Origin of the sequence: Pseudomonas sp. GW531-T4 (assembly GCF_017349615.1) — a bacterium.
Classification (GTDB): Bacteria; Pseudomonadota; Gammaproteobacteria; order Pseudomonadales; family Pseudomonadaceae; genus Aquipseudomonas; species Aquipseudomonas chlororaphis_I.
Genome location: NZ_JACMZT010000040.1, coordinates 1 through 57,183 on the forward strand (window position 1 = coordinate 1; position 57,183 = coordinate 57,183).

General features: G+C 63.7%; 49 protein-coding genes. 35 read left to right on the forward strand and 14 right to left on the reverse strand.

The genetic code is table 11. The features are described 5' to 3' along the window. The first annotated feature begins 41 nt into the window (after window positions 1-41). The gene (locus tag J4D28_RS24720; RefSeq protein ID WP_028682062.1) at window positions 42-392 is read left to right on the forward strand and encodes a BON domain-containing protein; all 351 of its coding nucleotides are present in this window, start codon (window positions 42-44) and stop codon (window positions 390-392) included. A gap of 193 nt (window positions 393-585) precedes the next feature. Here J4D28_RS24720 and argC read toward each other — a convergent pair whose 3' ends face one another. Then, a complete protein-coding gene (gene argC / locus J4D28_RS24725; RefSeq protein WP_009049938.1) occupies window positions 586-1,512 on the reverse strand; it encodes an N-acetyl-gamma-glutamyl-phosphate reductase in 927 nt (308 codons plus the stop codon). A gap of 112 nt (window positions 1,513-1,624) precedes the next feature. Between argC and J4D28_RS24730 the strand changes: the two genes are divergently transcribed. Then, window positions 1,625-2,509: a LysR family transcriptional regulator gene (locus J4D28_RS24730; protein WP_009049937.1), complete on the forward strand. Its 885-nt coding sequence runs from the start codon at window positions 1,625-1,627 to the stop codon at window positions 2,507-2,509. Between the two features lie 12 nt (window positions 2,510-2,521). Here J4D28_RS24730 and J4D28_RS24735 read toward each other — a convergent pair whose 3' ends face one another. After that, the gene (locus J4D28_RS24735) at window positions 2,522-2,893 is read right to left on the reverse strand and encodes a PH domain-containing protein (protein WP_009044741.1); all 372 of its coding nucleotides are present in this window, start codon (window positions 2,891-2,893) and stop codon (window positions 2,522-2,524) included. A 461-nt stretch (window positions 2,894-3,354) separates the two neighbouring features. Here J4D28_RS24735 and J4D28_RS24740 point away from each other — a divergent pair, with 461 nt between their 5' ends. Genes J4D28_RS24740 through J4D28_RS24750 form a run of 3 tightly spaced genes read left to right on the forward strand, consistent with a single transcriptional unit; the run spans window position 3,355 to window position 4,924 of the window. Continuing rightward, complete coding sequence (locus J4D28_RS24740) at window positions 3,355-3,939, forward strand: PAAR domain-containing protein (protein WP_009049936.1); 585 nt, start codon at window positions 3,355-3,357, stop codon at window positions 3,937-3,939. Further along, window positions 3,939-4,511: a type VI secretion system amidase effector protein Tae4 gene (locus J4D28_RS24745; RefSeq protein ID WP_009049935.1), complete on the forward strand. Its 573-nt coding sequence runs from the start codon at window positions 3,939-3,941 to the stop codon at window positions 4,509-4,511. Before J4D28_RS24740 ends, J4D28_RS24745 begins: the two co-directional genes overlap by 1 nt. Continuing rightward, window positions 4,508-4,924, forward strand: a complete 417-nt coding sequence (locus J4D28_RS24750; RefSeq protein WP_039968098.1) for a hypothetical protein — start codon at window positions 4,508-4,510, stop codon at window positions 4,922-4,924. Before J4D28_RS24745 ends, J4D28_RS24750 begins: the two co-directional genes overlap by 4 nt. Before the next feature lie 53 nt (window positions 4,925-4,977). Here the strand turns inward: J4D28_RS24750 and J4D28_RS24755 are convergent, their stop codons facing one another. Then, the gene (locus tag J4D28_RS24755; RefSeq protein ID WP_009049933.1) at window positions 4,978-6,240 is read right to left on the reverse strand and encodes an OprD family porin; all 1,263 of its coding nucleotides are present in this window, start codon (window positions 6,238-6,240) and stop codon (window positions 4,978-4,980) included. A 174-nt stretch (window positions 6,241-6,414) separates the two neighbouring features. After that, window positions 6,415-7,308: a LysR family transcriptional regulator gene (locus J4D28_RS24760; RefSeq protein ID WP_009049932.1), complete on the reverse strand. Its 894-nt coding sequence runs from the start codon at window positions 7,306-7,308 to the stop codon at window positions 6,415-6,417. A 125-nt stretch (window positions 7,309-7,433) separates the two neighbouring features. Here J4D28_RS24760 and J4D28_RS24765 point away from each other — a divergent pair, with 125 nt between their 5' ends. From J4D28_RS24765 to J4D28_RS24825, 13 genes are all read left to right on the forward strand, one after another. Beyond that, window positions 7,434-8,561: a muconate cycloisomerase family protein gene (locus tag J4D28_RS24765; RefSeq protein ID WP_162098611.1), complete on the forward strand. Its 1,128-nt coding sequence runs from the start codon at window positions 7,434-7,436 to the stop codon at window positions 8,559-8,561. A 32-nt stretch (window positions 8,562-8,593) separates the two neighbouring features. After that, complete coding sequence (catC, locus tag J4D28_RS24770; protein ID WP_009044734.1) at window positions 8,594-8,884, forward strand: muconolactone Delta-isomerase; 291 nt, start codon at window positions 8,594-8,596, stop codon at window positions 8,882-8,884. A 51-nt stretch (window positions 8,885-8,935) separates the two neighbouring features. Continuing rightward, the gene (gene catA, locus J4D28_RS24775) at window positions 8,936-9,865 is read left to right on the forward strand and encodes a catechol 1,2-dioxygenase (RefSeq protein WP_009049930.1); all 930 of its coding nucleotides are present in this window, start codon (window positions 8,936-8,938) and stop codon (window positions 9,863-9,865) included. Window positions 9,866-10,031: 166 nt separating this feature from the next. Next, window positions 10,032-10,988, forward strand: coding sequence for an AraC family transcriptional regulator (locus tag J4D28_RS24780; protein ID WP_009049929.1), 957 nt, complete (start codon window positions 10,032-10,034; stop codon window positions 10,986-10,988). Between the two features lie 432 nt (window positions 10,989-11,420). Further along, a complete protein-coding gene (benA, locus tag J4D28_RS24785) occupies window positions 11,421-12,782 on the forward strand; it encodes a benzoate 1,2-dioxygenase large subunit (protein ID WP_009049928.1) in 1,362 nt (453 codons plus the stop codon). After that, window positions 12,782-13,270 carry a benzoate 1,2-dioxygenase small subunit gene (gene benB / locus J4D28_RS24790; protein ID WP_009049927.1) on the forward strand — a complete coding sequence of 163 codons (489 nt, stop codon included), beginning with the start codon at window positions 12,782-12,784 and terminating at the stop codon, window positions 13,268-13,270. The genes benA and benB overlap by 1 nt, the downstream gene beginning before the upstream one ends. 10 nt (window positions 13,271-13,280) lie before the next feature. Continuing rightward, window positions 13,281-14,294 (forward strand): benzoate 1,2-dioxygenase electron transfer component BenC, encoded by a 1,014-nt coding sequence (gene benC / locus J4D28_RS24795; protein ID WP_009049926.1) that lies wholly within the window; start codon window positions 13,281-13,283, stop codon window positions 14,292-14,294. A 161-nt stretch (window positions 14,295-14,455) separates the two neighbouring features. Continuing rightward, complete coding sequence (locus J4D28_RS24800; RefSeq protein ID WP_009049925.1) at window positions 14,456-15,229, forward strand: 1,6-dihydroxycyclohexa-2,4-diene-1-carboxylate dehydrogenase; 774 nt, start codon at window positions 14,456-14,458, stop codon at window positions 15,227-15,229. 170 nt (window positions 15,230-15,399) lie between these two features. Continuing rightward, window positions 15,400-16,737 (forward strand): aromatic acid/H+ symport family MFS transporter, encoded by a 1,338-nt coding sequence (locus J4D28_RS24805; RefSeq protein WP_103331620.1) that lies wholly within the window; start codon window positions 15,400-15,402, stop codon window positions 16,735-16,737. Window positions 16,738-16,817: 80 nt separating this feature from the next. Beyond that, window positions 16,818-18,032 (forward strand): benzoate/H(+) symporter BenE family transporter, encoded by a 1,215-nt coding sequence (locus J4D28_RS24810; protein ID WP_103331621.1) that lies wholly within the window; start codon window positions 16,818-16,820, stop codon window positions 18,030-18,032. A 229-nt stretch (window positions 18,033-18,261) separates the two neighbouring features. Next, window positions 18,262-18,432, forward strand: coding sequence for a hypothetical protein (locus J4D28_RS24815; protein WP_177477915.1), 171 nt, complete (start codon window positions 18,262-18,264; stop codon window positions 18,430-18,432). Between the two features lie 306 nt (window positions 18,433-18,738). Continuing rightward, the gene (locus J4D28_RS24820) at window positions 18,739-19,824 is read left to right on the forward strand and encodes a hypothetical protein (RefSeq protein WP_009049921.1); all 1,086 of its coding nucleotides are present in this window, start codon (window positions 18,739-18,741) and stop codon (window positions 19,822-19,824) included. Window positions 19,825-19,962: 138 nt separating this feature from the next. Beyond that, the gene (locus J4D28_RS24825; protein ID WP_028682047.1) at window positions 19,963-20,316 is read left to right on the forward strand and encodes a DUF1428 domain-containing protein; all 354 of its coding nucleotides are present in this window, start codon (window positions 19,963-19,965) and stop codon (window positions 20,314-20,316) included. Between the two features lie 4 nt (window positions 20,317-20,320). Here J4D28_RS24825 and J4D28_RS24830 read toward each other — a convergent pair whose 3' ends face one another. From J4D28_RS24830 to J4D28_RS24840, 3 genes are all read right to left on the reverse strand, one after another. Beyond that, a complete protein-coding gene (locus tag J4D28_RS24830; RefSeq protein WP_041988228.1) occupies window positions 20,321-20,860 on the reverse strand; it encodes a phosphohydrolase in 540 nt (179 codons plus the stop codon). 143 nt (window positions 20,861-21,003) lie between these two features. Beyond that, window positions 21,004-21,210 (reverse strand): 4-oxalocrotonate tautomerase family protein, encoded by a 207-nt coding sequence (locus tag J4D28_RS24835; protein WP_007922853.1) that lies wholly within the window; start codon window positions 21,208-21,210, stop codon window positions 21,004-21,006. 66 nt (window positions 21,211-21,276) lie between these two features. Next, window positions 21,277-22,023 (reverse strand): SDR family NAD(P)-dependent oxidoreductase, encoded by a 747-nt coding sequence (locus tag J4D28_RS24840; protein ID WP_103331622.1) that lies wholly within the window; start codon window positions 22,021-22,023, stop codon window positions 21,277-21,279. A 118-nt stretch (window positions 22,024-22,141) separates the two neighbouring features. On the opposite strand from J4D28_RS24840, the gene J4D28_RS24845 reads away from it, so the two are divergent. Both J4D28_RS24845 and J4D28_RS24850 read left to right on the forward strand, forming a co-directional pair. Then, entirely contained in the window at window positions 22,142-23,062 is a 921-nt protein-coding gene (locus tag J4D28_RS24845) for a LysR family transcriptional regulator (protein WP_041988223.1), read from the forward strand. 159 nt (window positions 23,063-23,221) lie between these two features. Further along, window positions 23,222-23,671, forward strand: coding sequence for a hypothetical protein (locus J4D28_RS24850; RefSeq protein WP_103331623.1), 450 nt, complete (start codon window positions 23,222-23,224; stop codon window positions 23,669-23,671). A gap of 208 nt (window positions 23,672-23,879) precedes the next feature. Here the strand turns inward: J4D28_RS24850 and J4D28_RS24855 are convergent, their stop codons facing one another. Further along, entirely contained in the window at window positions 23,880-24,926 is a 1,047-nt protein-coding gene (locus tag J4D28_RS24855; RefSeq protein WP_038577600.1) for a class I SAM-dependent methyltransferase, read from the reverse strand. Window positions 24,927-25,318: 392 nt separating this feature from the next. Next, window positions 25,319-26,128 (reverse strand): CAP domain-containing protein, encoded by an 810-nt coding sequence (locus tag J4D28_RS24860; protein ID WP_371920949.1) that lies wholly within the window; start codon window positions 26,126-26,128, stop codon window positions 25,319-25,321. 281 nt (window positions 26,129-26,409) lie between these two features. Between J4D28_RS24860 and J4D28_RS24865 the strand changes: the two genes are divergently transcribed. Both J4D28_RS24865 and J4D28_RS24870 read left to right on the forward strand, forming a co-directional pair. Continuing rightward, window positions 26,410-27,021: a cell wall hydrolase gene (locus J4D28_RS24865; RefSeq protein ID WP_103331624.1), complete on the forward strand. Its 612-nt coding sequence runs from the start codon at window positions 26,410-26,412 to the stop codon at window positions 27,019-27,021. A gap of 187 nt (window positions 27,022-27,208) precedes the next feature. Beyond that, window positions 27,209-27,895, forward strand: coding sequence for a GNAT family N-acetyltransferase (locus J4D28_RS24870; protein WP_103331625.1), 687 nt, complete (start codon window positions 27,209-27,211; stop codon window positions 27,893-27,895). A 34-nt stretch (window positions 27,896-27,929) separates the two neighbouring features. Here the strand turns inward: J4D28_RS24870 and J4D28_RS24875 are convergent, their stop codons facing one another. Both J4D28_RS24875 and J4D28_RS24880 read right to left on the reverse strand, forming a co-directional pair. Then, window positions 27,930-30,104, reverse strand: a complete 2,175-nt coding sequence (locus tag J4D28_RS24875) for a DNA/RNA non-specific endonuclease (RefSeq protein WP_207246466.1) — start codon at window positions 30,102-30,104, stop codon at window positions 27,930-27,932. A 122-nt stretch (window positions 30,105-30,226) separates the two neighbouring features. Next, window positions 30,227-31,087 (reverse strand): type 1 glutamine amidotransferase domain-containing protein, encoded by an 861-nt coding sequence (locus J4D28_RS24880; protein WP_103331627.1) that lies wholly within the window; start codon window positions 31,085-31,087, stop codon window positions 30,227-30,229. 121 nt (window positions 31,088-31,208) lie between these two features. Here J4D28_RS24880 and J4D28_RS24885 point away from each other — a divergent pair, with 121 nt between their 5' ends. The 6 genes from J4D28_RS24885 to J4D28_RS24910 all read left to right on the forward strand — a co-directional run bounded on the left by J4D28_RS24885 (window position 31,209) and on the right by J4D28_RS24910 (window position 38,313). Continuing rightward, window positions 31,209-32,114, forward strand: a complete 906-nt coding sequence (locus J4D28_RS24885; protein WP_103331628.1) for a LysR family transcriptional regulator — start codon at window positions 31,209-31,211, stop codon at window positions 32,112-32,114. Between the two features lie 150 nt (window positions 32,115-32,264). Then, window positions 32,265-34,391 carry a TonB-dependent siderophore receptor gene (locus J4D28_RS24890; protein ID WP_103331629.1) on the forward strand — a complete coding sequence of 709 codons (2,127 nt, stop codon included), beginning with the start codon at window positions 32,265-32,267 and terminating at the stop codon, window positions 34,389-34,391. Between the two features lie 1,109 nt (window positions 34,392-35,500). After that, window positions 35,501-36,193: a methyl-accepting chemotaxis protein gene (locus tag J4D28_RS30760; RefSeq protein ID WP_223815629.1), complete on the forward strand. Its 693-nt coding sequence runs from the start codon at window positions 35,501-35,503 to the stop codon at window positions 36,191-36,193. 218 nt (window positions 36,194-36,411) lie between these two features. Then, window positions 36,412-37,689 carry an S-type pyocin domain-containing protein gene (locus tag J4D28_RS24900; RefSeq protein WP_103331630.1) on the forward strand — a complete coding sequence of 426 codons (1,278 nt, stop codon included), beginning with the start codon at window positions 36,412-36,414 and terminating at the stop codon, window positions 37,687-37,689. A 9-nt stretch (window positions 37,690-37,698) separates the two neighbouring features. Continuing rightward, complete coding sequence (locus J4D28_RS24905; RefSeq protein WP_103331631.1) at window positions 37,699-37,953, forward strand: bacteriocin immunity protein; 255 nt, start codon at window positions 37,699-37,701, stop codon at window positions 37,951-37,953. Between the two features lie 81 nt (window positions 37,954-38,034). Next, the gene (locus J4D28_RS24910; RefSeq protein WP_016702320.1) at window positions 38,035-38,313 is read left to right on the forward strand and encodes a bacteriocin immunity protein; all 279 of its coding nucleotides are present in this window, start codon (window positions 38,035-38,037) and stop codon (window positions 38,311-38,313) included. A 78-nt stretch (window positions 38,314-38,391) separates the two neighbouring features. Here J4D28_RS24910 and J4D28_RS24915 read toward each other — a convergent pair whose 3' ends face one another. Genes J4D28_RS24915 through J4D28_RS24925 form a run of 3 tightly spaced genes read right to left on the reverse strand, consistent with a single transcriptional unit; the run spans window position 38,392 to window position 42,448 of the window. Beyond that, window positions 38,392-39,687 carry a cytochrome c gene (locus tag J4D28_RS24915; RefSeq protein ID WP_103331632.1) on the reverse strand — a complete coding sequence of 432 codons (1,296 nt, stop codon included), beginning with the start codon at window positions 39,685-39,687 and terminating at the stop codon, window positions 38,392-38,394. Beyond that, window positions 39,684-41,978 (reverse strand): molybdopterin cofactor-binding domain-containing protein, encoded by a 2,295-nt coding sequence (locus tag J4D28_RS24920; protein ID WP_103331633.1) that lies wholly within the window; start codon window positions 41,976-41,978, stop codon window positions 39,684-39,686. The genes J4D28_RS24915 and J4D28_RS24920 overlap by 4 nt, the downstream gene beginning before the upstream one ends. Further along, on the reverse strand, window positions 41,975-42,448 hold the full coding sequence (locus tag J4D28_RS24925; protein WP_101282876.1) for a (2Fe-2S)-binding protein: 474 nt from the start codon (window positions 42,446-42,448) through the stop codon (window positions 41,975-41,977). The genes J4D28_RS24920 and J4D28_RS24925 overlap by 4 nt, the downstream gene beginning before the upstream one ends. A 356-nt stretch (window positions 42,449-42,804) precedes the next feature. Here J4D28_RS24925 and J4D28_RS24930 point away from each other — a divergent pair, with 356 nt between their 5' ends. The 7 genes from J4D28_RS24930 to J4D28_RS24960 form a co-directional block, all read left to right on the forward strand. Beyond that, window positions 42,805-44,217 (forward strand): TolC family outer membrane protein, encoded by a 1,413-nt coding sequence (locus J4D28_RS24930; protein ID WP_009049900.1) that lies wholly within the window; start codon window positions 42,805-42,807, stop codon window positions 44,215-44,217. A gap of 132 nt (window positions 44,218-44,349) precedes the next feature. Further along, on the forward strand, window positions 44,350-46,488 hold the full coding sequence (locus J4D28_RS24935) for a type I secretion system permease/ATPase (RefSeq protein ID WP_053269516.1): 2,139 nt from the start codon (window positions 44,350-44,352) through the stop codon (window positions 46,486-46,488). Between the two features lie 92 nt (window positions 46,489-46,580). Further along, on the forward strand, window positions 46,581-47,996 hold the full coding sequence (locus J4D28_RS24940; RefSeq protein WP_053269515.1) for an HlyD family type I secretion periplasmic adaptor subunit: 1,416 nt from the start codon (window positions 46,581-46,583) through the stop codon (window positions 47,994-47,996). 21 nt (window positions 47,997-48,017) lie between these two features. Continuing rightward, window positions 48,018-48,470, forward strand: coding sequence for a hypothetical protein (locus J4D28_RS24945; RefSeq protein ID WP_028682028.1), 453 nt, complete (start codon window positions 48,018-48,020; stop codon window positions 48,468-48,470). A 128-nt stretch (window positions 48,471-48,598) separates the two neighbouring features. After that, window positions 48,599-49,105, forward strand: a complete 507-nt coding sequence (locus J4D28_RS24950) for a DUF5625 family protein (RefSeq protein ID WP_041988200.1) — start codon at window positions 48,599-48,601, stop codon at window positions 49,103-49,105. 33 nt (window positions 49,106-49,138) lie between these two features. Continuing rightward, on the forward strand, window positions 49,139-55,651 hold the full coding sequence (locus J4D28_RS24955) for a S8 family serine peptidase (RefSeq protein ID WP_103331634.1): 6,513 nt from the start codon (window positions 49,139-49,141) through the stop codon (window positions 55,649-55,651). 287 nt (window positions 55,652-55,938) lie between these two features. Beyond that, window positions 55,939-57,183, forward strand: a 1,245-nt coding sequence (locus tag J4D28_RS24960; RefSeq protein ID WP_207246467.1) for a ShlB/FhaC/HecB family hemolysin secretion/activation protein, incomplete at its 3' end; no start/stop codon positions are given.

Here is a 57,183-nt window from a genome sequence, read left to right on the forward strand (position 1 = left end):
TGGGACGGGACGCCCAACTGATTACGCGAGAGGGGCCTGCCATGAAACTTCATTCCTTCCAGCATTACTCCCATGGCCTGGAAATGGCCGTTCACGATGCCTGGATCACCACCAAGGTGAAGTCGGCCCTGGCCTTTGCCGAACCGACCCGCGGCCTGCATATCAATGTCAAAACCCATGCGGGTATCGTCACCTTGAGTGGCCGGCTCATCACCCATAAGCAGTGTGAGCAGGCCGTCAGCCTGACCCGTGCGGTGCATGGCGTCGTCGATATCGAGGCCAGCGACTTGCAGACCCATATGTTCACGCCGGGCAGCCTGCCTGAAGCGCCCAACGCTGAAGAGAGCCGCGAATACTCTTCGCAGTCGTCGACGAAGAAGGACGACAAATGACCAAGGCGATCGCTTGAGCGTCGCGCCGGGAAAACTGGCCAGCGCTGGGTTCGATAGCCCTTTCGGCAGGGGCTCAGAAGGATCATCAGCACGCTGAAAGCCCCACCTCAGCCGGTGGGGCTTTTTTATCAGGCACCAAAGGCAGCATGAAACCAGGCTACGTCTGGCCAGTTGCAACGCGCAGGCAATCCCTTCAGCCCATCGCGGCCAGCATCAAATCCAGATTCTCCACCGCCGCCCCCGCCGCGCCTTTGCCCAGGTTGTCGAACACCGCCGCCAACAGCACCTGACCCTCACCCTCAAACACCATCAAGCGCATAGCGTCCGTATCGTTCAGCGCCTGTGGATCAAGGCCGGTGAGTTCTTGTGCGTGCCGAAGCGACATCACCTGCACGCAACCGCTCCCGGCGTAATGCTGCTCCAGACAGGCATGGATACGCGCGGCATCGACACCCGGGGCAAGCAGGCGCAATTGCAGTGGAATGGTCAGCACGATGCCCTGGCGAAACGCACCGTAGGCCGGGACGAACAGCGGCCGTTCGCTGAGGCCGCTGTGTTGCTGGATCTCCGGCACATGTTTGTGGGCCAGGCCCAGGCCGTAGATCTGGAAAGGGGCGGCTTTGGACGCATTCGGCCCTTCGTGGGCTTCGACCGCGGCGCGGCCGCCGCCGGAGTAGCCGGAGATGGCGTTGATGCTGATCGGGTAGTCCTGCGGCAGCAGCCCGGCTTGCAGCAAGGGGCGCAGCAGGCCGATGGCGCCGGTGGGGTAGCAGCCGGGGTTGCTCACGCGTTTTGAAGTAGCGATACGTTGTGCCTGTTGCGGGTGCATCTGGGCGAAGCCGTAGGTCCAGTGGGGGTGGGTGCGGTGCGCCGAGCTGGCGTCGATCACCCGCACGGCCGGGTTGCGGATGCTGGCGACGGCGTCGCGGGCGGCATCGTCGGGCAGGCAGAGCAGGGCGATGTCGCAGGCGTTGATGGCTTCGGCGCGGCGTTGCGGGTCTTTGCGCTGGTTGGCGGCGAGGGTCAGCAGGTGCAGGTCGTTGCGGCCGCGCAGGCGCTGGTGGATCTGCAACCCGGTGGTGCCCTGGTCGCCGTCGATAAATACGAGGGGTGTGCTCATGCTGTGTGCTCGCAAGCGGGAAAAGTTGGGCAAATCTTCCGGCTGAAGCTGAAATAGAGAAAGTTGAATTTAATAACGCTAAGCTTCAGTTTTTCTGAATCTGGAGCGAGCCATGCGCGAAATCAGCCTCGATCGGTTGCGCACCCTGGTGGCGATTGTCGACCTTGGCTCCTTTGCCGAAGCGGCCCGCGCGCTGAACCTGGCGCCGCCTACGGTCAGCCTGCATATCGCCGACCTGGAGGCGCGGGTCGGAGGCTCGCTGTTGTCGCGCACCCGCGGGCGGGTGCAACCGTCAGCCATTGGCGAAACCCTGGTGGAGCGCGCGCGGCGCTTGTTGGCCGATGCCGAACAAGCGCTGGAGGATGTGCAGCGCCAGGTCCTGGGCCTGGCCGGGCGGGTGCGCCTGGGGGCATCCACCGGCGCCATTGCCCAGTTGCTGCCCCAGGCCCTGGAAACCCTCGGCCAGCGGCACCCGGGCATCGACCTGCAGGTGGCGGTGCTGACCTCCCAGGAGAGCTTGAAGAAGCTCGCCGAAGGTTCACTGGACATCGGCCTGGTGGCCTTGCCGCAAACCCCAGTCAAGGGTTTGCGCATCGAGCCCTGGCGCAAGGACCCGGTCATGGCTTTCCTGCCGGCCCGCTGGCAGTGCCCCGACCCGGTAACCCCGCAGTGGCTGGCGGCCCAACCGCTGATCCTCAACGACCACAGCACCCGGCTGTCGCGCCTGACCTCGGAGTGGTTCGCCCTGGGCGGGCAGCAGCCCACGGCGCGCATCCAGCTCAACTACAACGACGCGATCAAGAGCCTGGTGGCCGCCGGTTATGGCGCCACCTTGCTGCCCCACGAAGCCGCCACACCGCTGCCCGATACGCGGATCGCCATGCGCCCGTTGTTGCCGCCGCTGTGGCGCCAGTTGGGCATTGCCCATCGGGACGGCGAGGTGGAGCGCTCGACCCAGCATGTGCTGGAGGTGTTGTGGGGGCTGAGCGCCGATTGACGCCTCGGCGTTCTAGCCCAGCAGATGCCTGGAAATGTGCTTCGAGATTTCCACCATCGAAGTCTTGCCGGTGAATTCGAACTTCACCTGGCCCAGCGATGAAAAGTAGATCTCCAACTCGGAGTCCAGGTCGAAAGTGCCGGAGGTTTCCACCGAGTAAGCGACGATGTTTTTGTAGGGCAGGGAGGTGAAGTCCTTTTTACTGCCGGTGATGCCCTGCACGTTGACCGCGATGATGCGCTTGTTGGTAAACACCACGCCGTCGCGCATGGCTTTATAGGCGTCGATCACCTGCTCGCCTTCCAGCAGCAGGTCGCTGACCCGTTCCGCGTATTCGTCGTTTTGCTTGAGCTTGAAGAAGCCTTTGTTGTTGAAGTCGATCATGGGTGAGTCCTCATTCTTGAAGTGAGCTTCCAGGGGGGGCCTAAGGGTTATCGGACCTTGCCAAGGTGCTACTAGCACCAATGTCCTGCTTCGAATAAGTGAATGCCTACTCTTGGGACCGCCACGTACCAGATCAGGTACGTGAGCACTGTCAGGATGAACAGTTGGCGCCAGATTTAGAACGGCTGACGTTTATTTACATTCATGGATCTGAATTCCTTTTCTCCATTTGGCGGGAAGATTATCCATTTTCTTAATTATGGCCTTTGTTGTGAGTTCTCCGTTTGGATATCGAAGGGCAGCGTTATACCAAGAGTATGCTGATAATAGATGGCTGCTTTGGATATATCCTGGTTGGCTTTCAGATTTTTCCGATTGATTTCTGTCCCGAATAAATAATTTATGAAGAGGTTGCTGTTTTGGTTTGAACGCGACTTTTTTGTAAATAAAGGAGACTTAATGTGGGGCGGAAAATGATTGGGCTTGGAGCGCCAACATCGACTGGAGGGCGTGTACTGGAAGGTAACGTAGGTATTGATATCGATGGCTCGGTCAGTACGGCGTCAGTAGGACATATCGCAAGCTGCTCTGCTTGTAGTAAAGGCAAAGGGCCCATAGTAGCCGTGGGACCCAGAACGATTACCTTGCCTGCTGGATTGGTCGCTTTGGAAGGTGACTACGTTGCCTGTGGCTGCCCACCTCTTGTTAATACTTTAATTTCTGCACAGTCCTCTGTGTATGGTGGGGCTGAGCATAATAGTGCCGGCTTCATGGCCATTGCCGGGGTTCTGAAAAAGCCGAGGTTGATCAGAAGAATTTCTTTGTCATATGGAAGTGAGCGGATACCGCTTGATGCGGTTTCGCGATTTTATGTTGACTTAAATATTCATGTAGAGACTTCAGGGTATGCAGCTGGCGAGATAGTGACTGTGGATTTAAGCGGCGATATTGAGCGGACCTTGTCGGCAGTAGTTGGAGAGGATGGTGTCGCTGTTATTTCTGAGGCTTTCGCCGGTGAGCGAATTGACATGGAAGGGGAGATGTAATGGCCAGGATAGTCATGAACTCGGGAGAAGTGTCCTCTACGGCTACGATCAAAAGACCACGTTTCAGTGACTTGTGGTCTGCCTATGCTGAAGTAGGGTATAGGGAGGCGGGGGCTGTATATGAGCTTGTTGGAGGTGAGGCTGCTGCATTGAGAAGGCAAAAGCCTATTGATTATTCAAACGCTTGCGCTCTTAGAATGAGCAGGGCTTTCAACAATGGAGGTTACAGGATTCCACGGGGTACGATCATTAAGAATAAGGCCATTTATAGGGTGCGCGGGGACGATGGGATGCCCTACATTCTACGGGTCAATGACATGATCGATTTCCTGGAGTTTAATTGGGGGAAGCCGGATCTGGTTATGGCTCCCGGTAAGGATAAGGATATATCCGGGAAAAAGGGATTGATCATTGTCGAGGTTTCTGGCTGGAATGATGCCAGGGGGCACGTCGTTCTTTGGAATGGAAAAGAGACTAGTGACGGTTCTGACTACCAGCGTCTGGACAGTCATGCCTATGAAAACTCCACGGCGTCACTGGTAAAGACCAATTATTGGGAATTGAAAGGATGAAACGGATTTTAGCGGTATTGCTTTTGACCGCAGGCAATATGGGTAGCGTCGCTTACGCTGGGGTTGATGTTGCAGCGGCCCGGCAGTCGTTGAAGAATTATGGTCTTGGCTATTGCATCGTTAATCAGTTTAAAGATGAGTCCGATGTGAAGAGCGATATCGAGTCGGCTATTGGCGCCTATTCCTTCATGGGGAGTGGTATGCACAGCATTCTTCAGAATGAAGATACCCTGGAGACTCTGCATAATCCTTATGATGCAACGACGGACTTTGTATTTTCCATGTATGAGAAAACCCAAGCCAGTAGCAAATATAGGGATAAGAAAGTCGTGTTTTATGCCTGCCTCGATATCTATAACTCCAAGGCGTTTGACGATTTTATCAAGACGCAGGACCCGTACATTACACAATGATGGGTAAAGAGCTGGCCGAGCGCGATGTCCAATATCGCGCTCGCTACCCTGCCTTAAAACAACTTCCAGCTATAACTCAGCAACAACCGGTTCTCATTGATATCGGTCCGGTAATTCGACCTCGCCACCACATTGCGCACCTTGATCCCCAGCCCGCCCAACGGCCCGGACTGGATCACGTAGCCGATATCCAGGTCGCGCTCCCAGTCCTTGCCCTCAAAGCCCTTGCCGGTGTCGACGTTGTCGCCGCGGATATAACGCACGGTGCTGGTCAGGCCGGGCAGGCCGCTGGCGGCGAAGTCGTAGTCGTAGCGCAGTTGCCAGGAGCGTTCGTCGGTGTAGGCGAACTCGTAAGTTGGCACTTCGTTGCCCAGTGGGGTGATGTTGGCGAAGACCCGGGGGAAGGCGCTGTCGCCGAACATGCCCTGGTAGCCGACGTAAAAGGTATGGCCGCCGCGTTTGGCTGACAGCAGGGAAAAGAAGGCCTGGTTGTCGATGGCGCCGAGCAGCTGTTTGCCGTCCTCTTCGCTGTTGTAGTAACCGAGGTTGGCGCCGAGTATCCAGCCGCCCAGCGGCTGGCTGTGTTTCAGGCCGAGGAAGCGCTGGTGGTAGATGTCCTCCAGTTGGCCGTACCAGGCGCTGAGGCTGGTGCGTTTGTCGTTGAAGGCGTAGTCGGCACCAAAGTAGTTGAAGGCGTCGCTGCTGACCGCGCGTTTCGGCACGTGGCCGAGCATGGCTTGCAGTTTGCCGTCGCCGGACTCGTTGCGCAGGCTGGTGGAGCGCAGGCGGCCGCCTTGCAGGGTCAGGCCGTCGATGTCGTTGGAGACGATGCTCGCGCCCTGGTAGGACGGCGGCAGCAGGCGGATATCGCTGAAGCTCAGCACTGGCAGGTTGGGTTGCAGCTCGCCGATGCGCAGCTCGCTTTTCGCCAGGCGCAGTTTCAGCGCCAGGCCGAGGCGGCTGTAGTCGTCGGCGGCTTCGCCGTCCTCCTGCATCGGCAGCAGGCCACTGTTGACCCGGCCCTTGCCGCTGTCGAGCTTGAGCCCCAGGGTGCCGATGGCATCCATACCTACGCCGAGGGTGCCGGGGGTGTAGCCGGACTTGAAGTTGAGGATAAAACCCTGGGCCCATTCCTGGGCCATGGACTGCTCGGTGCCGCGGATATCCGAATAGTCGCGGCTGAAGAAGTAGTTGCGGGCCTGGAGGGTGGCGGTGGCGTCCTTGATAAAACCGCCTTCTTCGGCCAGCAGGTGCTGGGGCGCGCTCAGGCACACCGCGCTGGCGCCCAGCACGGCGAGGGTCTTTGCAGGTTTCATTGCTTTTACTCTTATTGTTATGGAAAGCAGTTCACTGCGCGCAGGCTAGGGGCGGGTATGGCGCTGGCACTATCCGTTGCGTGCAGACCTGTATCCCTTTTCTGCAGGCATGCTTTTTGGCGGCAAGGGGAGGTGGGCGCAACCGCGAGTCGGTTGCGCGCGAGGCGTCAGGCGTCAGGCGTCGGGGTGTTCGGCGCGCAGTTCGTCGATCATCCGCAAACAGTGGCTGAGCCCCGCCGACACATCGCCGACCCGCCGGCTGATGATGATCGGCGAGGTGGCATTGGCCTCCAGCAGCGGGCTGAAGCCGATGTCGTCGCGGTGCAGCAATTGCACCGAAGCCGGCACCAGGGTGATGCCGATGCCGGCGCCCACCAGGCCGATGGCGGTCTGCAGTTCGTTGGTCCATTGCACGATGCGGATGTTCAGGCCGTGGGTGTTGAACAGCGCGATCACGTGGTCGGCGTAGCTTGGGCGCGGATTGCCGGGGTAGAGCACAAAGGGTTCGTCGGCCAGTTGCGCCAGGCTCACCGGCTGGCCGATCAGCGGATGCCCGGCGGGCAGGGCGGCCACCAGGCGATCCTCGGTCTGCACCTTCTGCACGATGGCCGGATCGTCGATGCGGATCCGCCCGAAGCCGATGTCGATGCGTCCGGCCTTGAGCGCTTCCACCTGTTGCAGGGTGGTCATTTCCGACAGCCCCAGTTCCAGGGCCAGGGTCTCGTGGCTGCGCAGGCGGCGGATCAGTTCCGGCAGCAGGCCGTACAGGGTCGAGGGGGCAAAGCCGATGCCGAGCCAGGTCTTTTCGCCGTGGCCGATGCGCCGGGTGTTGTCGCAGACCTTGGCCAGTTGCTCCAGCAGCGCGCTGGAATGCTCATAGAAAAACCGCCCGGCCTCGGTCAGGCGCAACGGCCGGCCGCGCTCCAGCAGCAATACCCCGAGTTCCTCTTCCAGTTGCTGGATCTGCCGGCTCAGGGGCGGCTGGGCGATGTGCAGGCGCTCGGCGGCCTTGGTGAAGTTGAGGGTCTGGCCCAGCACCTGGAAGTAACGCAGATGACGCAGTTCCATAAGGCCTCCGCAGGCAAAGGTTGGATACCTTCAAGGTATCGATCCAGACCAATTCTATATTGGAACCCCGGAAAAAGCCGTACGAGAATCGGGTCCATAACTTCAAGAACCTGATGGGTATGGAAATGCTTTCGAGTGCCATTGAATCTATCGAAACAATCATCGTCGATCTGCCAACCATCCGCCCGCACAAGCTGGCGATGCACACCATGCAGAACCAGACCCTGGTGCTGATCCGCCTGCGCTGCGCCGACGGTATCGAAGGCCTGGGCGAGGCCACCACCATCGGCGGCCTGGCCTATGGCAATGAAAGCCCGGACAGCATCAAGACCAATATCGACCGCTTCTTCACGCCGCTGCTGCTCGGCCAGGACGGCGCCAATATCAATGCCGCCATGCAGCGCCTGGAGCGCAGCATCCGCGGCAATACCTTCGCCAAATCCGGTATCGAAAGCGCCTTGCTCGACGCCCAGGGCAAGCGCCTGGGGCTGCCGGTCAGCGAGCTGCTCGGCGGCCGGGTGCGCGATGCCTTGCCAGTGGCCTGGACCCTGGCCAGCGGCGACACCGCCAAGGACATCGCCGAAGCGCAAAAGATGCTCGACCTGCGTCGCCACCGCATCTTCAAGCTGAAGATCGGCGCCGGCGAGGTGGACCGCGACCTGGCCCATGTGATCGCGATCAAGAAGGCCCTGGGCGATCGCGCCAGCGTGCGGGTCGACGTCAACCAGGCCTGGGACGAAGCGGTGGCGGTGCGCGCCTGCCGGGTCCTGGGCGGCAACGGCATCGACCTGATCGAACAGCCGATCTCGCGCAACAACCGCGCCGGCATGGTGCGCCTCAACGCCATCAGCCCTGCGCCGATCATGGCCGACGAATCCATCGAATGCGTGGAAGACGCCTTCAACCTGGCCCGCGAAGGCGCGGCCTCGGTGTTCGCCCTGAAGATCGCCAAGAACGGCGGCCCGCGCGCGGTATTGCGCACCGCGGCGATCGCCGAGGCGGCGGGCATCGGCCTGTACGGCGGCACCATGCTCGAAGGCGGTATCGGCACCCTGGCGTCGGCCCATGCCTTCCTCACCCTCAATACCTTGAGCTGGGACACCGAACTGTTCGGCCCGCTGCTGCTGACCGAGGACATCCTCGCCGAGCCGCCGCTGTACCGCGATTTCCAATTGCACGTATCCCGGGCGCCGGGCCTCGGCCTGAGCCTGGACGAGGAGCGCCTGGCGTTCTTGCGCCGCGACAAAGCCTGAACTGCCATTCATCACGTCTTAAGGAGAGCACCATGCTGTTCCACGTCAAAATGACCGTGAACCTGCCGGTCGACATGAACCCCGAGCGCGCCGCCCAGCTCAAGGCCGACGAAAAGGCCCTGGCCCAGCGCCTGCAGGAGCAGGGCAAGTGGCGGCACCTGTGGCGCATCGCCGGCCTGTATGCCAACTACAGCGTGTTCGACGTCGACAGCGTGCAGGAACTGCACGACCTGCTGATGCAACTGCCGCTGTACCCGTACATGGCTATCGAAGTGAACGCGCTGTGCAGGCATCCTTCGTCCATTCATGCGGATGACCGCTGAGCCCTCGCCAGCCCGCGGCACACTCTAATAAATACAAGATGAGGAATAACCATGAACGTCCGAATTTCCCACACTGCCAGCGCCCAGAAGTTTCTCGAAGAAGTCAGTGGCCAGTTCAACGACCAGGGCAACCCGCGCACCAAGGCCCTGGTGTACCGCATCCTGCGTGACACGGTGAACATCATCGAAGACCTCGAGGTGACCCCGGAAGAGTTCTGGAAGGCGGTCAACTACCTCAACGTGCTCGGCGCGCGCCAGGAAGCCGGGCTGCTGGTGGCCGGCCTGGGCCTGGAACACTACCTGGACCTGCTGATGGACGCCGCCGACGAGCAGGCCGGCAAGACCGGCGGCACCCCGCGCACCATCGAAGGCCCGCTGTACGTGGCCGGTGCGCCGCTGAGCCAGGGTGAAGCGCGCCTCGACGATGGCGTCGATCCGGGCGTGGTGCTGTTCATGCAGGGCCAGGTGCGCAACACCGCCGGCGAACCGCTGGCCGGGGCCATTGTCGATGTCTGGCACGCCAACACCGGTGGTACCTACTCCTACTTCGACACCACCCAGTCGGAGTTCAACCTGCGTCGGCGCATCGTCACCGATGCCGAAGGCCGCTACCGTTTCCGCAGCATCGTGCCGTCGGGCTACGGCTGCCCGCCGGACGGTCCGACCCAGCAGTTGCTCGACCAGTTGGGCCGCCACGGCCAGCGTCCGGCGCATATCCACTTTTTCATCTCGGCCGACGACCACCGTCACCTGACCACCCAGATCAACCTCGATGGCGATGAATACCTGCACGACGATTTCGCCTACGCCACCCGCGACGAGCTGATCGCCAAGATCACTTTCAGCGACGATCAGCAGCGTGCGGCGCAGCACGGGGTCAGCGGGCGTTTTGCCGAGATCGACTTCGACTTCACCCTGCAGCCGTCGGCCCAGCCCGAGGAGCAGCAGCGCCTGGAGCGGGTACGAGCGCTGGAGGACTGACATCGCGGCAGATCCCGAATCGGGGCCACGGGATGACTTGACGGTTGTCCCGTGGTTTTTGCCATTGTGAACCGTGGTCGATGTTTTGCGTGATGTGCCAGCGGTGACGAACGATCACCGCCCGATAATAACAATCCCAATAATTAGAACTGGGAGTGACCCGCTTATGGAAACGCATCTGTTGAGTGAGCGCAGCAGGGTATTCGCCCAGGCCGATCCCTATGCCGTGTCCGGTTATGTCAACCAGCATGTGGGCAGCCACTGCATCCGTTTGCCCAAGGCCGGCAGTCCCCAGGCCAGCCTCAATCATCGGCAGTTCGCCAGCCTCGACCTGTGCTCGCTCAGCTACGGCGGCAGCGTGCGCGTCACCTCGCCGGCGCTGGAAACCATCTACCACCTGCAAGTGCTGCTGCGCGGCCACTGCCTGTGGCGCGGCCATCGCCAGGAACATTACTTCGCCCCGGGCGAGCTGCTGCTGATCAACCCCGACGATCCAGTGGACCTGACCTATTCCGACGATTGCGAGAAATTCATCATCAAGGTGCCCACCCGCCTGCTGGAGTCGGTGTGCCAGGAGCAGCGCTGGCTGTATCCGGGGCAGGGCGTGCGCTTCGTGGGCAACCGCTACCAGTTGGATGAACTGGGAGGTTTTATCAACCTGTTGGGCGTGGTCTGCCGCGAAGCCGAATCCGTCGATTGCATCCCGCGGGTGCAGGAGCATTACGCGCAGATCGTCGCGAGCAAGATGCTCAGCCTGATGAAGACCAACATCCGGCGCGCGGGCCTGGGTTCGTCGTCGGCGACCTTCGAGACGATTGCCGATTACATCGAGCGTAATCTCAAGCAGGACATCGGCTGCGAGGAACTGGCGCAGCAGGCGCAGATGAGCCTGCGCTCGCTCTATGCGCTGTTCGAGCGCAACGCCCGCAGCACGCCCATGCGCTACATCCGCCAGAAGAAACTCGAGCGGATCCACGCCTGCCTGCATGACCCCAGCTGCAACGTGCGCAACATCACCGAACTGGCCATGGACTTCGGCTTCCTGCACCTGGGACGCTTCTCGGAAAGCTACCGCAAGCAATTCGGCGAACTGCCGTCCGACACCCTCAGACGCCGGGCTTGATCCGGCTTTTGCTTCTGCTTCTGCTTCTGTAGGAGCGGCCGGTCGACGCTCGATCGCCGGCGATGGCGAACGACACGTAGGTGTTTGATCCGACGCCATCGCGAGCAAGCTTCGCTCCTACAGAAGCTGTGCCCACCGCATCATTCGTGATTCCTCGTGTAGCCGCTGCCGAGCCCGCGAGGCTGCGATCGACTGCGCAGCAGTCGCAAAACCTGAAACCACGATCGTTCTGGATAAATGCGACGCCCGAGTAGCGGCCACTGCATCGGACTTCCTTGCAACCCGAGCGCAGCCTCGGCGGCTACCCCTGTAGGACTTGCCCTACAAAACTCTGCAGAAAACGGATAGTGGTCTGCACGCAACGGATATTGCCCCCGCACACCCCGCCCTAGCATGAGCCTTGCCTGAATAAAAACAACGGAGGCGGCGGCCATGACCCTGCGACCCGAATACCTTCACTCCCTGCTTGAAGAAGACCGTGACCGGGGCGTCTACCGCTGCAAGCGGGAGATGTTCACCGACCCCCGGCTGTTCGACCTGGAAATGCAGCACATCTTCGAGGGCAACTGGCTGTACCTCGCCCACGAGAGCCAGATCCCCAACAACAACGACTACTACACCACCACCATGGGCCGGCAGTCGGTCTTCATCGCGCGCAACAAGGACGGCGAACTCAATGCCTTCCTCAATGCCTGCAGCCATCGTGGCGCCATGCTCTGCCGGCACAAGACCGGCAACAAGTCGTCCTACACCTGTCCGTTCCACGGCTGGACCTTCAACAACTCCGGCAAGCTGCTCAAGGTCAAGGACCCGGCCGCCGCGGGTTACCCGTCGAGCTTCAACTGCGAAGGCTCCCACGACCTGACCAGGGTCGCGCGCTTCGAGTCTTATCGCGGCTTCCTGTTCGGCAGCCTCAACCCTGACGTGCTGCCCCTGGTGGAGCACCTGGGCGAGTCGGCGAAGATCATCGACATGATCGTCGACCAGTCCGCCGATGGCCTGGAAGTGCTGCGCGGTTCCTCGAGCTACATTTACGAAGGCAACTGGAAACTCACCGCGGAAAACGGCGCCGACGGCTACCACGTCAGCTCAGTGCACTGGAACTACGCGGCCACCCAGAGCCAGCGCAAGCAGCGCGAAGCCGGCGAAGAGATCAAGACCATGAGCGCCGGCAGTTGGGCCAAGCAGGGCGGTGGTTTCTACTCCTTCGACAAGGGCCACATGCTGCTCTGGACCCGCTGGTCCAACCCCGAGGACCGTCCGCTCTACGAGCGCCGCGACGAGTTGGCCCGAGACTTCGGCCAAGCCCGCGCCGACTGGATGATCGAGAACTCGCGCAACCTGTGCCTGTACCCCAACGTCTACCTGATGGACCAGTTCAGCTCGCAGATCCGCATCGCCCGGCCGATCTCGGTGGACCGCACCGAGATCACCATCTACTGCATCGCGCCCAAGGGCGAAAGCGACGAAGCCCGGGCCATGCGCATCCGCCAGTACGAGGACTTCTTCAACGTCAGCGGCATGGCCACCCCGGACGACCTGGAGGAATTCCGTTCCTGCCAGATGGGCTACCAGGGCAGCAACAGTGCCTGGAACGACATGTCCCGTGGCGCCGAACACTGGGTCGAGGGCGCGGACGACGCGGCCCGGGAAATCGACCTGCAACCGATCCTCAGCGGCGTGCGCACCGAAGACGAAGGCCTGTTCGTGATGCAGCACAAGTACTGGCAGCAAACCATGCTCGAGGCGCTTGCCGCCCAAGCCGCGCGAACCATTGCCGTGGAGGCTGTGTGATGAGCATTTCCCATGACACCGTGCGCGACTTTCTCTACCGCGAAGCGCGCTACCTGGACGACAAGGACTGGGACAGCTGGCTGGAGCTCTACGCCCCCGACGCGACCTTCTGGATGCCGTCCTGGGACGACAACGACCAGCTCACCGAAGACCCGCAGCGGGAGATCTCGCTGATCTGGTACGGCAGCCGCTGCGGCCTGGAAGACCGGGTGTTCCGGATCAAGACCGAGCGCTCCAGCGCGAGCATTCCCGACACCCGCACCTCGCACAACCTGAGCAACATCGAGGTGCTGGAGCAGGCCGACGGCTTGTGCAAGGTACGCTTCAACTGGCACACCCTGAGCTTTCGCTACAAGACCGTCGACAGCTACTTCGGCACCAGCTTCTACACCCTCGATGTGCGGGGCGAGAACCCGCTGATCAGGGCCAAGAAAGTCATCCTGAAGAACGATTACGTTCGTCAGGTCGTCGATGTCTACCACCTCTGAGGCGACTGCCATGACTCATCAAATCGCACTCAATTTCGAAGACGGGGTGACCCGCTTCGTCGCCGCCAACGCTGGCGAAACCGTGGCCGATGCCGCCTACCGCCAGGGCATCAACATCCCCCTGGACTGCCGCGACGGCGCCTGTGGCACCTGCAAGTGTTTTGCTGAAGCCGGGCGTTACGACTTGGGCGAGGAATACATCGACGATGCGCTGACCGCGGATGAAGCCGAGCAGGGCTTCGTGCTGACCTGCCAGATGCGCGCCTTGAGCGACTGCGTGGTGCGGGTGCCGGCTTCGTCGCAAGTCTGCCGAGCCGCCCAGGCCACCTTCGACGCCACCATCAGCGCGGTGCGCCAACTGTCCGACAGCACCATCGCCCTGTCGATCAAGGGCGAGGCCCTGAGCAAGCTGGCGTTTCTGCCGGGGCAGTACGTCAACCTCGGCGTGCCCGGTAGCGAGCAGACCCGCGCCTATTCCTTCAGCTCGCTGCAGCGCGACGGTGAGGTCAGCTTCCTGATCCGCAACGTGCCGGGCGGCCTGATGAGCAGCTTCCTCACCGGCCTGGCGAAAGCCGGCGACCGCATGAGCCTGGCCGGACCCTTGGGCAGCTTCTACCTGCGGGACATCCGCCGGCCGCTGTTGCTGCTGGCCGGGGGCACCGGGCTGGCGCCGTTCACCGCGATGCTGGAGAAAATCGCCGAGCAGGGCAGCGAGCATCCGCTGCACCTGATCTACGGGGTGACCAACGACTTCGACCTGGTGGAAATGGATCGCCTGGAAGCCTTCGCCGCGCGCATTCCCAACTTCAGTTTCAGCGCCTGCGTGGCCAATCCCGAGAGCCGCCACCCGCTCAAGGGCTACGTGACCCAGCATATCGAGCCCCAGCACCTGAACGACGGCGATGTGGACGTGTACCTGTGCGGCCCGCCACCGATGGTCGAGGCGGTCAGCCAGTTCATCCGCGACCAGGGCATTGCCCCGGCCAATTTCTACTACGAAAAATTCGCCGCCAGCGCGGCCTGACCCGGTCGCGGTTTCTGCGGCCTCTGTAGGAGCGAGGCTTGCCCGCGATCAGCCGACAGGCTGAAAGGTCAACGCTGCACGCACTATCGCTATCGCGGGCAAGCCTCGCTCCTACAGAAGAGGGCCGTAGTGCATCGGGCCTATTGGCATGAGGTTTTGAGATGAGCAGATTCGAGAAGAAAGTCGCCCTGGTCACCGGGGCGGCGCAGGGTATCGGCCGGCGGGTCGCCGAGCGGCTGGCCGAGGAGGGCGCGCGGCTGGTGCTGGTGGATCGCTCCGAGCTGGTGTTCGAGTTGCAGGCCGAGCTGGCCCCCAGGTTCGAGGTGCTGGCGCTGACCGCCGACCTCGAACAGTACGCCGAATGCAGCCGGGTGATGGCCGCCGCCGTCGAGCGTTTCGGGCGCCTCGACGTGCTGGTCAACAACGTCGGCGGCACCATCTGGGCCAAGCCGTTCGAGCACTATGAAGAGCAGCAGATCGAAGCCGAAGTGCGCCGTTCGCTGTTCCCCACCCTGTGGTGCTGCCACGCCGCGCTGCCCTACATGCTGGAGCAGGGCAGCGGCGCCATCGTCAACGTGTCGTCCATCGCCACCCGAAGCATCAACCGCGTGCCCTATGGCGCGGCCAAGGGCGGGGTGAATGCCCTGACCGCCTGCCTGGCGTTCGAGACCGCCGGGCGCGGGGTGCGGGTCAGCGCGACCGCCCCCGGCGGCACCGAAGCGCCGCCACGGCGCATTCCGCGCAACAGCGCCGAGCAGAGCGCCGAGGAAAAGGTCTGGTACCAGCAGATCGTCGACCAGACCCTCGACAGCACCCTGATGAAACGCTACGGCACCATCGACGAGCAGGCCGCGGCGATCCTGTTCCTGGCCTCCGACGAGGCGTCCTACATCACCGGCATGGTCATGCCGGTAGGCGGTGGCGACCAGGGCTGAAGTATCAGGCGTCATCGAAAACCGCACCCTGACCGTAGGAGCGAGGCTTGCCCGCGATGGCGTCCGGCCTGACACACCGCGGCGTCCCGATCGCGGGCAAGCCTCGCTCCTACAAGACTGCGTAAACGCACATCCGGTTTCTCATAAAACAACAACAAGAGTCAGATGCCATGCGAAACATAGACAGCAATCAATTGATCGACGGGGCACGCTTCAATGCCTTTCACTGGCGCGTGCTGTTCTGGTGCGCGCTGATCATCATCTTCGACGGCTACGACCTGGTGATTTACGGCGTGGTGCTGCCGGTGCTGATGCAGGAGTGGGGCCTGAGCCCGCTGCAGGCCGGGGCGCTGGGCAGTTACGCGCTGTTCGGCATGATGTTCGGCGCGCTGTTTTTCGGTTCGCTGTCGGAGCGTATCGGCTGCAAGAAAGTCATCGCCATCTGCGTGGTGCTGTTCAGCGGTTTCACCCTGCTCAACGGGTTCACCACCACGCCCACCCAGTTCGGCATCTGCCGCTTTATCGCCGGCCTCGGCATCGGCGGGGTGATGCCCAACGTGGTGGCGCTGATGAACGAATACGCGCCGAAGAAAATCCGCAGCACCCTGGTGGCGATCATGCTCAGCGGCTACTCGGTGGGCGGCACCCTGTCCGCCGGGCTGGGCATCCTGCTGCTGCCGAGTTTCGGCTGGCAGGCGGTGTTTTATGTGGCGGCGATCCCGCTGTTGCTGCTGCCACTGATTCTCAAGTTCCTGCCCGAATCCCTGGGCTTTCTGCTGCGCCAGGGCCGGGAAGACGAGGCGCGCCAGGTGCTGCAATTAGTCGAGCCGGGCTTCGTCGCGCAACCCGGCGACTCGTTCGTCAAGGCCAACCTCAAGAGCGCCGGCGCGCCGGTGGTGCAGCTGTTCCGCGAAGGCCGGGCGCTGAGCACCTTGATGCTCTGGGTCGTATTCTTCTGCTGCCTGCTGATGGTCTACGCGCTCAACTCCTGGCTGCCCAAGCTGATGGCCAGCGCCGGATACAGCCTGGGCTCGAGCCTGATGTTCCTGCTGGTGCTGAACCTCGGCGCGATCTTCGGCGCCGTGGGCGGCGGCTGGATCGGCGATCGCCTGCAGTTGCAAAAGGTTCTGGTGGCGTTTTTTGTCGTGGCCGCGGTGTCCATCAGCCTGCTCGGCTTCAAGAGCCCGCACGGGCTGCTGTACGCCCTGATCGCGATTGCCGGGGCGACCACCATCGGCACGCAGATCCTGGCCTTCGCCTGCGTCGCCCAGTTCTATCCGGTGACGATCCGCTCCACCGGCATTGGCTGGGCCTCGGGTATCGGCCGCAGCGGGGCCATCGTCGGGCCGCTGCTGGGCGGTGCCTTGGTGAGCATCGAGCTGCCGCTGCACTATAACTTCATGGCCTTCGCCATTCCGGGGGCGGTGGCGGCGCTGGCGATGTGTTTCGTCTACCAGCGACCCGCCAAGGCGCTGCCGGTCAGCCAGGCCAGCGCGCCATCGCTGTAGCGATGTCATGACCGGCGCGGGCGCCCAGGTGCCTGCGCCGGCGGTTCAGCCATGCCATGCCTCAGGGCTTCGGAGCTTGCATGCGGCAGTTGATCGAGGACTTTTCGTTGTCGGCGCTGGTGGCCGGGTTTATCGCCACGCTGATTTCCTATGCCGGGCCGCTGGTGATCATCTTCCAGGCGGCCAAGGCCGCGGGCCTGCCCCGGGAAGTGTTGTCGTCCTGGGTCTGGGCGATTTCCATTGGCAGCGGGGTGCTGGGCATCGTCCTCAGCCTGCGCTTCAAGGTACCGGTGGTCATCGCCTGGTCGGCACCGGGCTCGGCATTGCTGGTGGCGTTGCTGCCGGGCATTGGCCTCAATGAGGCGGTGGGCGCCTACCTGGTGGCCAGCGCGCTGATCCTGCTGATCGGCCTGTGCGGCATTTTCGACAAGATCGTCGGCCGGCTGCCGGCGGCGATTTCCGCGGCGATGCTGGCGGGCATCCTGTTCAGTTTCGGTACCGGGCTGTTTCGCTCGATCCAGGATAAACCGCTGCTGGTCGGGGCGATGTTCCTCACCTACCTGCTGTGCAAGCGCCTGTGGCCGCGTTATGCGGTATTGGCCGTGCTGCTGGTGGGCTGCGCCATCTCCCTGACCATGGGCGATATCGATCGTTCGGCGCTGGTGATCGGCCTGGCCACGCCGCACTGGATCAGCCCAGCGTTCAGCTGGAACGCTGTGCTCAACGTCGCGCTGCCGCTGGTGGTGGTGGCCCTGACCGGGCAATTCGTACCGGGCATCGCCGTGCTGCGCAACGACGGCTACCGCACGCCGGCCAGCCCGATCCTCGCCAGCAGCGCCTTCGCCAGCCTGTTGCTGGCGCCGTTCGGTTGTCACGGGCTGAACCTGGCGGCGATCACCGCGGCCATCTGCACCGGCCGCGAAGCCCACGAAGACCCGGGCAAGCGCTATGTGGCCGGGGTCATGGGCGGGCTGTTCTACCTGCTGCTGGGGATCTTCGGCGCGACCCTGGTTTCGCTGTTCAGCGCCTTCCCCCGGGCCTTGATCGCGGCCCTGGCCGGGCTCGCGCTGTTCGCCGCCATCGGCGGCGCCCTGAGCAGCGCCATGGCCGTACCGCGGGATCGCGAAGCGGCGCTTATCACTTTCCTGGTGACGGCGTCGGGCATGTCGCTGTTCGGTTTGTCGGCGGCTTTCTGGGGGCTGCTGTTTGGCCTGGTGGCCCATGGCGTGCTGACCCTGCGTCGCCCGCAAGCCTTGCCTGCGGCGGGGGAGGCACCGGTCCAGGCGCGTAATTGACAGCACCCTGTATCGAAATCCTTGCACAGGCGAATCGCCACCGGCACGGCCTGTGCCTGCGGGCCTGCCGTTCGCTGCTGTTGAGTAAACGCGTGAATCCCCGGAAATCTGTGGGTTTTTCGATACAACCCTTACCCATTCTTTACCTTCATGCGCTGCTCGATGTCGCGCAAACGCTGTCTGAAACGGCGAGAAACTTGTGGTTCTCGTCCTGAAAGAGAGTGAAGTGATGATGTTGAGTCGAGTTGCAAAAGTGGCGGTAGTGATCGCCTTGTTGTCGTCCCTGTCGGGCTGCTGGATGTTCTTCCCGCCGGGTGGCGGCGGTGGTGGTGGTCATGGCGGTGGCGGTGGCGGCCAGCATGGCGGTTTTGGCGGAGGTCCCGGCGGCGGTCCACGCTGACCGCGGCTGACCCGAGCCTGTAGGAGCGAGCTTGCTCGCGAAAAATCCCAAGGGCGACGTGGAGCGTCAGACACACCCTGTTGTCCCTATCGCGAGCTCGCTCCTACAGTGACCCTGCTGGTTGCAGATACCGCGTCGCCGACAAGCAAGCGGCTGGTCGGATACGCCGTCGCGACCCCCTTCTCGAGCCTGGGGCGCAGACCCCAGCACCTATACTCAACCCAGGCATGGTCGTGTGGTACCCGGTTGAAGCCTGCCCCGTCGTGGGCGGGTGGCCGTGGTCGACGCTGTGCGAGGGTTGCCATCTTGTACCTGCGTGCGCTGATCGTCGTGATGCTGCTGGTGCTGGCCGGGTGCGCCGCGACCCAGCGCGTCCGCGAGGCGGTGGCGCCGGTGGTGGTGCCGCCCAGCACCTGGCGCCAGGTGGACCGCGAGATCGCCCAGGCTTCGCAAGAGGCGGTGATCCAGGTCAAGGTGTTTGCCCGCGGCTCCATGGAGCACTGGCGGGTGCGGGTCTACGCAGTCACCGAAGAAACCTTCATCCCCTGGTTCAGCAGTTACTGGACCCAGGAATGGATGGCCATGAAAGTCAGTTGGTACAGCCTCACCGCCGGCGACGAGGAGGACGCGGCGGCGACGCGGCTGGCGGCCTACCTCAAGGAACAGTATCAGGAACAGGTACTGGCGCCGGTGGCGGTGGAGATAGACCCGGATGCGATTCTCAACCAGGCCACGGAGTTCTATGTCGAGCTGCTGGACAAGCAGGTGCAGGTCATTGCCCAGCGCTATCGGCTGCCGGCCAAGCAGCTCGATCAACGGCTCAATGGCATCCAGGCAATTCGCCTGGGGCCGCCGCCGGCGCGCGATGCGTCGTTGTACCAGGTGCTGCACGCCAAGCCCTTGACCACGCTGCCGGCCTACTCGGCGCTGTACCAGCAGATCCATAGCGCCCCCGCGGGCACCGGCGAGGTGTCGTCCGAGGCGGGGATTGTCTCGGTGGCCAGGCAGGCCAGCGAAAAATTCGAAGCGCAGATGGCCGGCCGTGGCATTGCCGGCGCCGCCTCGGCGGTGGCCGGCAAGGTCGCCGGGGCGGTGATCTCCCTGGGGGCCGCAGGGTTTCGCGCGATCGCCCATGAGAGCGACCGGGCCGAGACCGAGGCGCAGATTCGCCAGAGCCTGGGCAAGGCGTTCGATCAGGCCTGGTTCAAGCTGTTGAACAACACCGGCAACGGGGTGATGGCCGGGGTGTATTACCTGGCCGGACAGGTCGAGGGCGAGCTGGGCAAAAGCGCGGTGCCGAACCCTCCGCTGGAGACCGTGCCAGGCTCCGTGCATCCGCCTGCCACGCCGGGCCTGAGCGCCCCGGAAACCGGTTGGCAACCGGAGCCATAAAGCCCGTCGGTCGGTCTCCCGGTTTTTTTCGCGCCGGCCTGTCGATTGTCGGCGATGCGGATCGACCAGTTCCCAGAAGCCGCGACCGATACCCAGGTCGGGCCTTGATGTCCAACCCCAATCAGCAGGAGCAGGATCATGTCTTATGTCGATGGTTGTGTCCTGGCGGTACCCACCGCCAACCGTGAGGCCTTCAAGCAGCATGCAGAGACCGCGGCGAAGGTGTTCAAGGAGTTCGGCGCCCTGAGCGTGGTCGATTGCTGGGGCGACGATGTGCCCGAGGGCAAGCTGACCTCGTTCCCCATGGCGGTCAAGCTCAAGGCGGAGGAGACCGTGGTGTTCAGCTGGATCATCTGGCCGTCCCGTGAAATCCGCGACGCGGGCATGCAAAAAGCCATGGAAGACCCGCGGCTCAAGCCCGACGCCTGCCCGATGCCGTTCGACGGCCAGCGCATGATTTATGGCGGGTTCAAGATGCTGGTGAATGCCTGAGGCATCACCAGCGGAACATCGGCAATGGCCGCAGCGGCGTACGCAGCAACTGCCGGGCCGAAGCGCGCGCCAACATCCAGTGAAAACCCTGGTCGGGGTAGCGTGCCTGGACCTTGCGGATAAACGGGCGGGGCAGGCCGAAGCTGAGCAGGCCCAGGGAGACGTCGATCGTGTCGGCCTGCCGGAACGCTTCGACACTCGCGGCGTGGGCCTGGCGATAGGGGCGCAGTTTGTGATGCTGCTCGATCAGCGCGCTGACCTGCTCATCCAGCAGCGATTCGCCGCGCTCGGCCAGAAAGGCCCGGGCCAGTTGGATCGACGGCGCCAGGTAGTCGAGGGTGCCATGAGTCCAGATACCCAGGTCATGAAAGGCCGCGGCGACCTGTACCGCCGAGGACAGCGGCCGGTCCTGCGGGTTGAGCGCGGTGTAGAAGCTCAGCACGCGATATATATGATTGCGATAGCCGGGCAGGTCCTTGCCGATCACCGTGGCGTAAGAGGCAAGGATCTGTTCGGTGAGCGGGCATTCGAGAACGACGTCCATGTGGTCTGCTCCGGGTCTGGAAGGGCGACAGTATAAGGCTCGGCGCAGGGCTTGAGGATGCGGGCGTCACGGCGTATCGACAGGTCGCGGATCGATTCAACGCCAGGAACAAAGGGCGGACCAGATGCTGGCCCGCCCTTTTTTCATTGCGCCGTTCGCTGGCGGTATTCGGTGGTGGTCATGCCGGCGTAGCCCCAGTTGTCGGTGTCGACTTCCTCGATGACGATGTGGGTCAGTTCCGGGGCCTTGTTCAGCACCCGTTGCAGGGTTTCGGTGATCTCGCGGATGACCTGGGCTTTCTGTTCGCGGGTCACGCCGTCACGGGTGATGCGGACGTTGACGAAAGGCATGGCATTACTCCTAAGGAAAGGATGGAGGTTGCAAGGGACGGGAGGCACGCGGGCCTCCCGCCGGGTTTACCATTTGCCGCTGCTCATGCCGCCGTCCACCGGCAGCACCACGCCGGTGGTGAAGCCGGCGCCGGACAGGTAGAGCACCGCGTCGGCGATTTCCTCGATGCGTCCGACCCGTCCGGCCGGTTGCAGGCCGTCGAGGAAGGCGCGGTGCGCCGGGTCGTGCATCGGCGTGTCGATGATCCCCGGGGCCACCGCGTTGACCTGGATGTTGAACGGCGACAGCTCCAGGGCCAGGGCGCGGGTCATCTGGTTCACGCCGCCCTTGATCAGCACCGGCAATGCCGCCGGGACCGCCAGGTTCGGTTGCAGCGCGACGCTGGCGCTGATGTTGATGATGCGACCCTGGCGCCGCTCGATCATGTGCCGCGCGGCGGCCTGGGAGGCGTAGACCACGCCCTTGAGGTTGGTCTCCAGCAGGCTTTCCAGCTCCTCGGGGCTGTAGTCGATAAACGCCTTGGGCAGGAAGAAGCCGGCGTTGTTGACCAGCACATCGACCTGGCCGAAACGGTCGATGGCGCGTTCGACCAGTTGCGTGGCGGTGGCCGGGTCGGCGATGTCGCCTTCTACCCCGAGAAAACGCTCGCTGTGGCCCAGGGTTTCGGCCGCCGCGGCCAGTCGCTTTGCCGAGCGGGCATTGCCGACCACGTTGTAGCCGCGGGCCAGGTAGGCCTGGGCCAGGCCGAGGCCGATGCCGCTGGAGGCGCCGGTGATGATGACGGTGCTGTTGGGGTTCAGGTTGAGGCTCATGGTGATAGTCCTGTTCTGCGTTGAGAGAAGTTCCAGCGCTGTTGGGCAGAACTATATTTGTGTGCCGAATACTGATAAATAGCGCCACAGGTACTTCACTTGATACATGGTGTAATCAATGAGTCGGCAATTCGACGATGTGCTGCTGGGCAGCATCGAGCTGTTCTGCATGGCGGCGGAGATCGGCAGCTTTACCGGCGCGGCGCTGGCGGCCGGGGTCACGCCGGCGGCGGTCAGTCGCTCGGTGTCGCGCCTGGAAGAGCGGCTCGGCGTCCGCCTGTTCGTGCGCACCACCCGCAGCATCCGCCTGACCGACGGCGGGCGCGACTATCACCAGCAATGCCGCAGCGCGCTGAACCAGATGCTCGAGGCCGAGCGCCAGTTGACCGGGCAGCAGCTGGCGCCTTCCGGCACCTTGCGCATCAGCCTGCCGACCACCTACGGCCATCTGCGCATCCTGCCGCTGCTGCCGGAGTTTCGCCGGCGCTACCCGCAGATGCGGGTGGAGGTCAACCTGAGCAACCGCAATATCGACTTTGTCGAAGGGGGCTACGACATGGCGATCCGGGTGCGCGCGCAGCCGGATTCCGGGTTGGTTGCGCGGTTGCTGGAGGACGCCGAACTGGTGGTGTTTGCCGCCCCGGATTACCTGGCGCGGGCCGGTACCCCGCAGCGGCTCGACGACCTGGCGCAGCACGAGTGCATCCAGTTCGAGCTGCCCAGCAGCGGCCGGCGCATCGCCTGGCTGTTCAACGGCCCCGACGGCCCCTGTGAAGTGCTCGCCGAGGGGGCCTACGTGTGCTCCGAGGACCTGCTGGGGGGCGTGACCCTGGCCAGGCATGGCGCCGGCCTGTTCCAGACTTACCGTTTCATGGTCGAGCGCGAGCTGGCCGAAGGGTCGCTGGTGGAGGTGCTGCAGCCTTACGGTGGCCGTTCGCGGCCCTTCAGCCTGCTGTATCCCCACAGCCGGCATGTGCCGTTGCGCCTGCGCGCCTTTATCGACTTCCTGCTGGAGAAACAGCCGGGCTGGAAGACCTGAAGCGGGGATGGGCAGCCCGGGATGGATTGGTTAGTATGGCGACCGGGCTTCCTGGGCGCCCACCTCGCGAAAGCGCAAGCACCTTCAATTCCCGCAAGCACCACGCTTGCATACCCCCTCCGGGCCAATAGCGAGCAGGCCGATTCTCTTGGAGTTGGTATGCCTATCAACAAATCCGTTCCCCGTTCACCCGCCAGTCAGGCCGCCAGCCTGGTACTGCGCGAAGCCAAACGCCTGCATCGCACCGCCACCAGCGGTTCGCTGGCCAGCGCCTTGCCGATTCTGCGGCGCTTGCTGGCGAGCAACAGTTTGCCTGGCCTGTCGTTGCCTGAGCTGTATCGACAGCGCGACAAGGTGCAGCGCAAACACCTGCTGCGCACCCTGGCCAGCGAGGCCGGTTTTGCCCATTGGGAGAGCTACCGCCAGGCCCTCGACGAGCTGGCGCCCGAGCAGTTGCAGCACTTCGAACTGGTCTACCGCCAGGCGGGCCATCTCAACTGCTGGTTCTCGTCGCCGGACGAAGCCCGGGAGTATGTGGCCCATCACGGCGGCCGGCTGTTGTGCGTAGGGCAACAGGCGGTGGTGCTGGTGGATCTGCCGGCGGCGTAAGGCGCTATCCATCGTTGTACAGAAGCACGGTACCCGGGATCTGCCCGGGTGCCGTTTTTTATTGGCATGCAACATCTGAATCAACAACACACATCTGTAGGAGCGAAGCTTGCTCGCGATGGTCGTTAACGATGACGCGTATCGACCGGGTAAGCGCGCCGCCCTCAAGTTCATCGCGAGCAAGCGTCGCTCCTACAGGACTGCGTTTTTATTTACGTGCCTCGAGAATCAGGTTGAACGGCGTCTCCGCGGCCCGGCGGAACTGGCTGAAGCCGGCTTCGCTGAAGACCTGGCGCAGGCGCGCTTCGCCGGCCTGGGCACCGAGGCCCAGACCAACTTCCTGGGACAGCGAGTTGGGCGTGCAGATAAAGGTCGAGGCGGCATAGAACAGCCGGCCGACCGGGGTGATGTTCTGATCCAGTCGGTCGTTGGCGAACGGCTCGACCAGCAGCACGCTGCCGTCGTCTTTCAGCGCCTGGAAGGCATGTTGCGCGGCGCCCACCGGGTCGCCCATGTCATGCAGGCAGTCGAAGAAGCAGATCAGGTCGTAGTCGTTGCCGGGGTAGGTCTTGGCGCTGGCCTGGGAGAACTGCACGCGGCCGGTCACCCCGGCTTCCTCGGCGCGTTGCGTCGCGGTGGCGATGGAAGGCTGGTGGTAGTCGAAGCCGAAAAACTGCGAGGCGGGATAGGCCTGGGCCATGATCACGGTCGAGGCGCCATGCCCGCAGCCGACGTCCGCCACCTTGGCCCCGGCCTGGAGTTTTTCCACCACGCCGTCCAGGGCCGGCAGCCACTCGGCCACCAGGTGCGCCCGATAGCCGGGGCGGAAGAAACGCTCGGTGCCGCTGAACATGCAGGGGTGGTGATCGCCCCAGGCCAGGGCGCCGTCGCCGCGCATCGCCGCCAGCAGTTTGTCCTTGTCGTGAAACAGCGCGGAGACCACCACGGCGCCACCGGCCACGTACACCGGCGAGTCCTCGATGGCCAGCGCCTGGGCCTGTTCTTCCGGCAGGCGGAACTGGCCGTCGAGGTGCTCCATGTAGCCGGACGCGGCATGGGCGCTCAGCCATTCGCGCAGCAGCCGCGCGTTGCAGCCGGTCTTGGCGGCCAGCGCTTCGGGGCTGACGAAACGACTGTCGGCCATGGCCCGGTACAGGCCCAGTTCTTCGCCGAGAATCATATTGGCGAGCATGGCTGCGCCGCCCATGTCTGACACCAGTTTGCCCATGAAATCGTTGAGCTTGGCTTCGTCCATGGCCTTGTCCTCCGCTGTGAGGGTCACTGTCGCAGACGGCCCGGCAGTGGCCGGATGGAGATACGCGACGCACGCGAGGAGGCCATGTCCCGGCGCTGCCGAAGGAATGGGTCTGGCAAGCCAGGCCTGTGCTTTGAAGAGCTGATGCACGGACGCCTCCCGCGTGGGCGGGGGGCGTGCCTACCGTCAGGAAGGTGAGGCAGGCCATCGGGCCTGGGCGTCGAACCCATGGCGGCAGGCGAGGCTGCGCGCGGGTTCCGGGGACGCCCGGAGCAAGCGATTCCTGGTCGGTAGATGAGTCAGTTTAGTTCCCCGGCGGGGGCATCGCGGGGCTGGCCGATAAGGGGGCAGGGCGCCGATCACGGCGCCCTTGGGCAAGGTCGGTCAGGCCTTCAAGGGGTGCCGAACATGGCGGTCCAGTAGATGCCGGCATCGCTTTTCGGATCGACCGCATAGGACGCACCCAGCTCGCGGTATTGCGGGTTCATCAGGTTGGCGCAATGGCCGGGGCTGGCCAGCCAGCCATCGACCACCTTGCGCACGCTGTCCTGGCCGGCGGCGATGTTCTCGCCGATCTGCTGGCCGGCATAACCCGCCAGTTCGGCGCGGTCGCCGGGGGTACGGCCGTCGCGGTCCTTGTGATCGAAGAAGTTGTGGTTGGCCATGTCCCGGGTATGGTCCTGGGCCGCGCTGGCCAGGGTGGCGTTCCAGGCCAGCGGGGTGGCGGCGGCGAAGATCTGGTTGCCGCACTGGCGTGGTTGCGCGCGGGCGCTGTTGAGGCTTTCCAGGAGTTTCTGGCCTTCCGCCTGCCAGTCGCCGAGGCGTGCGGTGAGCAGCGGCCGGGCGAGGACGATGCGCCAATCCTGGCCGGTGCGGCTGACGCCGATATCGACGAACTGCGGGTCCAGCACCACCTGGCAGAAGCTTTCCCGCACCGCCTTCATGGCCGCCTGGGCATCGCGCGGCCCGGACAGGCTGATGGCCTGCACATTGACCATCGGGTAGGCGCTGCTGGCCAGGGCCTGCTGCAGGTTGCCGATGCTGTTGGCGGGCAGCACCAGGCGCGGGTCGGCGGCCAGCGGCGGCAGCTCCTGGGACACCTGGCCGGCGCAGCGCTGGGCCTGGCTGCGGTAGCTGTTGATCGATGTCACCAGTTGCGTCTCGTCGCTCGCCACGGCGGTGGTGGCGAAGGCCATGCTCATCGACAACAGGAGGGACGACAGCAGGGTCAGTGGCAGAGCGGAGGATAGGCAGCGCATGGAGGTCTCCCTTGAGCGAATTGCGCCCATGATGCGCGATTTCGCCCCGGTCGGCGCAAGGTCTTTTTGCCGAAAACGGGCGCCGTTATCCATTCTTGCTGTTGCCGGCGTGGCGCCGGTTACGGGCGGACGGCGGCGAACTACACTCAATTCCAGCCGCGCCAGCCGGCAGGCTGGCGGCGGCTTTCCCGTGCCCGGATCGGGCTTTTGGCGAAGGTGCGAGCATGCGCCCGACAGCGATTGCCGGCGGTCTCCTGATCCTCCTGTGCGGGGGGCTGGCGATGGCCGCGGGTGAAAGAGCGAACCCCGAAGTGGTGGAGGACAAGGCCCAGGTCCTGGAGCAGAAAGCCGCGGACCAGCAGCCGGCGCCCCGCAGCGAAACCATTACCCCTCCCGAGGCCCAGGCGGTGGACCCGGCCGGCGCCGCGCCGCTGGACGATGCCATCACCTGCCTGGCGCGCTCCATCTACTGGGAAGCCAAGGGCGGGGCCGCCGCCGACATGGAAGCCGTGGCCAGCGTGGTGCTCAACCGGGTCGGTCACGAGGGGTTTCCGGATACGGTGTGCGCGGTGGTCAAGCAGGGTTCGCAGCAGCGTGCCTGCCAGTTTTCCTGGTGGTGCGACGGGCGTGCGGACCAGGTGAAGGAAGATGAGCCCTACATCGCGGCCAAGGAAATCGCGCGCAAGGCGCTCAACCAGCAACTCCCGGACCGCACTCACGGCGCCCTGTATTTCCACGACCGGCGCGTGCGGCCCGCCTGGGCCAGGCAATACCGCAAGACCGCCGAGACCCGGAAGTTTCTGTTCTACAAGCCGCAAGGCGACAGCGCCCGCTAAACCGGTTTACCCAGGCCATCTGTAGGAGCGAGCTTGCTCGCGATAGCGTCCGTGCTGGCACGCTGCATCGCGAGCAAGCTCGCTCCTACAGGGACTGCGTCAACTACGCGGGCGGAGTATCATGCCCGGCCCGCCGCCGACGCCTGCTGTCCCAGGCGTGCCTCAACCTTTGGAGCCCTTGCGCGCAATGCCCACCATCAGCCACTTCCAGACCCCGTGCCCGGAGGCCGTCAACAGCCAGATCCTGCAGATGGTGGTCGACTACCTGACCGACATCAGCGCGGTAGCGATCCCGCCCAGCAACCTGCTGTACAACATCTACCAGTACGCCATCGGCTACGAAGTGCATCTGTACCTGCAGGCCCTGGACGGCTCCCGGGGCATCGCCGTGGAGCTGCTGGTGGCCACTGACGATGATGATCCGGAACAGGTGCTGGGTTTTGTGCTGTACCTGCCGGTCAAGGACGATCCCGAGGCGTGCGGCGTGGCCTATATGGCGGTGCGTGCCAGCCATCGCCGGCAGGGGATCGCCCGTTCGCTGCTGGCACGGATGTGCGAGCGCTACCCCCATGCCGAACTGACCTGCGCGGCAGGCAAGGTGCCCTGTTTCGAGGCGCTGGGCTTCCAGGTGCTGGGCGTGCGCGGTCCGCAGGTGCTGATGAACACCCGCGATCACGCCACCGACGGTTTGATGGGCCTGCTGGACACGGCGCCGATCTATCGCTCGCTGGAGGTGCGGCAGATCCACAGCTACCTGCTGCAAAAGCATGGCAAGCGGGCGATGCTCGATGCCGAAAAACAGCGCGACCGTCACCTGGACCAGATGACCCGCAACGCCCAGGCGCTGGTCCGCGAGCGCCTGGGGCAGGGCTGAGGCCGCTCGGTCGCTCAGCCCTTGAGCCGCACGCTCAGCCCGGCTTGTGCTGGTCGGCGGCCATGATCGAGGGGGCCAGGGAAATGCCCGCCATCTGGCAGATGTCCGCCAGCGTCGCCCTCTGCTTCTGGAAGGCCTTGGCCAGGTCCAGCGCGGCTTCCTGGACGTCGAGACCGAACTCCTTGATCACCTCGCTCTGATCGAACAGGAAGCCATAGGCCAACAGTTCCGGGGTTCGCGATTCGTCCTTGGGTACGATGACGATTTTCCAGAAGCGGGTCGGGTAGTGCACCGGGCCCTTGCCGAAGTCCTGCTCGACACAGGAGTCCCCCAGCACCGGGCCGGCAAAGATGACGGCCTGGCCACCCCCGGCCTCGATCTGTTCGGCCAGCTCGCCCTCGAAGTAACCCCATATGCCTTTGCGATTGCGGTATTCGGCGCCGTCGGGTGTTTCCTGGTTGAACAGCTCGTGTTGCGGCGTGCAGTTGGTCCAGTGGTAGGTGTCGGCGTTGGCGTACTCGGTGTCGATTCCCGGCTGGCCCCAGCAGCTGTCTTCGCGGCGCACGATATGGCCGCGATCGAAGTTGCCGGCCGGCGCGTAGATGTCGCTGTTGGTCAGCTGGAATCGGCTCGGCACCCGGCGGTCGAGGCGCCAGCTTTCGCCGCCGAAGCCCCGGCGGCCCCGCGCATCGCCCCGGACCTCGGGCCGGTAGTCGGCATTGGAGGCGGCCCACATCGGCATGCGGTACTTCTTGTTCATCACCAGCGAATAGCGGTGATAGGGCAGCTCCAGCGGAGCGTCGTCGTCCAGGTGGGAGAGCCTCATGGCCGGCACATTGCGCGCCGAGGCGGCATGTTCGCGGTAGTCGCCGACGCGGTAGAGCTGGGCCAGCTGGGCGCCCTCGACGAAGGGCGGCGGGACCGGCACCCCGAGAAAGTCCGGGTCGTAGCCGGGGCGGGCCTCGTAGTCGAGGTCGAAGGTCAGGGTCTTTTCCAGGGCCGCGACTGCCGGAGCGGAGTCGGTTGATGCCGGCTCGGCCGGCGCCACGCTCAGGCTGGAGGTAATGCTTGCCGGGCTGTCCGCGGCATGGCTGAGGATGTTGATGGTGGTGGGGCCGGAGATATGAAAGATGTTCTGCGACCTATCGGGCAGGCCTGGGCGGAGCGGCGTAACGGCCACTGCTTCGTTGACGCTGAGCGCGGCCAGCGGATCGGCGGTCTGCTCCATGAGCTGGGCCAGCAGCTCGGCCGGCCTGCCGCTCAGTTGCAGGGCCTTGAGCGCCCCGACGATGCTGCTGACCCGGGTGCCCTCGTTGGCCACCCAGTCCACGGTGCTTTCCTCGTCCCCTTCGGGGTTCCAGAGGCTGTGGTCGGTCTTGAGGATGTTGCCGGCTGCGTCGGTCCGGGGGATGCCGCAGTGATGCAGGGCGATCAGCTCCCAGTTGTCGCTGAACACCGGGGAGCCGGAGGCGCCTTCAGCGGTGTCGGTTTCGTAATGCAGGAAACCCTGGTCGAGAATGTCCAGCAGCCGGTTGTGGGTGGTGGCGTACTGGCGCGGGCCGCCATCGGGGTGCTGGATGATGTTCATCGGCCGGCCACGCAGGGTCTTGCCGGTGGCTTCGATCAGGCGGATGCAGCCGTAGTCCGACAGTGCCTCGCCGCGCGTGCCCTGTGTGGAAATGGCCACCAGGCAGAAGTCCAGCGCCTCGTCGGCGAAGTAGAACTGGTCCGGCTGCAGGTTGAAGTAGGTGCCTTCGTTGATGCCGCGCTCCTGCCTTTCGTAGAGAAAGTTGGCGGCGCAGTCCACGGCATCCACATACCGGGGGAACACATGCTGGTTGGTCAGCAACAGGCTGGGCGAGACCAGGAAGCCGGTGGCGAAGCCCTCGACCACCGTGCCCGGGCGTGGCGCATTGACCAGCCGCGCCACCGGCCTTGCCGCCTGGCGGGCGGCCTCGCTGGGGGCGTAGAAGGTCGGGTCCCAGGTGCCGATCCGGCGTTCCAGCCCGGCCCGGGTCAACAGGGCACGGGCGTTCTCGCGGGCGACCCACTTGGCCAGTTGCTGCGGTGAGTCGCCAGCGCCCGGGCCCAGTTCGCGGATGCGCGACAGCGATGCGGTGCGGGTGCCGGCTTGCTGGTTCCAGCGCTCCAGGGCTTTGGCCATGTTGCTTCTGCGGGCACTGGCAACGGCATCTGGCGTCTTGCTCATGGGCACCTCCTGGCGAGTACGGGATTCCTTTCGGGCTAGCCATTTGAGCGTAGACAACAAGTGCCGCGGCAGACGGCCGGCGTCATGCCAGCTCGTCGGATCCGCCGCTCTTTATGCGCCTTTTATGCGCCTTTGCCGGCGCGCTCCTGCAAGCGTTCGAGCAACACCTTGGCCACGCCCTGGGCCGAGCCCGGGTTCTGCCCGGTTACCAGCTCGCGGTCGATCACCACGTTTTCGCTCCACGGCGAGCGGTTGCTGCGGTACAGGCCGCCGGCCTGTTCCAGGGCGGTTTGCGGATAGAAACGCATGGCGCCGCCGCCCAGCAGGCCCTTGGCCAATTCCTCTTCCTGGTTGCTGATCACCGTGAACTGGTAGCCGGCGTAGATCCAGCCCGGGGCGCTGGCCTTGCCGCCGCTGGCCAGCTGTCGGGTGAAGTCCTGCGCCTGGGGCAGGGTCGACAACAGGGCGATCGGGCCGTGGCAGACCAGGGCGGTGGTCTTGTTGTTCTGATGGAAGTTGCTCAGCAGCCGGCCCAGCTCGGGGCTGTGCAGCAGGTCCTGCATCGGTGCGTGGCCGCCGGGCACGTACAGCGCATCGAAATGCTCGTAGCCGATCTGCTCGACCCGGGCCAGGCTGATCACCGGCGATTCGCCGGGGGAGGTGATTTTCAACTGCTCGAGCAGCGCCTGGTGCGCCTGCAGCGCGGCGACATCATTGTTGAAGTACATCTTGTCGGTGGAGGAGCGGTCCAGGGTCGGCGCCTTGCCCTGTGGGGTGGCGAAGGTTACCGAGTGGCCGGCGTCGAGCAGCTGCTTCACCGGTTGCATCAGTTCGTTGAGGTAGAAGCCGGTGGAAAACACCTTGCCGTCCTTGAGGTCGAGGTGGTCGGAGTCCGAGAGCACCACCAGGACGTTTCCGGCCTGGGCGTTGAAGGTGGCGGCGGTAATGCTCATGGCAAGAGCGAGGGTGCTGAGTGGGCGCATGTGGGTTTCCAGTATGTGAGGTCAGGGAGCCGGCGGTGGCCGACGGGTGATTCACTGTATTCATGCCTCTGTGGGCGATAAACTCGCGCCACTGGAAATCACTTGTTCCCTGGAGGTTAAGGTGAGTCGCCGATTCGATTATCTGGCTGACGTCGAGGTGTTCGTCAGCGTGGTGGAGAAGGGCTCGTTGAGCGCTGGCGCGGTGGCGCTGGGCACCACCCCGTCGGTGGTCAGCCGGGCGATTTCCCGACTGGAGGCGCGCCTGGGCGTGCAGCTGTTGCGGCGCACCACAAGGCGCCTGAGCCTGACCGAGGCCGGCCTGTTGTACCTGGAACAGTCGCGCGCGGCGTTCGAGTTGATCGACGGCGCGGAGCGCAGCATCCAGGGCCAGGACGGCGAGCTGAACGGCCGGGTGCGCCTGAGCGTGCCAACCACCTACGGCCATTACCGGCTGCCGGCGCTGCTCGGCGGCTTTGCCCGGCAATACCCGCAGGTGCGCATCGAGCTGAGCATCAGTAACCGCAATGTCGACCTGGTGGCCGAGGGTTACGACCTGGCGATCCGCCTCGGCCAGTTGCCCGACAGCGGCCTGATCGGGCGCAAGCTGGAGGACGCGCCGCTGTGCCTGGTGGCGTCCCCCGACTACCTGCAACGCGCCGGCACGCCGCGGCAGCTGGAAGATCTGGCGGCCCATGCCTGCCTGCCGTTCATCATGCCCAGCAGCGGCCGGGTCGGTGCCTGGCTGCTGCGCGAGCAGGGACGGGACCTGGAGTGGACACCCCAGGCGAATATCCAGGTGGCCGACGATGTGCTGGGCATCGTGTCCCTGGCCGAGCACGGCATGGGCATCTGCCAGACCTACGAGTTCATCGTCCGCGAACGGATCGCCAGCGGCCGCCTGGTGGCGCTGCTGCCGGAGGCGGGCGGCCGTTCGCGACCCTTTTCGGTGATCTACCCGCCGCACCGCCAGCTGTCGACGGCGGCGCGGGCCCTGATCGATCACCTGACCCAGGCTGTGGCGCAGTGACAGGCTGACTGGCCATCAGTCCCGGTGTTGCCCGGGAGGAGGATTAAAAAAGCGCCCACTCCCGTGGGGAAGGGGATTTACTGAGAATCGGGCGCTGATTACAATGATAATCATTGCTATTCATGTCTTTCCCTCCCTTGAGTGCACACCTTGAAGTCATCCTGTCCGCGTGCCCGCCGTAACACCCTGATCAAACGCCTGTTGCCGACACTGTCCTGCTGCCTGGTCGCCAGCCCGCTGTGGGCACAGGAGGCGGTCGAACTGCCGACCACCGATATCCAGGCCGATCGCCTCAGCCAGGACACCGGCTACACCACCTCGCAAGCCAGCACGGCGAGCAAAAGCAATGTGCCGATCAAGGAGGAAGCGCAGTCGATCAACGTGGTGACCCAGCAAACCCTGGCCGACTATCAGGTGCGCTCGCTGAACGACGCCATGAAGTTCGTCAGCGGCGTCAGCCAGGGCAACACCCTGGGCGGTTCCCGGGACTCGCTGGTCAAGCGCGGTTTCGGCACCAACGACGACGGCTCGATCCTGCGCGATGGCGTGCGTTCCAACCTGGGGCAGAACTTCAGCGCCACCACCGAGCGGGTCGAAGTGCTCAAGGGCCCGGCGTCGATGCTCTACGGCGCGCTGGAGCCGGGCGGGCTGATCAACATCATCAGCAAGCAGCCGCAATATTCCCAGAGCACCACGCTCAGCGGCTCGGCCTACAGCGAAGGCGGCGGCACCATGGCCCTGGACACCACCGGGCCGCTGGGCGATACCGGCCTGGCCTACCGCCTGATCGCCGAGCGCGGCCATGAGGACTACTGGCGCAACTACGGGGTCAACGAGCACACCCTGGTGGCGCCGTCGCTGACCTGGACCGGCGAGCGCGCCAGCCTGACCCTGAACTACGAATACAACGACTACTCCAGCCCCTTCGACCGCGGCACGGTGTTCACCAACGGGCATCCGGCGGACATCGACTACGACAAGCGCCTGGACGAACGCTGGGCGAAAAGCGTCGGCATCCGCGAAGTGGCCAGCGCGCGCTTCGAGTACCAGCTGAGCGATGACTGGAAAACCCGTGTCACCTACGGCTGGAACAACGACCGCTACAGCCTGTCGATCGCCCAGCCCAACAGCCTGACCGGCAACACCCTGCGCCGGGCCGCCAACGGTGCCCACTACGACGACGAAACCCGCTACGCCAGCTGGGACTTCATCGGCCAGCAGGAGCTGTTCGGCCAGCGCCATGACCTGCTGGTGGGCGTCGACAGCGAGCACTCCGACCAATACCGCGGCAAGACCTACCGCAACACCGCCCAGGGTGGTTTCAACATCACCTCGCCGGTCTACGGCAAGCTGGCCGAGCCGAGCCTGGTCAGCGCCACCCAGAGCAACCTGCGCAACCAGCTGACCTCGAGCTCGGTGTACTTCAAGGACAATTGGCACCTGGACGACCAATGGATCCTGGTGTTCGGCGGTCGCCAGCAGCATTACGACCAGTACAGCGACCAGGGCCTGGGCCGCAGCTACAAGGTCAACCGCGACAGCAACGGCGACACCTTCGTGCCGTTCCTCGGCCTGGTGTTCAAGGCCACCGACAGCCTGTCGCTGTACGGCAACTACAGCCGTTCGTTCAAGCCCAACACCGATGTCGACGATGCCGGCAAGACCTTCGATCCGGAAGAGGGCCGCAGCTACGAGGTGGGGGCCAAGTACGATCCGCTGCCGGGCCTGAACATCAACCTGGCGCTGTACGACATCGAGAAGAAGAACGTGGTGACCACCACCACGGTCAATGGCGTGAGCCTCTCGGAAGCCGCCGGCAAGGTCGGTTCCCAGGGCGTGGAACTGGACGTCACCGGGCGCATCGCCGATCGTTGGGACCTGATCGGCACCTACGCCTACAACCACACGGAAATCCTCGACGACCCGAGCAACGAAGGTCACCGCCTGGCCAACGCCCCCAAGCACACCGCCAGCCTGTACCTGAGCCACCACCTCAACGTGCCCGCGGAATTCGGCGCCTGGCACGCGGGCGGCGGTGCCCGTTATGTCGGCGAGCGCGCAGCCAACAACGCCAACGATTTCTGGCTCAGCAGCTACACCGTGGCCGATGCCTTCGTGCGCTGGGAATCGCCGCTGTTCGGTTATAAAACCAGCCTGCAGTTCAATGTCGACAACCTGTTCGACAAGCAGTACTACCCGTCGTCCACCGGCAGCCAGCTGCAGGTCAACGTCGGTGAACCACGCACCGCACGCCTGAGCGCCAGCGTGACCTTCTGACAATATCCGGACCGCTGCGCGTCGCCCTATCGGGTGGCGCGTCGGCGGGATCCGTCTCGCCGCGGTCGCTCTTCCCCCCACCCATTCCGCCCTTCATGGCATTCCCGCCAATCTCCCGACTTTGCCCACCCGCGGCCCGATTCCCCATGGCCCGGCGTCAAGAAAGCCCTGGTCATGTCGATAGTTGAAAAGGCGAACTTGGCTATTTGCCACTATCGTTGCTGACTGAACCGCCCGCCGAAGGCGGTCACCTCGTTTTGCCCTCTGCCGTTTTTCTTCCCGTCACGTACATGGAGTAAGAGTGCATGGCTTTCCCCCCGCGTTTTCTCGAGCATTACCGCAAAGCCGACCGCATCATGATGGGCCTGATCTGGCTGATGTTCGCCTATGCGCTGGGCCTGGCGTTCTGGCACGACACCTTCACCCAGGCGCTGCTGGTGGGCGGTGGCACCACCCTGGTGCTGAGCCTGCTGTACCGCGCCATCAGCGGCACGCGCCTGATGCGCTGCTGCATCGCCATCGGTTTCATGCTCATGGCGGCGCTGCATATCAACCAGGCCAAGGGCCTGATCGAAGCGCACTTCGGCATTTTCGTGCTGCTGGCGGTGCTGACCTTCTATCGCGACTGGCTGCCGATTCTGCTGGCGGCGGTGACCATCGCCCTGCATCACGTGGTGTTTCATGTGCTGCAGCACCAGGGCTTCCCTGTCTACGTCATGGCCCATCACGGCGGTTTCGGCATGGTGGCGGTGCACGCCTTCTATGTGGTGGTGGAGACGGTGATTCTGCTGTACCTGGCGCTGCACAGCCATGCCGACGCAGTGGAGAGCCAGGACATGCTGGACAAGATGCTCGCCGCCACGTCCCAGCTGACCGTCGAGGTTCATCAGGGCGAAAGCGGCAAGGTGCATGTGTCGCTGGCCCAGCGTTTCGACCACTTCATGCAGCAGATCACCGCGCTGGTGGATGGCGTGGTGCGTGACACCCATGGCCTGCGCGAACTGGGCCAGGACCTGGCGAAAACCAGCCAGACCCTGGAGCAGGGCGCCCAGCACCAGTTGACGGAAATCACCCAGATGACCGGCTCCATGCAGCGTATGGGCGATGCCATGGGCGACATCGCCGTGCACGTCGAGCAGGCGGTCGAGCGCGCCGGCCAGGCCAGCGCGCAAATCAGCCGCGGCCAGCAAAGCGTCGATCGCGCCCAGGCGGAAATCACCCAGTTGGCGTCACGCATCAACGGCACCAACGAAACCGTGCAACGCCTGGCGGGGCAGGCGCAGCAGATCGGCAACGTGCTGGAGGTGATCGGCAGCATCGCCGCCCAGACCAACCTGCTGGCCCTCAACGCCGCCATCGAGGCCGCCCGCGCCGGCGAGCAGGGCCGCGGTTTCGCCGTGGTCGCCGATGAGGTGCGCAACCTGGCCCAGCGCACCGCGCTGTCCACCCAGGAAATCAAGACCATCATCGAAGCCCTGCAACAGGGCAGCCGCCAGGCCGCCGAAGCCATGCACGACAGCCACGAAGGCGCCCAGCGCTGCGTCGAAGACAGCCGCCAGGCCTCCGCGATGTTCCAGGCCGTCGGCGCCGACATCTCCCATATCGACCAACTCAACGGCCGCATCGTCAGCACCACCCGCGAACAATCCAGCGCCAGCCTCGACATCGTCGGCCGCCTACACTCAGTCCAGGCCATCGCCCAGAACACCGCCGACGACATGGGCAACCTGGCCCTGAGCAGCCAGCGCCTGCCACCGATCGCGATCCGGCTTGAGGCGTTGGGGCAGACGTTTCATAAGTAACGGGGGAGGGGCGCCTGCTTGCCGATAGGCAGCGAGCGCCATTACTGCTGCTGGTCCGCAGGCCCTGACCGGAATCTGGACTACAGGTCATTCAGACCGGTCAGCGTCAATCTCAGAGTTCTCCAAGTTTCCAGGAACCACCCGATTCGCCAAGTTAGGAGGCCTCGCACCCGGCATAGCCAGGGCGAGGTTTTCTGGGGGAATGGGGAGCAACATGGATGAGTGGCTACGTCGCCAATAACCCGAAGGGCTATCGCAACAAGGGTATCGAACCGGTCGATCTGGGGGCCCAGCGTTGGGCTGAGTACAAGGATCTTCCAGCGAAAGCAGAAACCAAACTGGCTAACGCTGGATGCACCTTTACCAAACCCTGCAAGCTGGCTGACGGGGTTATCAACTACGCCAGCTCTTTCATCCCCACTGAGGCCGTCAAGGAGTACGGCGAGTTTGCGTTGTTGGGTGGGCGTGAAACCGATGCGGCGGGAAACCTCAGGCTCGGAAGGATCAGTGGAAGTGTGCCTCCCGCGTTAGGTGGGCTCATGCTCGGCGCCAATGCACTGGTGCCTGTTGGTGCGTCGTGCGGTGGTCTTTGCGGCACGGCCGCCAGCGGTGCCTTCACTTCTGGTGTGGTTGCGGGAGGCCTGCTCGGTGTTATCGCCATGCTCGTGCCGTCGAGCCTGGGCGATAGCGCTTTGTATACGGAGGAACAGCTCAAGTCGCTCAAAGAAGGCCGGACCCGGGTTCGACTGCATATCGAAGAGCAAGCCGATGGCACGCTCAAGGGTTATGGCTACAACACCGAGAAGCGCCGCGATTGGGAAATGATCCCCGTGGTCCGGTTTCAGGCCCGGGATCAGCTGCAGGTGGCCGACTTCGGCGATGGCGTCACCCTGATCTGGACGCCAGCGGTCGACCCCTCCAGCACCTCGGGTATCCCGCCGTTAGAGGCCGCACCGCAAGCGCCCCCCATCTGGATTTATCCGCCCACCGAACAGGCGGATACCATCATCGTCAATCCGCTCTATCCGCCGCAGTACCAGGACTTCATTCTGGTGTTCCCGCCTGGTTCGGGAGTACAGCCGCTCTATATTGTAATGAATGTCCGGTTCAATCCGGGCGTTGTTACTGGCGAGGGTAAAGATGCCATGGGCATCTGGCTTGCCGGTGCTGGTATTGGGCTGGGATCACCTGTACCTGCAGTGATTGCCACGCAACTGCGCGGGAAAAGTTTCGGCAGCTTCAATAGCTTCAGGCGAGCCCTGTGGAAAGCTATCGCCAATTGTCCTGAGTTTGCAGGGCAGTTCACAGACAACAATATCGACCGGATGCGAGCGGGCAGTGCACCAAAGGCACGCTACAGGGACAGGGCAGGAAAGCGCGGATCATTTGAGCTGCACCACCTTGATCATATTGCCAAGGGTGGAAGCCTCTATGATGTCGACAACCTGAGTGTCGTTACCCCGAAACATCACATCGACATTCACCGAAAAGGATGACGTTTATCAATGAAGAACAGCATCACTGACTTTACCGAAGACGAATTTGTCAGCTATCTGAAAGAACTGCTCGCTGCTAACAAGACCGCAACCGACGATGTGCTTGACGATCTTCTAGAGGAATTCTGCGAGATTACCGGTCACCCAGGCGGCACCGATTTGATTTACTACCCGGAGGACGGTTCAAAGGGAACCGCCGAAGACATCACGCGAGTTGTGAAGGTGTGGCGTGCGGCGAATGGGTTACCGGGATTCAAGCAGTGATGATCAAAAGAGAGGGCGAGTGTCTGATATCACATTCATCAAAAGTGAGACCTCCAAAAATCTTGCTCAAGGTTAGCTGCCATGTCTTTAGATAAGGCTCGGATCGAGCACTACACAGAGTGTGAGTTCCTACAGCTGATCAATGAGTTCTTCAGTGAAACCAACGACCTTGAAGGGCCCCAACTCGAAAAGTATCTGAGTACGCTGGCCGATCATTTTGAGAAAGTCACCGGGCATCCGGCGGGTTATGGACTCATTTACTACCCGGATCAAAACGGTATTGAAGACAGTCCTGAGGCGGTATTGAGTGAGGTGAAAGCGTGGCGGGCCGCGAACGGTTTGCCGGGCTTCAAAGCGTGATGCCCCACCTTGTTGAGCACCAGACAGAACCGATAAAAAGCCCCGCTTATGCGGGGCTTTTTCATGGCCGGGAGTAGGTCAGCCGGGAGGCAGGCTGGCGCGTATCTGGCTGACGCGTTGTTTCACGTCTTTCCAGGGCGCCTGGCTTGCCAGGTCCTGGCGCAGGAAGGTCAGCAGGTCGGCGATCTGCTGGTCGTCGAGGCTGTGGCGGAACGCGGGCATGTAGCCCAGTTCCGGGTTGGCCGGTTGGGCGATGCCTTCGAGGATCACGCGGATGGCGTTGTCGGGGTTGTCGGCGTAGAGGTTGCTGTTGAGGGCCAGGGAGGGGCGTACGCCGGTCAGGGTCGGGCCTTTTTCCTGGGCGTGGCAGGCCATGCAGGCCCCCGAGAACAGGCGGGCGCCGGGGGAGCCGAGGGGCTCGGTGCGTTGCTCGGCCTGGTGGTTCAGGGTGTCGGCGCTGCCTTGCGTGGCGCTGGCCGGCTGCAGGCTGGACAGGTAATGGGCGATGGCTTGCAGGTCGGCCTCCGGCAGTTGCGCCAGGCCTTCGTGGATCACCGGCGCCATCGGGCCGGCGGCGACGCCGTGGCGCGGGCTGTAGCCGTGGCGCAGGAAGTCCAGCAGGTCCTGCTCGGTCCAGGCCAGCGGCGCCTTGCCGCCGGCCAGGGCATGGGCGCTCCAGTCTTCGGCAACACCGCCGCTCAGGTGGTGCCGGCCGCCGCGTTCGCCAAACAGCGGATCGCGGGGCGAGTGGCAGGCGCTGCAATGTCCCAGGCCCTCGCTCAGGTAGGCGCCACGGTTCCACAGGGCGCTGCGCCCGGGCTCGTCGGCCATGGCGCCGGGCCTGAGGTAGAGCCAGTTCCAGGCGAGGATGCCCGGGCGGATATTGAAGGGGAAATGCAGGTCGGTCTGCGGTGGCTGGTGGCGGACCGGCGGCTGGCTCATCAGGTAGGCGTAGAGCGCCTTGAGGTCCTCGTCGCGGGTCTTGGTGAAGGCGGTGTAGGGAAACGCCGGGTACAGGTAACGCCCGCTGCGGTCGATGCCGTGGCGCATGGCGCGCTCGAAGGCCGGATAGGACCAGCTGCCGATCCCGGTCTCCGGATCGGGGGTGATGTTAGTGCTGTACAGGGTGCCGAACGGGATGCGCATGGCCAGGCCGCCGGCATTGCGCGCCCCGCCCGGCGCGGTATGGCAGACCGCGCAATCGCCCAGGGCCGCGAGTTGCTCGCCCTTGGCGACTTGCGCATGGCTGAAGTACTGGGTGTCGTGATTGTCCAGCGGCGCGATCGCCGGCTGCCAACTGATGAACACGCCCGCGGTGACGGCCAGGCTCAAGGCGGCCAGGCTCCAGCCGACGAGGGTCTTGAGTTTGCTCATGGGTGGGCCTCCTGGCCAGGGTGGTCAGCGTCGGGGGCTTGCTGCAAGGCTTGCAACAGCCTTTCCGGGGTAAAGGGCACTTGCCGCAGGCGCACGCCGACCGCGTCGAAAATCGCGTTGGCAATGGCCGCGGCGCTGGGTACCGAGGCCGACTCGCCGGCGCCCATGGACGGTTCTTCCGGGCGGTCGAGCAGTTGCACATCCACTTCGGGCAACTCGTCGAAGCGCAGGATCGGATAGCCGCCCCATTCCAGGGAGGTGCTGCCGCAAGGGTCGAAGCCGACGTATTCCTTGAGCACCCGGCTGCACGACTGGACGATATTGCCGTGCACCTGGTGACGGACGCCGGCCGGGTTGACCATGCGCCCGCAGTCGTGGCTGACGAAGATCTTGTCCAGGCGGATCTGCCCGGTGCGCCGGTTGACGCTCAGGTCGCAGACCCACGCGGCCCAGGCGGCACCGAAGCCGGGGAACTTGCTGTGGAAATACCGGGCATAGGCAAACCCCCGACCCTTGACCCATTCCTGCGACGGCGGCGCCGGGTGGCGGTGGGCGCTACCGTCCTGCCAGTCGGCCTGTTTTTTCAGTGCCTCGATCAGCGCCAGGGCGCGCGGGTCGTCCAGGTAGCGCAGGCGGAAGGCGATCGGGTCCTGCTGGGCGATGTAGGCCAGTTCGTCGATCCAGGATTCATGGGCGAAGACATTGGGCAGCGCGGAAACCCCGCGCATCCACGAGGCGCGGACGATCGGCGCGGCGTCCTGGCAGACGATGCGCATTTGCGGGAAGCGGTATTGCGGGATCGCCGTGCGGTCGCCCATCTGCTGGATGTCGGGGCGGTTGGCGACGGTGCCGGTGAGCAGCAGCGCCAGGGTCCGGGCGTTGTTCGAGGGGTAGCAGGTTTTCAATTCGTAGGCGGCCACTTCGCGTTTGCCGTCCAGGCCACCGCGGACTTGCATCAGCTGCGCGGTGCCCTTGGGTTCCCAACCGGCCTCCTGCTCGCGCATCAGTTGCACCCGTACCGGCCGCCCGACTGCCTGGGAGAGCAGGGCGGCGTCGGCGGCCACATCGTCGGCGCAGTTGCGTCCGTAACAGCCCGAGGCTTCCATGCGATTGATCTGCACCTGTTGCGGTGTGCGCCCCAGCAGCAGGGCGATGTCCTTGCGCAGGTCATGAGGATTCTGGCTGCCGGTCCAGACCTCGGCGCGTTCGGCGTCGATCATCGCCACCGCGCAGGACGGGCCGATGGAGGCATGCTGGTGGTAAGGCCAGACATAGTCGACATTGAGCGGGCTGTTGAGCGTGCCCAGGCTGCTGTCGATGTCGGGATCGTCGCGCAGCACGCGGTCCTGCTTGGGGTGGGCCAGGAGGGTCTTGTGCAGCGCATCTTGCCGCAGGTCGGGCAGCGCATCCCAGGTTTTCCACTGGACCTTGAGCTGGCGCATGGCGTCGATGGCCTGCTCCTCGCGCTCGGCGACGATGCCGACAAAGTCACCGATCACCACGAGTTTGACGATGCCCGGCAAATGCGCGATGGACGCCACATCCACCGCGATCAGCGCATGGCCCAAGGGCGCGCTGGCATCGGCGCCGGGGTAGGGCGGGCGTACCACGCGACCGTGGAGCATGCCGTCCAGGCGCAGGTCGTGGACATAGGTCAACTGGCCGCTGACCTTGGCCGGGATGTCCACGCGCGGGGTGGACTGGCCGACATAACGACCGGCACCGACGGCCTTGAGTTTTACATGTGGGTCCAGGGGCAGGTGCAGGTCCTGTCCGCGGGCCAGTTCGGCGTAGCTCAGGCGCCGTTTGGGGTGCGCACTGGCGTAGATCTGCCCTCGTTCAACCCGCAACCCGGCAATCGGCTGGTCGAGGATTTCCGCCGCGCCTTCCAGCAGCCACTGGCGCAGCTGGGCGGCGGCCTGGCGCAGGGGCAGGGCGCTGACCTGCAGGGTCGCGCTGGCGATGGTCGGGCCCTGGTCCGGGGTGCTGGCGGTGTCGCCGAGAATCATCCGCACCTGCTCGAAGTCGACATCCAGCTCGTCGGCGACGATCTGCGCCAGCGCCGTGCGCACCCCGGTGCCGAGGTCGACATGACCGCAGAACGCGGTCACGCGGCCGTCGGCGCCCAGGGCGATAAAGCTGTCGACATGGTCCGGCGTCGGGTCCGTTGGCAACGGGGTCGTAGTACGGGTTTCGGCCATGGCCAGCAGCGGTTTGGGCAGCAGGGTGCTGATCATGATCAGGCCGCCGGCCTGGAGCAGGCGGCGACGGGTCAACGGCAGGTCGTTCATGCTCGACCCCGCTCTGCCAGCAGCTGACGGGCCCTGGCCGCGGCTTGCAGGATCTCGAAGTGCGCGCCGCAGCGGCAGAGGTTGTAGGCCAGCTCGTTCTTGATCCGTTGCTCGTCGGCCTCGGGCTCGCGCTCGAACAGCGCCACCAGGGTCATGATCATGCCGTTGCTGCAATAGCCGCATTGCGCGGCCTGCTCATCGATGAACGCCTGTTGCACCGGGTGCAGGCGCTCTTCCTGCGCCAGGCCCTCCAGGGTGGTGACCTGTTTGTCCTGCACGCTGGACAGCGGCAGGGTGCAGGAGCGGGCGGCGACACCGTCCACCAGCACCGTGCAGGCGCCGCATTGCCCCAGGCCGCAGCCGTACTTGGGGCCATTGAGGCCCAAGTCGTTGCGCAGGGCATACAGCAGAGGTGTGTCTGGCGGCAGCTGATCCAGTAAAAGGTGGCGGCCGTTGAGGATAAAAGTCATGGCAGCTTGGGTCCTGTGAGTGAGTGGCGTGGCGCGTTGAGCACGCGACAGCGGTCAGGGCAGGTATGAGCCGGCAACGTGTCCCGGTCAGGGACTGGACAACAAGGTTGCGCTCAGGTGCTGGGCAGATTTGCGGGGGCGAAGCATGCGGGGTTTGAGGTGGTCGATAAATAAGACGATTCTGGTTTTTTGTAGGCCGAAGCCAGGGGATGATTCGGCATTATCTGATCTGGTGCCTGAGAAAAATGATGGCCAGTAGCCATAATTGTCGCTTGTGACAGCCTTGGCCACGGCGTAGGATGCGCGCCCTGATCAGCCTGGCTGAACCGTTTTACCCGAATGCGACATGGATTGTTATGACCCACTCCCCCCGTTTTTTCTCGCCATTGCTCATCCTGGCACTGGTGACGATCCCGGCTTTCGCCGATCCAGGTGCCCAGCGCGCCGAGCTGCTGCAGGTTTACCGCCAGGCCGTCGAGCATGACGCCCAGCTGTCCGCGGCGCGCCACGAGTACCAGGCCCAGCGCGAAAGCATCCCCCAGGCCCGGGCCGGGTTACTGCCCACGCTCAATGCCGGCAGCACCGTGGAATCGGTGCGTCTGGAACGGGACGAGCCGGGCCTGACCCGCACCCGCAGCACCACGGTGTTCCAGGCCAATCTCAACCAGCCGCTGTTTCGTGCCGATCGCTGGTTTCAACTGGAAGCCGCCCATGCCAGCACCGCCCAGGCCGAACTTGAATTGGGCGCGAAGGAGCAGGGGCTGGTGCTGACCACGGCCCAGGCCTATTTCGAAACCTTGCGCGCCCTGGACCTGCTCGCCGCCTCCAAGGCTGAGGAAGCGGCGCTCAAGCGTCAGCAGCAACAGGCCCAGGCCCGCCTGGAGAATGGCGCCTCGAGCATCACCGATGTGCTCGACGCCCAGGCCGCCCATGACAACGCCGGCGCCAATCGCAAACTCGCCGAGCGCAAGGTCGACGATGCCTTCGAGGCCTTGTCCCGCTTGACCCGCCAGGACTATTCGACGATCGAGGGTATTCAGCATCAACTGCCGGTGGAACTGCCGGTGCCCAACGATGCCAACGAATGGGTCAGCCGCGCGGTGCGCCAGAACCTGGCGTTGCAGGCCAGCAGCTACGCGGTGATTGCCGCCGAACAGACCAACCGCCAGCGCAAGGCCGGTTATGCGCCGACCGTCGATGCCGTGGCGTCCTGGCGCAAAGGTGAAAACGACAGCTTCGGCTACAGCAACCCCACCGACTTCGGGCGGGATGGCTATCGAGGCAATGTCACGCAAAGCAGCATCGGCCTGGAGTTGAATATTCCGCTGTACTCCGGCGGCATGACCCGTTCCCAGGTGCGCGAAGCGACCGAGCGGCTGGCCCAGAGTGAAGACGAGCGCGAGGACCGCCGTCGCGAAGTGGTGCAGAACACGCGTAATTTCTACCGCGCGGTGAATTCCGATATCGAGCAGGTCATTGCCCGCCGGCAGACGATTCGTTCCGGCCAGGCTTCGGTCAAGGCCAACCAGGTCGGGCGCGACCTGGGCTCGCGCAACACCGCGGATGTGCTCAATGCCCAGCGCCAGCTGTACAGCGCGGTGCGTGAGTACAACAACGCGCGCTACGACTACATCATCGACACCCTCAAGCTCAAGCAGGCGGCGGGAACCCTGAGCCCGAAAGACCTGAGCGACCTGGCGATGTACCTGACGAAAGACTACGACGCCGACCGGGATTTCCTGCCACCGCAGGAGCGCAAAGCGCTCTGACGGGGGATTCATACAGTCGAGTGAAATAAATCTCAATCGATGATGTCGTATTGATACTAATTATTTCATTCTTGATGTAACATCTTGAAATATTAGGACTTTACGGCCGCAACGCGGCATGCATGGAAGCTTATGAGCGAACAAGGAAGGGGCGCCGAGTCGCCCACGCCAGACACTGGCCTGGTCTGTCTGGTGATGCTGGCCCGGTTTCATTCGGTGGCGGCATCCGCCGAGCAATTGGCCCACGAATTCGCTCCAGAGAACCAGCCGTTCACCCAGCGCGAACTGCTGCTCGCCGCCCGCAAGCTGGGGCTCAAGGCCAAGTCGGTCAGCACTTCCATCTCCCGCCTGGAGCGCACGCCATTGCCGGCGATCGCGGCCGATGGCGACGGCACATTCTTCATCATTGCCAAGCTCGACCAAGGCCAGGCGCTGATCCAGGACCCGCGTTCGGACCGGCCGGAGGTCATTTCCTTCGAGGCCCTGGCCGCGCGCTGGACCGGCGAGCTGGTGCTGCTGCGCTCCGAGGCCGGGTTGCCGGGGGAAACCTCGCGGTTCGACTTCACCTGGTTCATTCCCGCCATCGTCAAATACCGCAAGTTGCTCGGCGAAGTGCTGCTGGTGTCCTTTGCCCTGCAGCTGTTTGCCCTGGTGACGCCGTTGTTTTTCCAGGTGGTGATGGACAAGGTGCTGGTGCACCACGGGCTGACCACCCTGGATGTCATCGCCGCGGGGTTGCTGGGCATCATGCTGTTCGAATCGGCCTTGAGCGGTTTGCGCAGCTACGTGTTCGCCCATACCGCCAGCCGGATCGACGTGGAACTGGGCTCGCGCCTGTTCCGTCATCTGATCAACCTGCCGCTGGCGTATTTCCAGGCGCGCCGGGTCGGCGATTCGGTGGCCAGGGTGCGTGAGCTGGAAAACATCCGCAGCTTCCTGACCGGCAACGCCATTACCTTGTTGCTGGACGTGCTGTTCTCGCTGGTGTTCATCCTGGTGATGTTCTACTACAGCGGCTGGCTGACCCTGGTGGTGCTGTTGTCGCTGCCGCTGTACGTGCTGGTCTCGCTGTTTGTCACCCCGCTGCTGCGCGCCCGCTTGCAGGACAGTTTCACCCGCGGCGCGGAGAACCAGGCGTTCCTGGTGGAGACGGTGAACGGCATCGACACGGTGAAATCCATGGCCGTCGAGCCCCAGGCGATTCGCAAGTGGGACAACCAGATGGCCGCTTATGTGGCTGCCGGGTTCAAGACCCAGACCTTGTCCACCATCGCCAACGAAAGCGTGTCACTGATCGGCAAGCTGGTGACTGTGGCGACCCTCTGGCTGGGCGCGCGGCTGGTGATCGACGGGCAGCTTTCGGTGGGCGAACTGATCGCCTTCAACATGCTGGCCGGCCGGGTCAGCGGCCCGATCATACGCCTGGCGCAGTTGTGGACCAGCTTCCAGCAGACCGGCGTTTCCGTGCAGCGCCTGGGCGATATCCTCAATACCCGCACCGAGCTGTCCCAGGCCACCCGCAGCGCCTTGCCGCCCCTCAGGGGGCAGATCGAATTCGACCAGGTGCATTTCCGTTATCGCGCCGACGGCTCGGAGATCCTGCGCGGGATCAACCTACAGATCGCCGCCGGCGAAGTGATCGGCGTAGTGGGGCGTTCCGGCTCGGGTAAAAGCACGCTGACCCGCCTGCTCCAGCGCCTGTACGTGCCCGAGCGTGGGCGAGTGCTGGTGGACGGCATGGACCTGGCGCTGGCGGACGTTTCCTCCCTGCGGCGGCAGATCGGCGTGGTGTTGCAGGACAACATGCTGTTCAACCGCAGCATCCGGGAAAACATCGCCCTGAGCGATCCGGGCGCGCCGCTGGAAACGGTGATGCATGCCGCCAGCATGGCCGGGGCCCACGAGTTCATCCTGGAACTGCCCGAAGGCTACGACACCATGGTCGGGGAGCATGGCACCTCGCTGTCCGGCGGCCAGCGGCAACGCATCGCCATCGCCCGGGCCCTGATCGGCAACCCACGGATCCTGATTTTCGACGAGGCCACCAGTGCGCTGGACTACGAGTCCGAACGGATCATCCAGCAGAACATGCAAAGCATCTGCGCCGGGCGCACGGTGATCATCATTGCTCACCGGTTGTCGGCGGTACGCGATGCCAATCGCATCCTGGTGGTCGACCGCGGGCAGATCGTCGAGCAGGGCAACCATGCCGAACTGCTGGCGCACCAGGCCGGCCACTATTCGCGCCTGCACCGTATGCAGCAGGGCTGAGCGCCGCCCGATTCACAGGTTATTTGTTCGGCCGCCGCCCCCGCCGCAGGGGGCGGGGCTGGATGCCATCCGGATTCAAGGACCGATTGCCCATGAGCGCCACTCCTTCGTTATTGCAGCGCTACCGTGACGCCTGGCAACACGCCTGGCGCCAGCGCAAAAGCATGGACAGCGTGCAACGCCTGCCCCATGAGGCGCAGTTCCTGCCCGCCGCCCTGGAGTTGCAGGACACCCCTGTGCACCCGGCGCCGCGGATCTTTGTCTGGAGCATCCTCGGTTTTGCCGTGCTGGCCTTGCTGTGGGCCTGTCTCGGCAAGATCGAAGTGGTGGCGGTCGCGCCGGGCAAGATCGTGCCCAATGGCAAGACCAAGCTGATTCAATCCAGCGAAACCGCGGTGGTCAGGGCGATCCATGTCAGCGACGGCCAGGCGGTGAAAGTCGGCGAGCTGCTGGTGGAACTCGACCCGACGGCGGCGGATGCCGACGTCAGGCGGATTCAGAGCGAGCTGCTGGCGGCGCGGGTCGACAGCGCTCGGGGCGCGGCGATGCTCGATGCGATCAACCAGCAACAGCCGCCGGCGTCATTGATCGGCGCGATTGCCAATGCCAACCCGGAGCAGGTGCTCAGCGCCCAGCGCTGGTTACAGGGGCAGTATCAGGAGTACCGCAGCAACCTGGAGCTGGTGGACGCGGAAATCCTCCAGCGCAGTGCCGAAATCCAGTCGGCCCAGGCCCAGGTGGCCAGTTTGCGGCAAACCGTGCCGATCGCCACGCAATTGGCCGAGGACTACCGGCGGCTGCTGGAGCAACAGTACGTGGCGCGCCACGAGTACCTGGAAAAGGAACAGGCGCGCCTCGACCTGCTGCGCCAGCTGAGCGTGCAGCAGGCCAGTGTCTTGCAGTCCACCGCGGCCCAGGCTGAGGCGCGGCGCCGGCGCGAAGGCGTGGTCGCGCAGAACCGCCGGGCCATGCTCGACCTGCAACAGGAAGCCAACCAGAAAGCCGCGAGCCTGGTCCAGGAACTGGCCAAGGCCCGTTACCAGGAAACCCTGACCAGTCTCAAGGCTCCGGTGGACGGCACCGTCCAGCAACTGGCGATCCACACCGTCGGCGGCGTGGTTACCCCGGCCCAGCCGCTGATGGTCATAGTCCCCGCCGACCAACCGGTCGAAGTGGAAGCGATGCTGGAAAACAAGGACGTGGGCTTCGTCCGCGCCGGCCAGCCGGTCACGGTCAAGGTGGAAACCTTCACCTTCACCAAATACGGCACCGTCGACGGCGAAGTGCTCAGCGTCTCGAACGACGCCATCGAGGACGAAAAACGCGGGCTGATCTACAGCAGCCGCATTCGCCTGAAGTCCGACCACCTGATGGTCAACGGCCAACGCGTGGCGCTGTCGCCGGGCATGTCGATCACCGCGGAAGTGAAGACCGACCAGCGCCGGGTGATCGACTACTTCCTGAGCCCGTTGCAACAGCATGTGGATGAGAGTTTGCGAGAGCGTTGAGTGTTGCCGGAAAGGGGGAGCATGCGAGTGATACGTTGGTTGAAGTTTGTACTGGCAGCGATCGGTTTGTTCACTGTACTGAAGCATGGCGTGATCCTGTTGATCGGCATGATTGATGATCCCGATGATCTGTATACCCAGGTCTATCCCTCACCGAGTGGACGTTACAGCGCCGCCCTTGTTTCTCGCTCGGGAGGCGGGGCGATAGCGCCGTTCTGTTCTGATGAGGTGCTTGTATTCAACAGCCTGCTGGATGTGGAAGAGGCGATTAACAGTAATAGCTACCAGGTTTATTTGGGTGAGTGCGACAGTTTTCTTGATCATGCCCCCTCACCGAAAGTGCAGTGGGTTTCCGACTCCGAGTTGCGCGTTGGTTTTGCGTTGGGGGGAGCGCGGATGTTTAGTCGTAACGTGAACTTGCGCGGGACGGATGCGTCGGGAAATGTGCAGGTCAGGTTTGCGGGTTATCGTTGAGAAGTTGGCTTTATATAAAGTTGGCCACAAAGAATAAGTTGGTAAGTTTTCGGGTTTGGCTTTGGTTAATAACGATATCGCTCAAATGTGATTTTGTTTTCTGATGGATGAGAAGGATGGGGTGAGTCATGCACGGACTGATAAGCGTCTTGCGTAACGGGATTCTAGGGGGTGTATGTTTTTTGCTGGCCGCCTGTTCCGCACCGGTATGGGTGGTCAAACCCATTGATATTTCACAGGCCGAACAAAGAGTCACAGCAGACTTTGTAGTCAGCAAGTCGGCTGACTATAGATTCGCTTTGCTGTTTGTTCAGGGAAACACCCTGGCTGAAATGAACAGCCGGGAAGAAATCTGGGGCACCAGCCACAAGGAAGGTGTCGCGATTCCTGTGCATCTGCGGGTCTTGAAAGATGGAACACCGGTGTTTGACGGGAACATAGTGACCACGGGTATCAACTGGGGTCAGACGTTTGATTACCAGGGGCGGCGAATCAACACGGCGGTGCGTTTGATCAAGACATTGGAATTGTCGCCTGGGAAATATTCGGTCGAAGTCGGCACTCTTGGGGAAGTACAGGAATTTCGCAGTATCGAGAGCTATGTAGAGTTTAGTTATTACAATCCCAAGCATTGAAGCGTTTTTGTAAGCTGGTAAAGGAAGCAACGTATGGAAAGGAAGTACAGTGTAACTTACAAGGTTGCACGGGCTGGTGCGGAATATGTCTATCAGCAGGACAAGGGCGATCATAAGACCGGTGATTCCCACTCTTCCACCGGTGGGCATATGTGGTATGCCCTGAACGATGGAACAGGCCCCGGAGAGAGTTATGGGTTCGAGTCAAAGTTTGATCAGATGCATGGTGAAGGGCAAGTCTCGAGGAACGATAATCTCGGTTATAAAGAGACGGCGTACGAAGTCAGCTTTAATCTGACAGAGGACCAATACAATAAGCTCAAGGCGTTTTCCAAAGATCCCGCGTCAGGCGGATTCGATGCTACGCGTTATAGACTGCTGACCAATAGCTGTGTGGACTTTGTATATGCTTCCTTGCAAGCCATCGGTTATAATGACAAGAAGTTTGAAGGCGCTCTTTTTCCGGCGGATAACATCGAACCGGTCAAGAGTCTTCTGCATACTTATGGTGCACAAATCATTCGTGACGACTTGACGCGTCACGGCGAATATTATGAAGCAAAAGATGGTCAGCAATGTTTATGGCTTGGCGTGGGTGATGTCTCTACTGCCCCTCAGACACCCGGCCTGGTCAACATCGACATCAACCCATCCCCACAACCCCAGCAACACATCCAGGGCGAAAGCAAAGCCCAGCAGGACGTCGCCAACGGCTTCATTCAGAACTCGGCGACCAACAGCATCTTTGCCGTCGGCGGCATTCTCAGCAAAACCGATTTCACCTCGACCCAGATGGCCAGCCTGGCCTCGGGTGGCATTCGCCCGGGCGAAATGCAGCTCGACCCCAATGCGCGTCCCAACACCTACCTGACCCAGTTCTACCAGCCGTCCAGCCCGAACAAGCCGGACTTCAGCCTGCGTAATGCGGTAACGCTGAACGGCCTGTCGGCCATGACCACCTTCAACACCTACGTTGACCCGCTGCTGCTGGACCTGACCGGCAACGGCGTGCACATGACCGACATCCGTGACGGCGTGCTGTTCGACACCGACCACAGTGGCACGCTCAAGCGCAGCGGCTGGGCGGATCGCAGCACCGGCATGCTGGTGATCGACGATGGCAGCGGCCAGATCAAGGACGTCAGCCAGATGTTCTCCGAGTACTACGGCGGCAAGGCCGGGGTGAACGGCGCGGCGGGCGAGACGAAATTCAAGGACGGTTTCGCGGCACTGGCCAGCGAGGACGCGAACAAGGATGGCGTGATCGATCAACGCGATCCGATCTGGAGCAAGCTGCGGGTCTGGGTCGACGGCACCCATGACGCGAAAGTCGATGCCGGCGAACTCAAGACCCTGGCCGAGCTGGGCATCACCCAGATCAACGTGCGGGCGGCGGCGTCCACTCAAACCGAAGTGCGTGACGGTAACCGGGTGCTCGCCACCGGTTCGTTCACCATCAATGGCAAGAACCAGGAAGCGCTGGCGGTGGATTTCCTCGGTGACCCGGTCAGCAACACCCTGACTGCCCTGGGCGCGGGTACCAAGGTGACCTCGACCACCAATGGCATCACCACCACCGCCTATGCCAGCCAGAGCACCACCGGCGAAACCCTGGACGCGGCGCAGCTGGGCGTGGGCAACTTGTATGGCGGCAGCGGCAACGACACGCTGATTGCCGCGCCGGCCGGTGGCTGGCTGGTGGGTGGCGGCGGCAGCAACACCTATGTCGGTGGCAAGGGCGACGACGTCTTTGTGATCAGCGCCTCGGACGATCCGAAAAAAATCCACGGCAATGGCGGCCACGACACGGCGATCATCGTTGGCGACAAAGGCGTGGTGCTGAACATGGCCCAGGCCGGCCTGACCATTGCCCAGGGCGGCAGCGGCGACGACACGATCATGAGCGGCGGCACCGGCAGTGCCTTCATCAAGGGCGGCTCCGGCAATTCGACCCTGGTGGGCGGGGCGGGCAGCGACGTGCTGGTCGGTGGCAGCGGCCACAACACCATCATCGGCGGCAGCGGCAAGGCGGTGATCTACGCCGGGCCCCAAGGCGACGTGATCTACGCCGCCGAAGGCGGCAGCATCATTCACGCCGGTGGCGGCGCCGACCGGATTTTCGGCGGCGCCGGCAATGACGTGATCGAAGTCGGCCATGGCAACGCGACCATCGACGGCGACGGCGGGATCAACCTGGTGACGCTGCATGGCAACCATGGCGATTACCGCATCACCCGCACTGCCAGCGGCTATGAAGTGGCCGACAAGGTGGCCGGGCGCGACGGCACGGTGACCCTGAAGAATATCCAGAAGCTGAATTTCTCGGATATCTCGGCGGTCGATCTGCAGACCCCCAACGCCATGCCGGTGGCCGACGTGCTGACCCTCGACAAGGACGGCAAGGCCTTCAACCGGACCCAGGCCCACCTGATTTCCGCGCAAAGCCTGCTGGCCAACGATCAACACCTCAACAGCCAGGGCGCGCTGCGCATCGCCAACGTCGGCGACGCGGTCGGCGGCACCGTCAGCCTCACGGCTCAGGGTGACGTGCTCTTCACTCCGGATGCGCGCTACACCGGCCTGCTCAGCTTCAAGTACGGCGTGGTCGATGCCGCCGGCAACCTGTCGGCCTCGGTGGTCGACCTGAGCAGCGGACAGACCGCGCCGATGCGCGCCGGGGTGACTTTGCTGACCCCGGAAGTGCCGCTGGACCCATTGGCGGCCCAGGAGTGGTACCTGAGCGACACCAACGTGCTGCCGGTCTGGCAGGACTACACCGGCAAGGGCGTACGTATTGGCCAGTTCGAGCCGGGCGGCCAGTTCGCTACCGCGCCCGAGATCTTCGATATCGCCCACCCGGACCTGGCTGCCAACGTCGATCAGGCCTGGCTGCAAACCCAACAGAGCAACGGCAGCCTGCCGGGCCTGGTGTCCAACCACGCCACCATGGTGGCGGGCGTGATGGTCGCCGCCAAGAATGGCGCGGGTGGGGTAGGGGTGGCCTATGGCGCGACGCTGGGCGGCTACTACCTGGCCAACAGCGGCGCCGACCTCGCCGGGCTGGGGCACATGGTCAGCTTTGACATCGCCAACAACAGCTGGGGTTTCACCAACGATTTCGCCCTCAGCAGCTTCCAGGACGGTTTCGTCAACACCGCCACGGCGCTGAGCATGAATGCCCAGTACGCCGCAAGTAACGGTCGCGGTGGCCTGGGGACGATCATTGTCGCGGCCGGCGGCAACAGCCGCGCAACCGGCGGCAATGCCCAGGGCTCCTTGACCAACAACAACCGCTTCTCGGTGGAAGTCGGCGCGATCAATGCCCAGGGCGACTTGTCGACCCTGCAGATCGGCTCCTCGCCGTTCTCCAACCCGGGCGCCAGCCTGCTGGTGTCGGCGCCGGGCAGCAACGTGGTGTCCACCAGCCATATGCTGGAAACCGACCGTGGCTCGACCTTCGGCAACGACTACACCAGCATGCAGGGCACCAGCTTCGCCGCGCCGATCGTCTCCGGCATCGTCGCGCTGATGCTCGAGGCCAACCCGAACCTGGGCTATCGCGACGTGCAGCAGATCCTCGCGCTGTCGGCGCGCCAGATCAACGACCCGTCCACGCAGTGGAGCGACAACGCCGCCCACGGCTGGAACGGCGGCGGCATGCACACCAGCAACGACTACGGTTTCGGCGAAGTCGACGCGCGGGCCGCGGTACGCCTGGCCGAAGCCTGGATGACCCAGAGCACCGGGGCCAACGAGTATGTCTACAGCGTCTCCAGTGGCGCCCTGGGCAAGAGCCTGGCGGCGGGGGGCACGCTGACTTCGTCCATTGCGATGAATGCCGGCCTCAATGTCGAACACGTCGAGATCGATTTCGACGCCCAGGTGGGCCGCCTTGGCGACCTGACGCTCAAGCTGATCTCGCCCGACGGCACCCAGAGCATCCTGCTCAACCGCCAGGGCAAGGTGCCGGACGGCATGCCCGGCGCGAGTGCCAGCGATGTCGGCAGTACGCAGTCGGGGTCGTTCAAATACAGCTTCATGACCACCCATGACTTCGGCGAGCGCTCGGCGGGCAACTGGACCTTGCAGGTGAGCGATGCGGCTTCCGGCCAGCCGGTCACGCTCAACGCCTGGTCGCTGCGTTTGTACGGCAGCAAGAGCACCCCGGACGACACCTATTTCTACACCGACGAATACCTCAAGTCGGTGGTCGGGCATGCCAACCGCGCGGTCCTGGACGACGCGGTCAATGGTGTCGCGGGCGGGCGCAATACCCTCAACGCGGCGGCCGTTTCCGGGGATAGCTCGGTCAACCTGTTGACCGGTGTCGCCAGCATCGGTGGCGCGGCGTTGACGGTGAAAAATCCGGCGAGCATTCAGAACATCGTCACCGGCGACGGCAACGATGTGCTGGTCGCTGGCAAGGCCGATGCCTTGCTCGACGGCGGGCGTGGCAACAACAGCCTGACGGGAGGCGCGGGCAAGGACTTCTTCGTGGTCCATCGTCGGGAGGGTGGCAGCGATGTCATCAGCAACTTCGAGGCCGCCCGGGGCGAGATCATCGACCTGGTGGGCTTTGCCGGGAAGAAGTTCACCGACCTGGTGCTCAGCCAGCAAGGCGCGGACGTCAAGATCGACCTGGCCAAGGGCCAGAGCATCGTCCTGAAGAACCAGCTGCTGGCCGGGATCGGCGCGGCGAACTTCAAGTTCCAGGACACCTTTGTCGCCCCGACGGCCTACGTCAACAGCGACGCCTCGGCGGTCCAGCCGCAGGAAGGCCTGGGCACCGTGCTGCTCAACGGCGGCGCTAAGGGCGTGATGTACAGCAGCGATGCCCAGGGCAAGATGGTGGCTTCGTTGAGCGGCACTATCTACAGCCATGACAGCGCGACCTCGGATGTGTTCGTGGTGGCGGCCCAGTCGGGCGTCAAGGACTACAACAACGCCCTGCGCGGCTTCCGCCACGGGATCGACAAGATCGACCTGCGCCAGACCGGAGTGACCGATTTCAGCCAGCTGACCATCGAGCACAAGAACCGCGCCACCCTCAACGGCCTGACGCAGATTCATGGGGTGTACGTGACACGTAACGGCGCCCAGGGCGCTGCCTCGAACGTCAACCTGGTGTACCTGGATGCGCTGGATGTGGCGCAGGTCAGCGCCTCGGACTTCATCTTCGCCGAGCATGCGCCGCAGGTGGTGCCGACCGTTGGCCCGGTGCCTGCGGTGACCGAGCAGCCGACGGTGACTGTGCCAGGTACGCTGACGCCGATTGTCGAGCGCCCTGGCGTGGACCAGCCTACGGTGGTGTCGCCACTGCCGCCGGTTGATCTGCACCCGACCATCAGCGTTCCGGTGGTCGACCCGGTGTTGCGACCTACGGTCACGATCCCGGACATCACCCTGCCGGAACACAAGACGATCGATCAGATCCTGGCCGAGCGTGGCGGCAACCAGGGGCCAACGGTTCCCGAGCACAAGACCCTCGAGCAGATTCTTGCCGAGCGCGGCATAGGTTCGCTGGAGCCTTCGAAGGTGCCGGATATCGGGCCGGTCGGGCGTGATCTGGCGGGACGTACCCCGGTGGATGTGCCGAGCCCGCGACCGATCGTGATCCCTGATATCCCGGTGGTCGATATCGCTCACCGCGACCTGGATATTCCGAGTCGTCCGCGGGTTACCGTGCCGGATATCCCGGTGGTCCAGGACCCTCGGCTCAAGTTCGACGATATCCCTGGAGCGATCGATACCTCGGACTTCTCCTATGCGTCGATCCGCGACCGGATCCGCGTGCGCCCGACACCGACCACCGTGGAGCCGGTAACGAGCTCGTCGCGCGACCCGCTCACGCTGAGCCCGTTGCCGACGGTCGATCCCGCGCCCGTGGCCAGCGATCCCAACACCATGACGGTCAAGGGCTTCTTCGCCAATGTCAGCCTGGGCGACGAGAGCAAGACCATCAACGTCGAGGCTACGGGCGCCAAGCTGGTGGCCGGCAACGGTGACAACAAGGTCAACGTGACGGGCCGCCGGGCCGAGATCACCCTGGGCAATGGCAACAATGTGATTGCCGGCGACATCAACAAGCTCACGGTCGGCCATGGCAACAACAGCATCACCGACAGCGGCTCCTTCGCTACGGTGAAGCTGGGGGATGGCAACAACAAGGTGGTGGTCAGCGGCAGCATGCCCACCGTGGAAGTCGGGCACGGGGTCAACGACCTCGAGTTCAGCGGCAGCATGGGCCAGCTGGTGTTCGGCCAGGACATCAGCCCCGAGCGCTTGTGGTTCCAGCATGAAGGGCCGGACCTGCAGATCTCGGTGATCGGCAGCCAGCAGGAGGTCACGCTGCATAACTGGTACGCCGCAACCCCCGAGCGTCCACGGGACATCATGACCGGCGACCGTCATCGGTTGCTGGGCAACGATGTGGAGAACCTGGTCCAGGCCATGGCGGCGTTCGCGCCGGCAGCACCGGCGACCATGACCTTCGGCGCGGCTGAGCAACAGGCCTTGCAGCCTGTGCTGGCGGCCAACTGGACATGACCGCGCAAGCTTGATCCGGTAACAGGGCCCGCGATGCTTGTCGCGGGCTTGTGCCGCTCTCGTTCGGGAGTGGCATTTTTTTATCCCCCCTGATCCCCCCATTTCCCCATCGGACTTCGTCGGGCTTCCCGATAACCCCGTTGCTCAGCCGACGCGGGTGGCAGGACCTGTCCGAACATTTCATGTCAGGCACAGCTGAATACAGCTCTGTTGACGTCAGAGATAGTGGCCATTTAGTATCGCGGCACCTGAGTGATGTCAAAGCGCTATCGCAAGGAAGCTGAGAATTGTCTGTACTTAAAGTCGGGCTGTTGTTGCTCGCTATCCTCCCTGCTATTTCGCTTGCCGCTCCGACGCCGGGCGAACAGGACCTGATCCGCGAACGCCAGGACCGCCTGCTCGAAGAGCAGCGCCGGCGCCTGGAAGAACTCAAGGACCTGCCCGGCAAAGAGGCGGCCCCCACCGCGCCAACCGCACCTGCCGACACCCGCTGTTTCCCGATCCAGGACATCGAGCTCAAAGGGGCCGACAGCCTGTCCGCCGCCGAGCAGGCGCACCTGCTCAAGCCCTATATCGGTCAGTGCCTGGGCGTCAGCCAGCTCAATGAGCTGCTCAAAGTCATCACCGACTACTACCTGGAGAAGGGCCTGGTGACCAGCCGCGCCTACCTGCCGCAGCAGGACTTGTCCGGCGGCCACTTGAAGGTGCTGGTGGTCGAGGGCCGGCTCGAAGGCTTGAAGGGCGCCGCCGACAGCCAGCTGTCCGAACGTGAGCTGGCCATGGCCTTTCCCGGCCAGGTCGGCGCGCTGGTCAACCTGCGGGAAATCGAACAACTGGTGGACCAGCTCAACCGCCTGCCGTCGAACCAGGCGCAAATGGAGCTGGCTCCCGGTAAAGAAGTCGGTGGCAGCGAAGTGCTGGTCAAGAACACCGCGCAAAAGCCCTGGCGGGCCGGGCTGTCGCGCAGCAACGACGGCCAGCGCAGCACCGGCGAGCAGCAGTGGGGCACCACCTTCGACTGGGACAGCCCGTTGGGGCTGGCCGACCAGCTGATGTTGCGCGGTGGCCACGATGCCATGAGCGACCACCAGCACACTTCCAACAACGCCATGTTCTCTTACAACCTGCCGTGGGGCTGGTGGAACTTCAGTTACACCTACAGCCAGAGCGAGTACCGCTCCCAGGCCCAGGCCAATGGTTTCAGCTTCAAGCAGACCGGCGACAGCCAGAACCACCAACTGCGCGCCGAGCGGGTGATCCTCCGTGATGCGGTGAGCAAAACCTCGCTGAATGCCGGCCTGGCTTACCTGCGCACCAATAACTTTATCGAAGACAGCAAGCTGGCCCTGAGCAGCAATCGCCTCAGCGAAGCCCAGTTCGGCATCAACCACGGCCGGCGTATCGGCGGTGCCTTCGTCAACCTCGACCTGGGCATGCAGCACGGCATCGGTGCCTTCGACGCCCAGGACAATGGCCACCCCGGGCCGGGCGAGCCGAATGCGCGCTACCGCAAATACACCGCCACTCTCAGC

Coding starts and splice junctions, on each gene's coding strand:
- J4D28_RS24940 (WP_053269515.1), top strand. CDS start 46,581: ATGAGCGCCACTCCTTCGTTATTGCAGCGCTACCGTGACGCCTGGCAA.
- J4D28_RS24925 (WP_101282876.1), bottom strand. CDS start 42,448: ATGACTTTTATCCTCAACGGCCGCCACCTTTTACTGGATCAGCTGCCG.
- J4D28_RS24805 (WP_103331620.1), top strand. CDS start 15,400: ATGCGAAACATAGACAGCAATCAATTGATCGACGGGGCACGCTTCAAT.
- J4D28_RS24870 (WP_103331625.1), top strand. CDS start 27,209: ATGCCCACCATCAGCCACTTCCAGACCCCGTGCCCGGAGGCCGTCAAC.
- J4D28_RS24945 (WP_028682028.1), top strand. CDS start 48,018: ATGCGAGTGATACGTTGGTTGAAGTTTGTACTGGCAGCGATCGGTTTG.
- J4D28_RS24955 (WP_103331634.1), top strand. CDS start 49,139: ATGGAAAGGAAGTACAGTGTAACTTACAAGGTTGCACGGGCTGGTGCG.
- benB (WP_009049927.1), top strand. CDS start 12,782: ATGAGCATTTCCCATGACACCGTGCGCGACTTTCTCTACCGCGAAGCG.
- J4D28_RS24880 (WP_103331627.1), bottom strand. CDS start 31,087: ATGCGCCCACTCAGCACCCTCGCTCTTGCCATGAGCATTACCGCCGCC.
- J4D28_RS24800 (WP_009049925.1), top strand. CDS start 14,456: ATGAGCAGATTCGAGAAGAAAGTCGCCCTGGTCACCGGGGCGGCGCAG.
- J4D28_RS24830 (WP_041988228.1), bottom strand. CDS start 20,860: ATGGACGTCGTTCTCGAATGCCCGCTCACCGAACAGATCCTTGCCTCT.
- J4D28_RS24905 (WP_103331631.1), top strand. CDS start 37,699: ATGAAGAACAGCATCACTGACTTTACCGAAGACGAATTTGTCAGCTAT.
- J4D28_RS24865 (WP_103331624.1), top strand. CDS start 26,410: ATGCGCCCGACAGCGATTGCCGGCGGTCTCCTGATCCTCCTGTGCGGG.
- J4D28_RS24875 (WP_207246466.1), bottom strand. CDS start 30,104: ATGAGCAAGACGCCAGATGCCGTTGCCAGTGCCCGCAGAAGCAACATG.
- J4D28_RS24840 (WP_103331622.1), bottom strand. CDS start 22,023: ATGAGCCTCAACCTGAACCCCAACAGCACCGTCATCATCACCGGCGCC.
- J4D28_RS24745 (WP_009049935.1), top strand. CDS start 3,939: ATGGCCAGGATAGTCATGAACTCGGGAGAAGTGTCCTCTACGGCTACG.
- J4D28_RS24755 (WP_009049933.1), bottom strand. CDS start 6,240: ATGAAACCTGCAAAGACCCTCGCCGTGCTGGGCGCCAGCGCGGTGTGC.
- catA (WP_009049930.1), top strand. CDS start 8,936: ATGAACGTCCGAATTTCCCACACTGCCAGCGCCCAGAAGTTTCTCGAA.
- J4D28_RS24855 (WP_038577600.1), bottom strand. CDS start 24,926: ATGGACGAAGCCAAGCTCAACGATTTCATGGGCAAACTGGTGTCAGAC.
- J4D28_RS24915 (WP_103331632.1), bottom strand. CDS start 39,687: ATGAGCAAACTCAAGACCCTCGTCGGCTGGAGCCTGGCCGCCTTGAGC.
- J4D28_RS24850 (WP_103331623.1), top strand. CDS start 23,222: ATGCCTATCAACAAATCCGTTCCCCGTTCACCCGCCAGTCAGGCCGCC.
- J4D28_RS24750 (WP_039968098.1), top strand. CDS start 4,508: ATGAAACGGATTTTAGCGGTATTGCTTTTGACCGCAGGCAATATGGGT.
- J4D28_RS24765 (WP_162098611.1), top strand. CDS start 7,434: ATGCTTTCGAGTGCCATTGAATCTATCGAAACAATCATCGTCGATCTG.
- J4D28_RS24720 (WP_028682062.1), top strand. CDS start 42: ATGAAACTTCATTCCTTCCAGCATTACTCCCATGGCCTGGAAATGGCC.
- J4D28_RS24935 (WP_053269516.1), top strand. CDS start 44,350: ATGAGCGAACAAGGAAGGGGCGCCGAGTCGCCCACGCCAGACACTGGC.
- J4D28_RS24930 (WP_009049900.1), top strand. CDS start 42,805: ATGACCCACTCCCCCCGTTTTTTCTCGCCATTGCTCATCCTGGCACTG.
- argC (WP_009049938.1), bottom strand. CDS start 1,512: ATGAGCACACCCCTCGTATTTATCGACGGCGACCAGGGCACCACCGGG.
- benA (WP_009049928.1), top strand. CDS start 11,421: ATGACCCTGCGACCCGAATACCTTCACTCCCTGCTTGAAGAAGACCGT.
- J4D28_RS24730 (WP_009049937.1), top strand. CDS start 1,625: ATGCGCGAAATCAGCCTCGATCGGTTGCGCACCCTGGTGGCGATTGTC.
- J4D28_RS24910 (WP_016702320.1), top strand. CDS start 38,035: ATGTCTTTAGATAAGGCTCGGATCGAGCACTACACAGAGTGTGAGTTC.
- J4D28_RS24735 (WP_009044741.1), bottom strand. CDS start 2,893: ATGATCGACTTCAACAACAAAGGCTTCTTCAAGCTCAAGCAAAACGAC.
- J4D28_RS30760 (WP_223815629.1), top strand. CDS start 35,501: ATGGGCGACATCGCCGTGCACGTCGAGCAGGCGGTCGAGCGCGCCGGC.
- J4D28_RS24810 (WP_103331621.1), top strand. CDS start 16,818: ATGCGGCAGTTGATCGAGGACTTTTCGTTGTCGGCGCTGGTGGCCGGG.
- J4D28_RS24920 (WP_103331633.1), bottom strand. CDS start 41,978: ATGAACGACCTGCCGTTGACCCGTCGCCGCCTGCTCCAGGCCGGCGGC.
- J4D28_RS24815 (WP_177477915.1), top strand. CDS start 18,262: ATGATGTTGAGTCGAGTTGCAAAAGTGGCGGTAGTGATCGCCTTGTTG.
- J4D28_RS24845 (WP_041988223.1), top strand. CDS start 22,142: ATGAGTCGGCAATTCGACGATGTGCTGCTGGGCAGCATCGAGCTGTTC.
- J4D28_RS24860 (WP_371920949.1), bottom strand. CDS start 26,128: ATGAGCATGGCCTTCGCCACCACCGCCGTGGCGAGCGACGAGACGCAA.
- J4D28_RS24950 (WP_041988200.1), top strand. CDS start 48,599: ATGCACGGACTGATAAGCGTCTTGCGTAACGGGATTCTAGGGGGTGTA.
- J4D28_RS24780 (WP_009049929.1), top strand. CDS start 10,032: ATGGAAACGCATCTGTTGAGTGAGCGCAGCAGGGTATTCGCCCAGGCC.
- J4D28_RS24825 (WP_028682047.1), top strand. CDS start 19,963: ATGTCTTATGTCGATGGTTGTGTCCTGGCGGTACCCACCGCCAACCGT.
- benC (WP_009049926.1), top strand. CDS start 13,281: ATGACTCATCAAATCGCACTCAATTTCGAAGACGGGGTGACCCGCTTC.
- J4D28_RS24900 (WP_103331630.1), top strand. CDS start 36,412: ATGAGTGGCTACGTCGCCAATAACCCGAAGGGCTATCGCAACAAGGGT.
- catC (WP_009044734.1), top strand. CDS start 8,594: ATGCTGTTCCACGTCAAAATGACCGTGAACCTGCCGGTCGACATGAAC.
- J4D28_RS24760 (WP_009049932.1), bottom strand. CDS start 7,308: ATGGAACTGCGTCATCTGCGTTACTTCCAGGTGCTGGGCCAGACCCTC.
- J4D28_RS24835 (WP_007922853.1), bottom strand. CDS start 21,210: ATGCCTTTCGTCAACGTCCGCATCACCCGTGACGGCGTGACCCGCGAA.